Genomic DNA, 49,790 nt, shown 5'->3' with positions numbered 1-49,790 from the left:
GCACAACCCGCCTCTCTCACCTCGCCCGCCTCGACCTTGTTGCATGACCATGCCAGGAAGCCCGAATCACGGATTCCCCAACGGAGTCCTTCAGGGCGGGGAGGAGTCATAGGCAAGCATGTACCTGCCTATGAAGGGGTGTGTCCGCTGTCGTCGCCGGATAGGTGATCCGCAATGCGCCCGGCCTGCTCGGAAGTTACCGTTTCGCGGGCGTTCACGTGGTCCTCATGTCCGGTCTACGTCGCGGTCGGCGTCCCCGGATTGGCTTCCCGACGTCCGGTCATTCGAACGTAACGAGGCACATATGTCCCTGAGGCACACAGTCACCGTCCTGGCCCTTCTCCCCGCACTTGCCACGCCGGCGGTTGCCGAAGCGGCCACGGCCCACCACGACCCCAATTCGCCTCGGAGAGCCTCGTTCGACCTCCAGGCCCACCGTGGCGGCCTCGGGCTGACCACCGAGGAGTCCCTTGAGGGCTTCGGCAAGGCGATTCGCCTCGGGGTCAGCACCCTGGAGCTGGACACGCAGATCACCAAGGACCAGAAGGTCGTCGTGAACCACGACCGCCAGATCAGTGCCCAGAAGTGCCAGGACACCGGACCGGTCACCCCGGGCGATCCCATGTACCCGTACGTCCGCAAGTACATCAAGGACCTGACACTCGCGCAGATCAAGAGCATGGACTGCGGCTATCAGCAGCTGCCCGGATTCCCTGAGCAGGAGCAGATCAAGGGCTTCCGCATGGTGGAGCTCAAGGACGTCCTCAACCTGGTCAAGCACTACCGCGCGAAGCACATCAAGCTGAACATCGAGACCAAGGTGGAGGCCGGAGCGCCCGAGCAGACCGCCCCCCGCGACCTGTTCGTGCGACGCGTCTTCGAGGAGATCCATCACTCGGGCATCGAGAAGCAGGTCACCATCCAGTCCTTCGACTGGGGGGCACTGAAGGCGATGCACAAGCTCGCGCCCCGCTACCCCCTGGTCGCCCTGACGAACTACGACTTCCTGCAGGTGGGCATGCCCGGGGCGTCGCCCTGGCTCGGCGGTATCGACGCCGACGACTACGACGGTGACTTCGTGAAGGCGGCTGCTTCGATCAGCGGCGTCACCGCGCTGTCCCCGAATTACGGCTTCCCCCAGAACGGCACCGTCGCGGACCCGGACTTCCGGTTCTACCCGGACAAGAAGATGGTCTCCGAGGCCCACCGTCGAGGACTCAAGGTGATCCCGTGGACGTGTGACGACCCCGCCACGATCGAGGCGCTCATGGACCTCGGCATCGACGGGATCATCACCGACTACCCGAACCGCGTGCGGGACATCATGGCCGACCGCGGCATGCGTCTGCCCAAGGCATACCCGGCCCCGCGCCACTGACGAGCGACGGGCCGGCCGACCGCGCCGCTGCCTGACGCCGCTCCAACCAGTCCCTCGAACGCGAGTCGGACAGTCTCCGGTGCGGCCGCCGTGGCCCCAGCAGGGCCGCCCGCGGTCGCGTCGGAGACTGTCCGACTCGGCGTCACTCAGGTGGACGTCACCGTCTGCCGACGCGGCGACCATGGCCGATGCCGGCGCCGTGGAGAGCCAGTAGAGCCAGCCCGATCAGCATCACGTTGACCGAGGAGAAGACATCGTTGGTCGTGATGTCGGCTGCGTTGATCAGGAAGGAGATGAAGAACAGCACAGCCGCGGCGATTGCCAGCATGACGTAGCTCCTTTGTCGGTTGGAACCCGTGTGCCCCGGCGCGCGAGAAGCAGACCTGGGTATCTGCGGCCGGTTCGAGGCGGCCGAACGCAGTTCGGAGGCCGATGTGTTGGACCTTGGAGGAGGGAACTCAGCCGTGCAGTTAGATCCGCAGCGGGCCGACCGGCTCGAAGCCGTGACGTACGGCGGCCGCCAGAGCGTCACCGTGTTCGTAACCGACCAACGGCAGCTCCGGGAAAAGGCTGTGCACCGCGTTCAGTACGAAGGGCCAGGCCGCGTCCGGGTCGTCCTCCGGTGCGAAGACGTTGGAGACGCCGACCGCCTGCTCGCTTAGGCTTGCCACGGCTCCGGCTGTCAGCCGGCCGTCGGACGATTGCCCGGCAAGTACGAACGTGGCGGGGTCGTCCAGCAGTTCAGGACGGAAGAGATGCGCATTCCCGCCCCCGTCGTCCCAGGCGTCGGCCCAGGCACGCAGCGCCGCCGGGCTGCTCACCACTTCCTGGGCGAGGTCGGTGACGCCGACGGGCCCACCTGCCGGACGGTGTATCCACTGCGCCTCGAACAGGATCTGGTAGCCGACGCATGACAGGTCGAGGTCGGCGAAGCTGTCCTTGACGGATGCGCCTGGCGTGGTGGTGTCGACGCGTTCCGTCACCTCGGCCGGGTCGGTGTTGGGTGCGAGGGTCACCGCGTCGGGATAGTAGAGCGGTGTCCGTGTCGGAGCCGACCAGCGCTGTGCCTCGAACTCGCTGCTCACCCCGTGGGACCGGCTCATCGCCGCACACCACTCGGCGTTGTTACGGGCGGCAGTCTGGACCAGGAGCTGCTTCTGCGTCGTCACGAGAGCGGATCATGGCCGCTCCGGCAGGCCCTGTCGAATGGTTATCGGCCTGGAACGCCGTGCGCTTCATCTCCGATTCTCTCTCCGACGGCGTATTCGAACAAAGCTTCTCCGTCCGGGATGTTCCCGGTGTGCTGTGGACACCTGGCGGTGCCGTCGGCACCCGCCCCCTGATCCTCATGGGACACGGTGGCGGTCAGCACAAAAAGGCTCCCGACGTCGCTGCGAGGGCCCGTCACTTCGGTGCGAGGGCGACTTCGCGGTGGTGGTGGGCGACGTGCCGGGCCATGGTGACCGGCCGAAGGACGAAGAACTCGACCGGGTCGCGACCGAGAACCGGGTGCGCGTGGAAGCTGGCGAAGAGCTGGCTCCGCTTGTCGCCCGGTTCCAGACGCTCGTGGTCCGTCGTACCGTGCCTGCATGGCAGGCGGTTCTCGACGCCGTCCAGCGGCTGGAGTACGTGGGCGCCGCACCCGTTGGTCATCGGGGCGTGTCGCTGGGCTGTGGACTCGGCGTGCCCTTCGTCGCTGCCGCGTCCCGGGTCCGCGCTGCGGTGCTGGGCCTCGGCGGACTCGCGGCACCTGAGGTCCGGTGGGGGAGGACCGGACCACCGGCGTCGGCGTGTCGCGCGCGGTGGGCCGTCTGACCGCCGGTGGCCGGTAAGTTCGGCCTGACCAGCCAAGACGTGAGCAACCAGAGGGAGTCAGGATGACCGACAGCGCCCGCACCGTGCTGGCAGGCCTCGACCGCATCCGCGGGGACATCGAGGACCTGTACAAGGACCTCCACCGAAACCCTGAACTCGGGCTGGAGGAGCACCGCACGGCGCGAAAGGCGGCCGATGCCCTGCGTGGCCTCGGTTGCCGGGTTGTGGAGGGCATCGGCGGCACGGGTGTGGTGGGGGTCCTGACCAACGGTGAAGGTCCGACCGTCATGGTCCGGGCCGACCTGGACGCCCTGCCCGTCAGGGAGGAGACGGGGCTGCCTTACGCATCCACCGTGACGATGACAGGGCGCGACGGCACGGAGCAGCCGGTGATGCACGCCTGCGGGCACGACGTGCACATTGCGTCACTCATCGGCTGTGTGCGCCTGCTCGCCGAGTCCACGGACGCTTGGAGGGGCACGTTCGTGGCGCTCTGCCAGCCCTCCGAGGAACCGGGCGACGGGGCCGACGCGATGCTCGCCGACGGCCTCACGACCAAGGCTCCCCGCCCCGACGTGGTACTCGCCCAGCACGTCCTGCCCTATCCGGCGGGTTATGTCGGTACCCGGGCAGGATCTTTCATGTCCGCCGCGGACAGTCTGCGGATCACGGTCCATGGCCGGGGAGGTCACGGTGCCATGCCGCAGACCGCGGTCGATCCCGTGGTGATGGCCGCGATGATCGTCGTGCGACTGCAGACGATCGTCTCCCGGGAGATCGCGGCGCTCACCCCGGTGGTGGTCACGGTGGGCAGCATCCACGCCGGAACCGGCCCCAACATCATCCCGGACCGCGCGGTCATCCAGGTCAACGTCCGGACCTACGACGACCACACGCGCACCCACGTGCTGCAGTCCATCGAACGCATCGTCGCGGCCGAGTGCCAGGCTTCCGGGGCGCCGAAGCCCGCCGAGATCGAGAAGATCGTCTCTTTTCCGCCCACGGTCAACGATGCCGATACGACCCGGCGCGTCGCTGAGGTGTTCGCCGGGTACTTCGGTTCCGACGCACACACCATCGACCTCCAGACCGCCAGCGAGGACATGAGCAAGATTCCCGACGCGTTCGGTGTCCCATTCACCTACTGGGGCATCGGCGGTGCCGACCCGGAACTGCACGGCGATGGCAAGGCGGACGTCCCTGCCGCCTCGCCGGGACCGGTCAACCACAGCCCACACTTCGCCCCGGTCATCCAGCCCACCCTGGACACCGGCGTGAGCGCACTCGTGGTCGCTTCACTAGCCTGGCTGGCCGTCTGAGGGTGCCCCCGTCCGTCTCATGTCTGGCCTGGACGAGGTCCTTGCGTGCCTGCGGTGCGGAACTGCGTACGCCGGTCCGTCAGAGTCGCCCGGCTGTCATAATCTGCGGCATGCGCATGCCCTTCCCGGCCACTCGATGGCCGGTCTCCCTGGTCACGAACCGGCTTCTCCTGCGTCCGATCGAGCGTTCCGACGTAGTCACGCTGTCGGGCGTGTGGACCGATCCCGATGTGCGCCGGTACTTGGGCGGGCCTGTGAGCGGGCGGGCGCTCAGGGCTCGCGAACAGGGGTGCGTCGGGCATTTCGGTGCTTTCAGTGTCGTCCGCAGCAGGGACCGCGCCGTGCTCGGCCAGGTGTCTGTCGAACCCCGCTCGCGCTGGGAGGGACGGACCGAGGTCTCGTACCAACTGCTGTCCGCACACTGGGGCCGGGGTTACGGCAGGGAGGCGGTCGGCGCGGCAGTGTCCTGGACACTCCACGACGCCGACTTCGCGCAGCCGGGTGTGGTGGCGGTCACCCAGGAGGCCAACCACCGTTCACGTCGCCTGCTCGAAGCCGTGGGCATGAGCGTGATCCACAACTTCGTCGAGTGGGAGGCCCGACAGGTCGTGTATGCCGTCGATCGCGCAAGTGCTTGCGTTGAAAGGCCCGTTGTCAGGCACGAGGACCTCCGGGGCACCTCACATCACGGTTCGATCCAGATGTCCGGATCGGACACGGCCGACGCCTAGCCCTGGAAGATCCTCCTGCAGTCGAGTTGCATCCCGGAGGTGCGATTCCGCTGCCGGTTACCAGCAGCGCCTGTCCTGGCGCCTGGAAGAGGGTGTGATCGGCCCGTAGGGTGTATGCGTGGCAGACGACGGTGAACAGGCGGTTCGGGCGGCGATAGAAGGGGAGCTTCGGCTGCTCGACCCCGTGGTACGGGCCTCTCCGGGCCTCGTCACGCGGCTTCTGGATCCTGAGTTCGCCGAGATCGGCGCGTCCGGCAGGCGTTGGGACGCCGTGTCGGTTCTCGCCGTCACCAGCGGTGGGTCGGTGAACCCACAGAGTCCGGTAGAGGTCAGCTCGATGTCAGGGGTCTTGCTGGCCCCAGGCGTCGTCCACCTGACGTACTTCACCGATCACGACGGGCGCCGGGCGTGGCGCAGTTCGTTGTGGCGGATGACCGAGACGGGCTGGCGCCTGTACTTCCACCAGGGGACCTTTGCGAGCTGATCCGGGAACGCGTACGGTCAAGCTGCGTTGTCGGTGGGTGCACCCCGTTCGGGTCCGTACTCACGTCGATGCGCGCCCGGGTCGCAGGGCGGAATACGGCCGGGGACAGTGGTGTTCGGGTCGACCTCGGTACGGAGCGAGTTCCGGACAGCGCGCGGGTGCTTCATGGCTGTGAAGCTGGACTCCAGGCTCTGTTCGCCGGGAGTGTGCGCGTGGCGATGCGCCCTGGCCCCGAGTCAGTTGCGCCCTGTACCCACTCGCGAGGAGCGAAGCGATGCCGTCATTCGAAGTGACCACAGCAAGTGTTGCGGGCATGTCCAAGTTCACCGAGTGGGCGGAGGACGAGGGATGGAACCCAGGGCTCTCCGACGCCCTCCTCCTCCACTCGGCGGACCCCCGAGGCTTCTTCCTCGGGCAGCTCGGCGGTGAACCCGTCGCATCCGTCTCCGCCGTTCGCTACGGATCGGACTTCGGATTCCTGGGCTTCTACATCGCCCGCCCCGCGGTGCGCGGGCAGGGATACGGCATCCGGATGTGGCGTGCCGCGATGGATCATCTCGCAGGCAGGAACGTCGGCCTCGACGGAGTGGTGGAACAGCAGGAGAACTACCGAAGGTCCGGCTTCCGGCGGGCGTGGACCCACGTGCGCCATGCGGGCGTGCCCACCGGTGGCGGGGTGGCGGCGGACGTCCGGCTGATGGACGCACGCGACGTGCCGTTCGACCTGCTCGCGGACTACGACCGGCGTTTCTTCCCCGCGGACAGGCAGGCGTTCCTGTCCCAGTGGGTCGGTCACCGCTCACACACCTCGCTGGCCGCGGTGCGAGACGGGAACCTCGAGGGATTCGCCGTGATGCGTCCGGCCGCGGTCGGATCCCGCATCGGCCCGCTCTACGCCTCCGGGCAGGACATCGCCTCCTCTCTCGTCCAGGAACTCGCCGGCCGTACGCCCGGCGCCCCCGTGGCGCTGGACGTGCCGGACATCAACCCGGCCTCCATGAAGCTGATGGAGCGTCTCGGTCTTGAGGCCACCTTCGAGTGTGCCCGCATGTACACCGGGCCCACCCCGGACGTCGACACCGCCGGGATGTTCGCCGCGACGACGATCGAGCTCGGCTGACCCGGCACGCAAGGTGCCGGGTGGCACGCCAGGCCACCAGCTCGGCTCACCGCACGACGGGCGGCGTACTGATCGGTCGTCAGACCCCGGCGCCGATGGACGTATCTCGTCGCGATCACATCGTACGGACCGACGGTGCGGCGTCCCAGGCACCCGCAGTCAGGTGTTAGCCGACCGGCGCGACGTGCGGTCGCCCCGGGGCGTCCGTCGCCGCAGCCGACACCAAGCTGCTGGGGCTGCGCCCCTGCCTGTCCGCTCCCGGAACTCAGGCCGTACGGTCCCTAGAACTCGTCGGTGAACACGGAGGCCAGTTGCCGCCATTCGCGCATCGGCAGATCGGAGCCGCCCTCGTCGGCGGTCAGCACCTGGAACGCGATGTGGTCCGCACCGGCGTCGTAGTACTCCCTCGCACGGGCCTTCACCTGCTCGGCGTCGCCCAGGGCGAAGAGGGCGTCGAGCAGACGGACGCTCCCGCCGCTCTCGAAGTCGCTCTTCGCGAATCCCAGGCGCAGCAGGTTGTCGGTGTAGTTCGGAAGCTGGAGGTACATCGCCAGCATGTTCCGCGCGGTGGTGCGGGCCCGGTCGATGTCCGTGTCGAGTACGACCGACAGTTCCGGAGCGAGCAACGCGTCGGGGCCCAGGGACCGGCGTGCCTCCGCGGTGTGGTCGGCGGTGACGAGGTACGGGTGTGCGCCGAGTGCGCGGTCGGCCGCCAGCTTCAGCATCTTGGGGCCGAGCGCCGCGAGAACCCGCCGTCCGGGCTGGACCGCCGGGCCGGCCGCGTCCAGTGCGTCGAGGTACGACACCATGGCGCTGTACGGCTTCGCGTACTGGGGCACCATCGGGCCGTGGCTCACGCCGAGGCCGAGGACGAACCGTCGCCGCTCGGCCGGGTCGAGGGCCTCGATACTCGCCGCCGCCTCTTCGGCCGTGTGGTCCCAGATGCTCACGATGCCCGTGGCCACCGTGACCTCGCTGGTGGCGGAGACGATGGCGGCGGCGTCGTCGGGCGAGGGACTGCCTCCGATCCACAGAGTGCCATACCCCAGGTCTTCGAGCTCGGCGACCGCTTCCGCGATCGCCCTCCTGCCCGAGTCGTCGGCCCGTGACCCGTGCAGGGCGCTGCTCCAGATGCCGACCCGGCCGAATTCCGTGCGCGTCTCAGAAGTCATGGTGTGATCAACAGCCCTCTGTCCCTGCTATTCCCGGACCGGACGGAGTCCATCCGAACGGGTGACAGGACTTCTGTGAGTGTGAAGGACGGCTCCGACACAGTGTCCAGTGACATCGCCGTCCACTGGGGTGGGGGAGTGGCTGTGTACGCCTCCGGACACACCCGATCCCGGCCACCGATGCTTCAGGGCCGGGATCGGTCGTCACGGTGTGCGAGGGGTGTCATGCGCGAGTGGTGGTGACGTCACGCTCTTCGTCGCGGCGCCGGCGGACGCCCTGAGCGCCATGCGCTCGAGGAGCAGCGCGGTGACAGGGCGTCCGGAACGTCGGCTGCGTCGCTCTACCGCCCGTCGACAGGGCGAGCCGACAGTTTCGAGGCCACGTCGACTAGCGTGCGAGTGCCTCGGCTGATTCGGGAGCGACACCGGCGGAGGCGCCTGCTGCGACGACGCTGTAGAAGACGGAGCGCCCCTGTTTGTGGCGCTCCAGCAGGCCCTGGGCGACGCCTTGTTCCAGGGTGTTGCGTACTACCGCGACCTGTACTCCGCGCTTCGGCTGGTCTTCCGTCAGAGCGGCGGCGACCTCGGCCGAGGACTTCGGTTCCCGCTGGCTCGACAGGTACTTACCGACCAGCTCACGCCATGTGGGCTCGCCGGCGCTTTTGGGCGCGCTGTCCTTCTTCACGGCGGCAGACTTCGGTTTCGCCGTCTCCGATGTGGACTCCCCTGCCCGCTTCCGGGGCGCCGACTTGCTCCTGGCCCGGCGGGCGGGAGGAACCGAGACGGTCGCGCGGCTGTCGGCGGCCGGGGCGGACGGTTCCGCCGTGCTTTCCAGCACTGCCTGCATCTTGATCAGGACCTGCTCACCGGATTCGAGGTGAACGAGTTGTTCCTGAAGACTCATCAGTTCAGTGCGCACTCGCTCCTGTTCGCTTCGGTTCGCTGACAGATCGTCGGCGATTCGCTGTGCGTAGTCCGCGCTGATGCCGGCTGGTGGAGAAATTTTGGCCATGTGATCCTCGTCGTTGGCTGAGCTTCAAAGTGTGTGGCCGCTGATGCTACTCACCCTGACGAGGTCACGTAGTCATTCTTTTGCGCAAAGTGTGACCGACTCGAACACGAGGCTGGTCTTGCACCGCGCCCTCCACACGGTTCGCCCACCGATTTGCCTGCCTCGATTGGACGTTTCGCCATTGAGGTACGGGCCTCATCGCTTTCGGGTCATCGGGGATGACAGGGGTATTGGATTCAGCCAAAGGCGCAGGTGTGGTTGTGGTGGGAGTTCGGTGTCCGAATGGCGTGAGATCCACGCGGCGGATCACCGGTGCCCGGACGGCCGCCCCGGAGCCCGGACGGTGCAGCGGAGCCGGGCGAGGCCGGCTCCCTCCGCATCCAGGCCCGTCGCGGTTGTCCGACACCTGGGAGTTGACGCCGCACAACCATCCGTGCCCTTCGCGGGTCACATCAGGCAGGAGCAAACAGCTCTCAGGGACACAAGGGGGAAATAATGGGAATCAGGCGCAATATCGCGACTGCTGGAGCGGTGACCGCACTGGTGCTGGGGGCCACGACCGCGTTCAGTGCGACCGCCTCCGCCGCACCCAACGTCACGCCGCAGGGTGTCTGCGGCAGTGCCTACAAGACCGTCAACTCTGTGCCCGTCGGTTCGCTGGGGACCGTCTACCTGACGTACAACTCCACGAACGGCAGGAACTGCGTCACGACCATCCGGACCAGCCCGGGCACGGTCAAGGCCATGTCGACGTACATCTACGTTCCCGCCACCGACGAGTACGACGGGGACGACGGGAACTACACGTCGTACGCCGGCCCCGCCCGCGTCTACGGCAAAGGCTACTGCGTGAGCTGGGGCGGCAGCATCGCCAACGTGTACGTGTCGGTGGAGAACTCCAACTGCGCCTCCCTGAAGGAGCGCCGGACCGTCGAGGTCCGCTGATCCGGACGGCGACCGGCTGATCCGGACAGGCACCGGCCGCGTGTTCCCGTGCCGCCTTCCGGGATCCGATCAGCGGATCCACCCGCCGGAAGGCGGTCCGTGGGCCGAAGGCCGGTGTGCCCGCGCCCGTCAACGCCAAAGACGTTCCGGTCGGCATCAGTTGATGCCGACCGGACCGTCACTGTCCCGGGCCGCCCGCGCCAGGCGCCGGCGGAACCGAAGGGGTCAAAGCACGGTCAGGGAACCTTCACCCAGTCGAGGGTGCGCTCCACGGCCTTCTTCCAGCCCGCGTACCCGTCCGCGCGTTGCTCCTCGGACCACTCGGGGGACCATCGCTTGGACTCGGCCCAGTGTGTGCGCAGTTCATCGGTGTTCTGCCAGAACCCGGTCGCCAGCCCGGCCGCGTAGGCGGCGCCCAGCGCGGTCGTCTCCGCCACGACGGGACGGCTGACCGGGACGCCGAGCACGTCGGACTGGATCTGCATGCAGAGGTCGTTGGCCGTGACGCCGCCGTCGACCTTGAGTACGTCGAGATGGACACCGGAGTCCTGCTCCATGGCCTCGACGACGTCGCGGCTCTGGTAGCAGATGGCTTCCAGCGTCGCACGTGCCAGGTGCGCGTTGTCGTTGTACCTGGCCAGGCCGACGATCGCCCCTCGGGCGTCGGAGCGCCAGTACGGTGCGAACAGGCCCGAGAACGCGGGCACGAAGTACATGCCGCCGTTGTCCTCGACGGTCCGGGCCAGTACCTCGCTCTCGGGGGCAGTCTTGATGATCTTCATCTGGTCGCGCAGCCATTGCACCGCGGACCCGGTCACGGCGATGGAGCCCTCCAGGGCGTACACCACCGGGCTGTCGCCGAACTGGTACGCCACCGTGGTGAGGAGGCCGTGCTGGGAGCGGACCAGCTCGGTGCCCGTGTTCAGGACCAGGAAGTTGCCGGTCCCGTAGGTGTTCTTGGCCTCGCCCGGCGAGAAGCAGACCTGGCCGACGGTAGCGGCCTGCTGGTCTCCGAGGACTCCGCCGATGGGAATGGCGGCCCTCAGCGGCCGGGAGGTGCGGGTCGAACCGTACGCTTCGGCGTGTGACGACGGGTTGATCTTGGGGAGCATCGCCCGGGGAATGTCGAAGAATCCGAGGAGCTCATCGTCCCAGTCGAGGGTCTCCAGGTTCATCAGCATGGTGCGGCTCGCGTTGGTCACGTCGGTGGCGTGGATGCCGCCGTCGGGACCTCCGGTCAGGTTCCACAGCACCCAGGCGTCGGTGTTGCCGAAGATGGCATGGCCCGCTTCGGCCGCCTCGCGCACACCGTCGACGTTCTCCAGAATCCACTGGATCTTCCCGCCGGAGAAGTAGGTCGCCGGCGGGAGGCCGGCCTTGCGGCGGATGATGTCGCCCTTGCCGGAGCGTTCGAGGTTCGCCGCGATGACGTCCGTACGTGTGTCCTGCCACACGATGGCGTTGTAGTAGGGACGCCCGTTCCGAGGGTCCCAGACCACCGTCGTCTCGCGCTGGTTGGTGATCCCGATGGCCGCCAGGTCGCTCGGTGACAGACCGCTGTGCCGCATCGCGTTCTGCATCACCGAGTTGGTGCGTTCCCAGATTTCCACAGGATCGTGTTCCACCCAGCCTGAACGCGGGAGGATCTGGGCGTGCTCCAGTTGGTGCTTGCCGACCTCGTTGCCGCCGTGGTCGAAGATCATGAATCGGGTGCTGGTGGTCCCTTGGTCCACCGCGCCGATGAAGTCCGCCATGATGTGCCGCCTCTCGGGCCGGAGCCGTCAGTCCTGTGGTGCCGGGACGCGTCCCGGCGGCTCGGGTTCTGCGGTCGGCAGGAACCGGCCGATGAAGGCCTTGTACAGACCTCCGCCGAGCAGCGCGCCGACCACCGGCCCCGCGATGGGAACCCAGAAGTAGAGATTTCCGTACTGGTCCCGCCAGGCTCCGCTGTAGCCGGTGATGAAGCTCGCGAGCCGGGGACCGAAGTCACGGGCGGGGTTGATCGCGTATCCCGCGTTGGTTCCCCAGGCCATGCCGATCGCCACCACGACCAGGCCGATGACGAACGGGGCCAGGTTCGCGCCGGGCGGTGTGTTCAGCATGTCCGTGAGGGCCATGACCAGAAGCAGCAGGATGGCCGTGCCGATGACCTGGTCGCGGAACGCGCCCCACTCGTGCACCGGCAGAGCGGTGTTGCCGTTGGCGGGCAGCGTGGAGAAGACGATCTGCGTCTTCTCGGTGTGTCCGGGGTCGGCCGTCGCCAGTGCCTCGGTGTAGTTCCAGCGGACGATGAGGGCGGCTACGAAGGCGCCGGCCGTCTGGGCCAGTGCGTAAGGAGCCACCTTCTTCCAGGGGAACCCCCTGAACGTCGCGAGGGCGATCGTCACAGCGGGATTGATATGAGCTCCGCTCAGCCGCGCCGCGACGTAGACACCCAGGGTGACACCCAGTCCCCATGCCCAGGAGATGCTGTCGTGGTTCCCGAGCCCGCCGGGCGGATCCGTCAGGGCGCCGCCCGCCACCACCTGGGCCACCACACCGCACCCGAAGAGGATGAGGATCATGGTGCCCGCGAACTCGGCCGACAGTTCGCCGACCAGTCCGTGTTTCTTCACTCGCTCAGCCATGGAAGCTCGCCCTCCGCCGGCTGAACCGGCCGTTGATTTGTGAGCAGTGTCAGTAGGCTAAGTCGACTCACAGAAGACCGCATATCAGGACGAACTGTTCGTCAGGTTCAGGTGCGTCGAACGCGTCACGACGCCGAACCGCCTTGGACGTCGTGGACGTCGGCGGATCCGGTGACCGGCGGCGGCGACGCGTGAGGAATCGGCCGTGGCGTACCGGTCGGCGCGCTGCCCCGCTCGGGTGAGAGAGCCTGCGGCTGCGGGCACCCCCTATGCGTCGCCGCCCGGCATCCTCTTCCGGCCCCATGCCGTGACGTCCGGCATCTGGGTGACGGCGTCGCGGATCGCCAGGCCGCTCGCCGCGCCGACGACACCGGTGAACGACTCGCGACGGTCGGGCAGGAGCGTCGAGCCCCGCGGTCAGTCGAGCCGGTCGAGTGAGGTGCGGACCAGGCGGACGCCGGTGCGGTCCCGGCAGGCGAGACCGGGGCCACTCCGCGGAGGGTCAGGGCGTCGGCAGGAGGAGCGTTCGAAGGGCCCCGGCCGTATGTCAAAGCGCCTGGGGCAGGACGGTGTTCACCGGTTCGTGCGTACGGGGGACCGGGCCCGGACCCCGGCGCTACCGTGACGGGGACGCCGTACACACGCCAGGAGCCCTCGATGAGCGAACAGCCCGTCCCCGACGCGGTCCGCGCGCAGTTGGAGCCCTCGGCGGCCGACGCGGTCCGGGCCTACGCGGCTAAGACCCGCGCCGATGCCGATCGCCTCGCCGCCGTCCTGGAGGACATCGCGAACAACGGGCTGCCGGCCGTCGACGAGTGCACACCGTGGGAGGACCTCCGCGACGCGCGCCTCGCCCACCTCGCCGCCCGGCGTCCCGCGGTGGCCTGATGGCCTCCAGGCGGGCCCGCATCGCGTTCAGCGACTCGGCGGCCAAGCAACTCGAGGAGCTCTCAGAGGGTGCGGTCCACGCTCTGGACCGCACCCTCGTTGTCATCAGCGTCGACCCGGACATCGGCGAACCCATCCCCGGTAGCGGTGCCGAGCCGCCCCTGCGCCAGTACGCCGACGAGATCGAAGAGGTCCGGGTCCTGTACTTCGTCACAGCGCTCCGCACAGTGGTTATCTGCGGTCCTGATCTTGCCCTTGTTGTGTGAGGCACATGGGCTCATCAGTCCGTGTGACTGTGAGATATCTGCTGGTTGTGAGGCACAGCGTGCTGATCCTGTGAGCATCCAGGCAGTGTCGGCAGTGCAGGTTGCGGGAGGGCATAGGCGCCGCCGCAGCCGCCGAAGTTCATGGCGGTGCTGTGGTCCGGACCTTCCTCAAGCTGGACGACTAGTGGCATAGGAGTGGCGCACGACGCGCAGGACGGGGTCTCGTCGCCCTGAACCCAGGCGGGGCTACCCCCGAGCTGGCCGAGTACGGAGGACGCGGGGCGGTCGTTTCCTGCTGCCCACTCCTCGCTGGCCTGGTCGTAGTCGGGCTCGTCCACATGCACCAAGCTGACCGCCCGAACGGAACCGAGCAGAAGCAGTGCCTCATCGACACCGCCTTCGGGGTGGGGCAGTGGCTCAAGGCCATCCGTCGGAAAGAGCAAGGCCTGGTTCCCGCCGGAGTCCGGCTCCCAATCGCCGCACATACCTGGGGCGTTCTGGCATGCAAACAAGACGAGGACTCCCCGGTCCTCAATCCCATCCCCGAGGTCGGCCAAGAACACTTGGGCGAGGAACTGCATCGGGCCATTACACGAAGGCCATCAGCGTGACCAACGTGCCTCACGACTGCGCAAGCGCTTGACCTGCCAGAACAGTGCTCTCACCCGAGATAAGGCCTGTCGTCGTCGCGTACATCGAGGCATGACCGGGGCCCCCGTCCGGCATTCCTTGCGGAGGGCCGGGCCGGAGGGTGAACCCTCGCGCGCATCGGCACGCGGACACTTCGGAGGTGTGGGGCGTACCGTCGTCGACACCGTCGAGAAAGTGGCCGGACCCCCGGCGCGTAGGCTCGACCGCTGGGCCGCGGAGCACGTGGCCGCGTTCAGGGCCGTCCGGTGGTCGAGGCGTAGCGGGGGTTCCGCACGCGAGGACGGGCGCCGGGCGGCTGCCGCCCTATCAGCGCAGCACCGTCGCCCGTGCCCTCGCGACACGCACGGCGGTGGACAGGCTGTCGATGTCGTAGGCGCCCTGGTGCCGGAGCCCGTTGACGAAGAAGGTCGGGGTCCCGGTCACGCCGCTGAGGTCGGCCGATTCCACGTCCTCGGCCACGTGCGCCGCGCCGACGTGGCCACGCATGTCCCGCTGGAAACGTTCGGTGTCCAGCCCGATGTCCCGGGCGTAGCCCATGAGGTGCTCGAAACGGAGGGCACCCTGGTGGTCCATCAGCATGCTGTGCATCTCCCAGTAGCTCCCCTGTGAGGCCGCTGCCTCGGCCGCCTCGGCGGCGAGCTGGGCGTGCACGTGGACGTCCGTCAGAGGGAGGTGCCGCCAGACGTAGCGCACGTCCCCGAAGTCACTGAGCAGCTCCCGCAGGACCGGCTCGGCCTCGCCGCAGTACGGGCACTCGTAGTCGCCGTACTCCACCACGGTCACCGGCGCGTGCTGCGGTCCCCGCACGTGGTCGCGCTCGGGATCCACGGGTACGGCGAGGTCGACGATCGTCTCGGCCCTGCCGAGCAGGGCCCGCACCCGCAGCTGAGGGGGGAGCAAGGCGATGACACCCGTGGCGAGCCGGCTGACCAGGAAGGCGCAGATCACCGCACTCAGGATGCCGATCTTCGCTTCGGTGAGCCGCGTGCCGTCGAAGGCGAGGGCAGCGATGAGGAGGGACACCGTGAAGCCGACCCCGGAGAGAGTTCCTCCGACGAGGATGGCCCCCCAGCCGATGGGAGGCCTGACCCGTCCGCGACTGAGCACCGTGGACAGCGCCGATGCCCCGAGAACACCCAGCGGCTTGCCGACGACGTACCCGACGAGGATGCCGAGGGTCACGGACGAGGAGAAGGACCGTGCCAACTCGTCGCCGCTGAGGTGGATACCGGCGTTGGCCAGGGCGAAGAGGGGAACGATCACATAGCTGGTCCAGGGGTGGAACAGGGTCTGCAGGCGCTCGTTCGGGGAGACGGCTGATGCGAGGCCCGCGCGCACGGACCGTTCGAGTTCGGGCGTCGGCTGCTCGCGAAAGAGCCTGAAGAGCCCCGTCGCGCGCTCCAGGTCCTTGCGCGACGCCGGATACGCGCAGGTCACGAGGCCCATGGCGAGGCCGATCACCACGGGCTCCACACCGGACTCGAGGAAGACGATCCAGATGACCAGGGCCAGGACCGCGTACACCACGCCGCGCTGGACCCACAGTCGCCAGGACAGGAGGATCACGCCCAGCGCGACGAGGGCGCAGAGGAGCACGGGCACGTCGACGCTGTCGCTGTAGACGACGGTGATGACCGCCAGAGCCAGGAAATCGTCCACCACCGACATGGTGAGGATGAAGACCCGCAGCCCTGGGGGTGTGCGGCGCCCGATGATGGCGAGCATGCCCAGGGCGAAGGCGGTGTCTGTCGACATCGCCGCGCCCCAGCCCTGCGCCGCACCGCTGTCGGCGTTGAAGGCGAGATAGAGGGCGACGGGGACGAGCATGCCGCCTGTGCCGGCCGCCAGCGGCAGGACGGTCCTGCGGCGGTCACGGAGTTCCCCCATGTCGAACTCGCGGCGCGCCTCCAGCCCGATGACGAGGAAGAAGAACGTCATCAGTCCGCTGTTCACCCACGACCGAAGGGACAACCGCATCCCGTACTCGCCGATCCGGACGGACAGATCCGTCAGCCAGAACGCCTCGTAGCCGGCGGCCGCGACGTTGGCCCAGACGAGGGCCGCGAGCGTCGCCGCCACGAGGGCCACCGCGCTGCCGGACTCCGTCCGCAAGAACCTCCGCAACGGTGAGGGCGAGGTGTTGCCGACCTTCGTCTGCCGCGTGAAGCCGGAGCTCCCGTCAGTCATACCCAACCGCTCACTAGGCGCCACGACGTGATGCAGACGAATGTAGCATTTCGCCCCTATTGGGTGGCCTGGTGGACATTAAGGCGGCCGTGGGAGTCCCGGCGTACGTGGAAAATCGACCGGGGTACACCCGTCGTACGAGAAGCTCAGCCGGACGTCACATCGCACCCGGACGCCGGCACGCGGCCCGCCTGGTCGGCGCCCCCCGTTCGCACCGGTCCGCTGTCAGCGGTCCAGGCCGTCGAGCACGCTCACGGTCACCCACGCGTAGGCGAGGTGCGGGACGACGTCCGAGACCCAGTCCGAAGCCGCCCACGTGCGTGGATCGGTCACTCCGAGCACCGTCATCGGTCCGTTCGTCCCGATCAGGGCGCCGATCGAGGCAGCGGCGTACCGGGATGCCCTGGACGGGTGCCATCCGGCGGAGCGGGCCAAGGCCAGGGCGACCCCCATACCGAGCCCGGCGGCGAACCCCGTCATGGGCGCGAGTCCGGCGATCCGGTTCTCCAGCGTCGCCCCCTCGCCGGGAATGCGGAGATGGAGCCTGTCGGCGAGCCTGCGCAGGGTCACTTCCGGAGTGTTGCTGGCAGCGCGGCCCCGGATCGCCATGTCGGCGTAACTGACGATGTTGAGCGCGGTCGTCCCGGCCGCTCCGGCTGCCGCCCCGCAAAGGAGAGGTCGCATCAAACGGATCATGGCGATCCTTCCATCGCGCGATCGGTCTCCGGCCTGCGCCGCACCGCCCCGGGCGCACTGCAAGCGTCGCATTCCCGCAGGGGCCCCGCATCACCGGCGACGCGGGAGCGGCCGGTACGTCCCGTGCGCACAGGCGTGAGCACGGGGATTCGTGAGCGCGGATCGCGAAGGTGGCACCGGACGGAGGGGCGGACCGGTTGCCGACCGTGCGCCCAGCCATCAGCCTGGAGGGGACGTCGCACAGCCGGAAGGCGGATACCCATCAGCGGCCGAGGGCTGTGCGAGGAGGCCCCGGTGATGGCACACGACACTTCATTCACTCTGGACGACGACGGGAACGTCTCCGAATGGCGCGACGGTGCGAGAAGGTATCCGTCGCTCTCGGCGGCGGACACCGTGGGCAGGACCGCGGGGCAGGTGCTTCGCGCCCTCCTGGACCAGCCCGCCGACGGCAGTGAACCTCCGGCACCGGTGGCCCTGTTGCTCGACGCCAGCCGTGACGGCGCGCAGACACTCGTCACCGTGAGGCGTGTCGCGCCCAGTCGCGACGCGGCGCAACTGGAAGCAGCCTTCGAGTTCTCGGCGTTCGGGCAGTCCACCGCCGGACTGGAACTGTACGACGCCGAGTCACGTGTCGTACGCAGCAACTCCGCGGCCCTCGCCATGCGCGGACGGACCGCGGACCAGGTGCTCGGGCACCGGGTGGCGGACCTCGGTTCACGGCTTCCGATGGCGGACTTCCTGCAGCAGGTCCTCGACGGCGGCGACCCGGCCGTACGGGGGAAGGTGTACGGCCACGACGGGCGAGGACGGTCGAGAGTCTTCGCGGTCACCGCGTTCCGGCTGAGGGACGACCGGCGGACCATCGGCGCCGGCTCCGTGATCCACGATGTCACCGATCAGGACCGTGCCCAGGCCGCAGCACATCTCCTCGCGCGCGCGCACGAGACGATCGGCACCACACTGGACGCGATGCGGACCTCGCGTGAGATCGCCGCGGTAGCCACCGAGGACTTCGCCGACGCGGTGTCGGTCGACCTCATCGACACCGTGCTGCAGGGGGCGGACGCGCCGGCGCCGCCGGTCGGCTCCGACATCGCCCTGAGACGAGCCGCCTTCGAGGCCCCGGGCAACCTGCGAGCCGTCTACGCCGTGGGGGAGATGAGCTACTTCACATCTCCCACGCCGTACACACAGGCGATGGCCGACCTCACACCGCGGCTGCTGGCACCCGACACCTCGCCCTCCGACTGGCTGATGCACGACGCCGTGCGCACCGGTGCCCTGAACGAAGCGCGGATCCACTCGATGATCGTTCTGCCCCTGTCGTTCCACGGGCGGGTTCTGGGACTGGCCAGCTTCTACCGGGGGCCACGCCACCCCGTGCCGTTCGACCCGCACGACGTGGAACTCGCCGAGCAGGTGAGTGCGACCGCGTGCATCCACATCGAGAACGCGCGCCGCTACACGAGGGAACACACCACAGCCGTCACCCTGCAACGTAAGCTGCTTCCCGCGACGTTCCCCGACCTGTCCGCCGTGAACACGGCCCACTTCTACACGCCGGGTGCGCGACACACCGTCTGGTTCGACGTCATCGCCCTGTCCGCGGCACGCGTCGGTCTCGCCATCGGCCAGGTCCCGCAACAGGGCCTGGACGCGTCGGTGACCATGGGGCGCTTCCGGACGGCCCTCGGCACACTCGCCGCACTCGAACTCCCTCCCGACGAGCTCCTGGCCCATCTGGACGACGTCACCGGCCGGATACTCCCCGGCAGCCAGGCCCCGTGGCCCTCACCGGTGGACGCCCCTCGGTGTCTGTACGCGGTCTACGACCCCGTGGGCGGTGAACTCACCGTCGCCTCGGCCGGCTGGCCCTCCCCACTCGTCACCTCCGTGACGGGTGAGGTGACCACGGTGGACGTGCCTGTGGGTGCGCCGCTCGGGCAGGGCACGGGCTACGAAGCGGGCAGCCTCGCCGTCGCCCCCGAGAGCATGCTCACCTTGTACTCCGAGTCGATCCTGGAGCCGGGCGGGCGCGGGGAGGATCGCATGGCCGAACTCCGAAGGGCCGCAGCGTGCGCCGGTCACGATCCCAAGGCCACCTGTGACAGCATCGTCCAGTCCCTCCTCGGCCGACAGGCGGCAGACGGCGGCGCCATCCTCGCCGTACACACCCACCGGCTGCCCGACGACCGGGTGGCCACCTGGACGGGCAGCCGGGACCCCGCTGCCGTCGGGGACCTCAGAGAAAGGGTCGGCCAGCAGTTGGAGGCGTGGGGCCTCGAAGCGCATGTGTTCACCGCCGAGATGGTCGTGAGTGAACTGGTGACCAACGTGATCCGTCACGCCAGCGGCAACCCGACGGTACGCCTGATACGCGACCGGTCCCTGACGATCGAGATCTCGGACGAAGCGTCCACCGCACCGCACCTGCGTCACGCCCGTGTTCAGGACGAGGACGGGCGAGGCCTGATGATCGTCGCCGCTCTGCCCCGGCGATGGGGGACCCGCTACACACCTCACGGAAAGGTCATCTGGGTCGAGGAGTCTCTCGACGAGGAGGCCGCCGCGTAGCCGCGCGCTGTCGGCGGGCTGCGCGGACATGACATTGCCGCGCGGCAGCTTCACCGGTCGGTCGAGCTGCCGCGCGGCACATTCACCCGGCGGTGACCCGACCCCCGGGCCGGCCGGGAATCCGAGGGCGCGGGGTGGTCAGGCCAGCATTCCGGAGCGGAGCTTGGCGAGCGTGCGGGTGAGGAGGCGGGAGACGTGCATCTGGGAGACGTCCAGTTCGGCTCCGATCTGCGACTGCGTCATCTCCTGGCCGAAGCGCATCTCGATGATGCGGCGCTCGCGGTCGTCGAGCTGCTCGAGGAGAGGGGCCAGAGCGTGCAGGTTCTCCACCGTCTCCATGGCTGAGTCCGGCTCGCCCAGGATGTCGGCGAAGGTCCGGGATCCCGTGCCCGTGGTCTCGCCGGTGTCGGTCGGCAGGTCCAGGGAGCCGGCGGTGTAGCCGTTCGACGCGATGATGCCCTCGATGACCTCGTCCTCGGTGAGGTCCAGGAAGGCCGCCAGCTCCTTGGCCGTGGGGTCACGGTCCATCCGGGTGGCGAGTTCGTCCTTGGCCTTCGCCAGCTCCACGCGCAGTTCCTGAAGACGCCGGGGGACATGGACGGCCCAGGTCGTGTCACGGAAGAAGCGCTTGATCTCGCCCACGATGTAAGGGACGGCAAACGTGGTGAACTCCACCTCCCGGGACAGCTCGAACCGGTCAATGGCCTTGATGAGGCCGATGGTTCCGACCTGCGTGATGTCCTCCATGTCACCGCTGCCCCGGTTGCGGAAGCGACGCGCGGCGAACCGCACCAGCGAGATGTTCATCTCGATGAGGGTGTTGCGCGCGTACTGGTACTCCCTCGTCCCCTCTTCCAGGACTCGCAGCTGCTCGAAGAACAGGGTCGAAAGAGCGCGTGCGTCCTTCGGGGCGACCTTGCCCGCGTCCTCGATCCAGGGCAGCCCACCGACGCGCTGGGGCGACGGCTCCGAGGTCGACATACCGTCAGTCGGTATGGTTCCAGCGGTCTGTTCAGCGATCATTTTTGTTCCCACCCTTGCTCGTGCCGAGAGCGCTTCGTTTCGAGCCCCTGCCCTGCCACGGGACGCCCATGCGTGAGATGACGCAATTTTTCTTGCTGCGTGGAAACTGTTGTCTCAGGACATCGTAGGATGAGCAGCGCCGTCCATCGGTGCGACCCTGCGGGCGTGCCGCGCTGGATCGGGACAGGCCCCGTACGCTGGAGGCCGAGGCCGGGGCCCAAAGGCGAACCGGGGTTCGGCGCAGCACGACGAGAAACAGGATCACGTGGACAGATTCGCTGCCGTCGAGCGGGAGCTGCGCAAGGCCGCCCCCCATCTCCTCGCCGACGTCGTCACGGCGGCTCTGCGGGAGCACTACGACGTGCAGAGTACCGAGTTGCGGCTCGCCGACTACGGGATGACCACACTCCAGGTGGTCTCCGAGGCGCCGATCGCCGAACCCGTGCACGTGCACGACAGCCCGCAGGGGCGTGCCTTCGGCGCCCAGGAACCGTATGTGGAGCCCCGGGCCGCGCATGACCCCGTCACCGCGCACCTTCCGGTGACCGTGCGCGGTGACCGTCTGGGCGTCCTCACCGTCACGATGTCGGAGGGCGGCTGCACCCAGGACGACCTCGCGGAGATGCAGCAGATCGGTGAGGCGCTGGGTCACGAGATCCTCGTCGCCGAACGGGACACCGACCTCTACCTCCTCGCGCGCCGCGCCACCCGGCTGACCCTTGCCGCGGAGATGCAGTGGCAACTGCTCCCCGGCCGCTCCGTGACACGGCCCGAATTCTCGCTCGGCGCCCATCTGGAACCGGCCTACGCGATCTTCGGCGACAACTTCGACTGGTCCGTGTCGGCCCACCACCTCACTCTCACCGTCAGCAACGGCATGGGTAAGGGGATGGAGGCAGCCCTGCTGACCAATCTCGTCGTCAACGCACTGCGCAACGCCCGGCGCGCCGGCCTGGACCTCGCCGGCCAGGCGAGCCTCGCCGACCAGGCCGTCTACGCCGAGTACCGGGGCGCGCTGCACGCAGCCGTCCTGCTGCTGCGCTTCGACCTGGCGACGGGCGAGGTCGAAGCCGTGGACGCCGGATCACCCCGTATGTGGCGGCTGAGGGAGCGGACCGTCGAGTCGCTCGGATTCGACGCGCAGCTTCCGCTCGGCATGTTCGAGGAGACGGAGTACGTGACGGAGCGCCTGCGGGTCGAACCGGGCGACCGGCTGCTGATCGGCAGCGACGGGGTGTACGACAGCGCCTCGCTGGCTGGTGAGCGCTACGGGGAACGCGCCCTCGCGCGCTCGCTGTCCGCGCACCGCCTGCTGCCCTCGGAGCAGGTACCGCTCGCGGTGCTCCGTGATCTGCGCTCCTACCGAGGCGACGCACCACTGGACGACGATGCCCTGGTCGTCTGCATGGACTGGTTCGGCAGGCAGTCCTCATCCGGCAATGGTTCTGCCTGACCTGCGGCTACTGGGGCCGGGTTGGGCGGCCGGTGTTCATCCGGTCGACCGCAAGGGTCTCGCGCCGCTGCTGTCCTGCGCCGCGGCCGCGTTACGGAAGGCCCTGAGGCCTTCCAGTAGTGCGCGCCGTGACTTGGCCGGCATGGCATCGATCTTGGACATCAGCACCTCTTCCCTGCGCATCCGCAGGTCGACGAGGTACGCCTTGCCGTGGCCGGTGAGGCGCAGCTCCAGCTCCCGACGGCTCACCGGGCTGGGGGCGCGCTCCACGAAACCCGTGGCCTGCAGCCGGTCGCACAGCCTGCTGACCGAGGGCGATGCCGAACCGAGGGCCTCGGCGAGCATCCGCAGATTGATGCCCTCCTCCCGGTCCAGGATGTAGAGCACCCGCAGCTGGGAAGGGGAGACCGGGCCCGTGGGCACGGCCTCGCGACCGTGTTCCCACAGGACTTCCAGGAGTTCGACGAATTCGGAACCCGCGCGGGCCGCTTCCCAGGACCGCTGGTCGGGTTCGGGGTTCAGGCCCATGGTGATGACACTCCGATCCGGCTACGCCTCACTCGTCCGTCTGGCCACCGGACCGGGCAAGCGAGCCGGGAATTCTACGCGCTCGTATGGAAAGCCAGGAAAAGGTTCCGGGACACGCGCGTGGCCCCAGACATCGTACCCCCGTCCGCAGCGGGTTCCGTGGTCCCGGGGAACCCCGGTATGTTTCCCTATGACAACAGTTGCCATGGAGTAGGGTTCAGCAGTCGATATCCGATGCGTGATCTTCGGCGGTCACCGCCGCTCCTGCCGCGACGGTTACCCTTCCCCCGCCTGGAGTACTGACACCCATGACGCACAGCCCGAACCTCGTCCTCACCGTCCGGCATCCGGCGGACTCCGTCGCAGTGCTCACCGTGACCGGGGAGATCGACGTGGACAGCGCGCCCGCTCTGCGGACCAAGGCCATGGAGCTGATCAGGCAGGGGAGACCACACATCGTGCTGGATATGGCGCCCGTGGAGTTCTGCGACTCCTCCGGCCTCAACACGATGATCGGCATTCTGCGCTATGCGAAGGACCGGCACGGCTCCCTGTCGCTGGTGGCGACCCCGCCCCACGTCACGAGGCTGCTGGACGTCACGGGGGTGGGCGTCCTGATGCCGGTCCTTCCCACCGCGGCCGAGGCCCTGGAAGGCATCGTGACGCCCGGCGGGCACGGAACTGCCTGACGGAATCCCTCCTGGCTCCCACCCTGCGCCCTCCGGGAGGTAACCCGGGCCGGCAGGTGCGCCGTGAGGTCAGGGGTGCTCGAAGGCCTGGAGCACCCCTGCGACGGAGAAGCAGAGCGCCCCGGCGAGCGTGCCCCAATCAGCGATGTCGACGTTCACGAGGCTTCCCGTGGCGGGACGGGTGAACGCGGCCAGTGCCGAGACGAAGAAGAGGACGGACCCGAGCTGGTTGACCGCGACGATCCACCAGCCGAGTTCGCCGGGGAGGGCGCGCGGGCGTCCGTGGCAGACCTCGACCAGCGCGAGGTGGCCCGATACGAGGAACAGGACGCACCCGACCACGTCCGGCGCCCAGACCAGCCTGTCCACCTGCTGCACGGAAAGACCCTGCAGCAGGGAACTCACCAGGTCGACACCGAAGACCAGCGTTCCCACCAACAGCACGAAGGTGCTCAGCCAGTCGATGCGCGAGGGCTCGTAGCTCCACCATCTCCAGCTCTGCGAGGTGAGCCCCGCGGTTCCGCTGACCTTGCGCGGGGCGTTGACCGACTGGAGCAGAGAGGCGTAGCCGCCCGTGTTGAAGCACAAGCCCCCTACGAAGTAGATCCAGGCACCCGTCGCGTCACCCGGGCCGAACTGGGCCACCCCGGCGCCGAAGGCGAAGAAGCCCCCACCGACCGTGAAAGCGCTCGCGGCGACGGCGTTCAGCCTGCGGAGGCGGCGGACCGACATGCTGTCGGCCGTCCGGGAACGCGCTTCGTGCTCACCGGCGGCCCGCACGCCGAGCAGCCCGCGCTTGCGCGCCCGCCGCGACTCCCAGACGGCGGTGCCGCCGTCCGTGAGCCGCCAGGTCAGCCGGGTCGTGAACGGGCCCGCGCCCTCGGCGATCTCCTCGGTTCGGCTCACGCTGCGACCCTAACCGGCCCTCGGCGCACCGGCGTGGACATCCATCGCGCGCCTGACGTCACGGCCCTTCGCCGCTCCTCGCGTGCTGGTCCCCGGCTCGTTCAGCGGTCGTCGCCCAAGTGGCGGGGGAGCGTCGTGGCGGTGTCGAGGAAGAAGGAATCGATGCTCTGGACGGTCTCGATGAAGTCGTCGAGATTGACCGGCTTGGTGACGTAGGCGTTGGCGTGCTGGCGATAGGCGTCGTCGATGTCGTCGGGCGCGGCGGACGTGGTCAGCACGACGATGGGGATGCTCGACAGATCCGGGTCGTTCTTGAGGACGTTGAGCAGCTCGCGGCCGTTCATGCGGGGCATGTTCAGATCGAGCACGATCAGGTCGGGCCGGTCGGTCTGCGGGTCGCGGAGGTACTCCAGCGCCGCGACGCCGTCGTCGGCACGCTGGATCCCGCGTGCCATGCCCTGCTCGGTCATGGCCTCCTCGATGAGCATGGCGTCGGCCATGTCGTCCTCGACGAGCAGAACGGTGTAGGTGCGGGGGACGAGGCCGTTCATGAGGGGGCTCCGGGTCTGATGGTGGGGTGGCGGACGTGATGTGGGACGGGCGGTGAAGACGAGGCCGGGCCAGCGCTTGCGGGCGCCTTGGCGGCTGACGCCCCTTCTCCCGCGTCGGGCGCATGCACGCACAGGACTCCGACGTCAGCCTCGAGAACCTGCTGCGGCGCACAACGAACTCGCTGGGCCTGGCGGTGGAGGAGACCGGGGCGGTCATCACGCACGACCCACTGCCTGCCGTACACGGCGACCCGGCCCAGCTCGGGGTCCTCCTGCAGAACCTGATCTCCAACGCACCCTCGATACCACCCACACCCCGGGGACCCGCTTCGTCTTCACCCTCCCGCCGACCCGTTCGGACATGCGGGAGACGGGTTCCGAGGACTGAGAACTGCCCAGTGATCCCCTGGCGTGCGCACGATGGCAGGGATAGTGGTACGGCCCTCGGCGGACCTGGTGACCAGCCCGGGCACAGCTGGTCACCACCCCGCGAGGGTCCGGGTCGGCCCGGTCGCCGCCCGCCCGTGAGGCCCCGCACGGCGGGGCCTCACCGCTACCGTGCCTTCCCGAGTTCGGCATCAGTTCCCGGACGGAACTGGCCTCGCTCCTTCCGTCATGACACGGGCGCCGAGTAGATCATCCGGATCTCCGTCGTGCGGTAGCCGGCCCGGGAGAAAGCCGCTGCCATCGGGGCGTTGCCCGTATCGGTGGTGGCGGTGATCAGTTCCGCACCGGACTCGACCTGGACCCGGGTGATCTCTGCGAGGACGTCGTCGACGTATCCACGCCCACGGAACTCCGGAACGACACCCAGATAGCCGACGTTGCGGTTGTACGGCGTGGCCGACGGGACCGCGAGGCCCGCGATCTGGCCATCGGAGGTCCGGGCCAGCCGTCATCACTCCCGCTCGCCGGGGCAGCCGAGGTAGAAGTCCATCTCCTCCCGGGCGGTGGCCTCCGGGCCCAGGATCGCCAGATTGCGCCGGGTCTCACCGTCCAGGCTGCCCTCGGCGATCCGCCGGAACACGTCCAGGAACTCGTCGTCCGTCGCCTGGGTGAAGGTGAGCCTGCCGCTGGGCCGAGGTGTTCCTGCCTCGGGGCGCCACTCCAGGCGCAGGCGCTCCACCTCGTCCGTCAGTCCGGCGGCCAGCGCCGCTGTGCGGCGCCAGGCAAGGGCATCTGCCACGGCCGGATCCGAGCGCCAGTCGGGGCGCAACGTCAGGTTGTACAGCGGGAGTCTGGACGCGCCCTGCGCGGCGAACGCCCCGAGGCCCGCAGTCAGGAGCTCGGTGGCGAGTGCCGAAGGATCGGTGACGGAACCGTCCACGTGCAGACAGTCGAGGGCGATGGGGTGCGTACTGGAGGACTGCCCCCACCACAGCGCCCGGGCCACGACCCGGTCCTCCTCCTCGGCTATCCAGGTCCATTCCGGCCGGTACATAGGGACGCCGGAACCGAGAACGACCGGGCAACGCTTGATGACGAGCTCGTCGATCTCCGGCGTCTGCCGTCGCGCGCTGATCCACAGGGACTACAGGACCGGCCTTAGTCGCCGAGGATCCGTTCCCACAGCAGTCCGTCCCGCCAACTCCCGTCGAGGAGGATCGAGGAGTGCGCGACGCCGTACGGGCTGAACCCGTTGCGGCGCAACACTCTCTGCGACGGCAGATTCTCCAGATGGGTGGACGCCTCGGCGCGGTGCAGCCCGAGTTCGTCCGTCATCACGCTGAGGACAAGCCCGACAGCCTGACCGGCGTGCCCTTGATTCTGGGCGACGCTGCCGATCCAGTATCCGACCGAGCCACGGCGCAGGTGCGGCTGCTGCCGTATGCCTCCGACGGTGACCTGCCCGATCACCTGATCGTCGGCCAGCACGACGCCCGGCCAGACCGTGCCGGCCCGGTACGAGGCAAGTAGGCTGTCGATCCGCTCCGCCTGGCCCTCCGGGGTGAAGAACTCGGGAGGCTGGACCGGTTCCCACGGACGGAAAGCTTCGAGGTCCCGCATCCGGTGCCCAGCTATCGGGACTGCGTCCGTGGGCTCGATCAGGCGGATTCCGGTGCTGCTGCCCATGGGCTGATCCTCGTCGCGACGCATCGAATGAGACGACCAGCCTATGCGAGGCCGCTCATGCCTCCGATGCCGTCACACCCTACGTCCGCCGGGTCCGTGAGCGGACGTTCGCTGCGGCATGACCGGCTACGGCATTTCAGGCGCCCGGGGCTGTTGGGTGGTCCCCCGGAGGGGGCTGTGCTGGGCGGGAGGGGCGCGCACGACCTTCCTGGAGGCCGAGCTGGAGCCGCCCAAGATCGGGGTAGTGCGTGGTGCTCCCGCCGGCAGCGATGGTGCAGTTCCAGGTTTTTCCGGGGGAGTAGCGGCCGACCGTGTGTGCCGGCCCGTCCCGCCGGCGGCGCACACGAGGTGGTTCACGCGGCAGCGGCCCGCCGGCCTTCCCACGCGCATCGCCTGGCCCTGCCGCACGTGGTCGACGTATGCCGATGACCCGGCGTGCCGTTCCCGCGGTGGCCACCGTCCGGCGGCCGGTTCAGGATCCGCTGCCGTTGTCACTGCCGAGGGGCCAGGCCTCGATGTCGCGGTAGTGGATCGGCCCCCGACTGCGGCTGGTGTTGCTGCCGACCAGGTGAAGGCGCTCGGCGAGCCACGGGGTACCTCTGAAAGCGACGAACTCCGCGGCGATCTCCGCCGTCGAGGACAGATCGCCGCGGCGGGCCCGGGCCAGCGTCAGATGCGGCCGCAGCGGCCGGTCCTCGAAGGCGACGCCGCACTGCTTGACCACGGCGCGTACGTCGGCCGCGAGCACGTGAAGGCCGTCGAGGTCGCCGTCGATGCCGCTCCACAGGACCCGGTCGTCGAAGTGTCCGCTGCTCCGAAGCGCCAGCTTCGGTGCTCGATGTGCCGCAGCCAGGTCGGCCAGCGGCCGCCGCAGGAGGGGCACGGTCTCGACCGGCAGCTCGCCCAGGAATGCCAGAGTGATGTGCCAGTCCTCGATGCGGTTCCACCGCATCCGAGGGTGTGTGCCGTAGGCGGGGCGCAGTTCCCTGGCGAGCTCCTCCTTCGCGTGGTCGGGCGGGGCGAGGGCGATGAACACGCGCACGGTTGTAGGTCCGGTCTCTTCGTTCACACCGGACTTCGTACCCCATGAGGCTGGCCGGCGCGAAGCCCGGTGCGGGGCGTGCGCTCGCGTTGCGGGCGGGGAGAGGAGCCGCCGTCTCATGCGAGTGGGTTCGCCGGACGGGGTGTCGTGGACGAACGGCCCCTGTGACGTGGCACGTACCAGGCCCGGCCCGTTTGGGCGGCTTCCTCGGTGACTTCTGAAAATGTGGGCAGTCGGAACGAGACGCAAGACGTTTGCGCACCGGACGTGAGGAGCTGCCATGACCACCTTTGTCATCACCGTGCCCGGAACTTTCGTCACGGGCATCACGGACACCTCCCGTGCCGCTCTGGAGGGGAAGCTCGCTGCGCAGCACACGGATGTGAGTGAGAGCGAGGGGCTGGACCTGCTCACGCTCAACGTTGACGGCACCTTCTCCATTCGGCTCGAAGTCGATGCCTCCGACCGGTACGAGGCGGAACTGGAGGCCGTTGGGCTTGTCTCCACGGCCCTGCAGGAGACCGGGTACTCGGAGACGGATGCGCCGCTCGGATCGCCAGCCGTCACCGGGATCGAAAGCGACTTCTGACCGGCTGCGGGCCTCGCCCGAGGCCATGGCGGACGGCGGGCAGCCTGTGTGGTGGGCGCATGCCGGGTACTCCCGGCATGCGCCCGAAGCTGCCGCCTGACTCGTCTCCCCGCTACGGCGTGCATGGACGTCAGTGGTAGGCGTGGACGACTGCGTGCCCCTTGCCGCGGCCGATCATCCACTTGTTGACCGGGGTCGTGATCACGAAGGCGATCGTCAGGCCTCCCAGCAGTGCCCACCAGAACAGCCCGTCCGACACCAGCGCGTCCATCGCGCCCGGCACCAGGGCGATGATGCCGTTGTCCACGAGCTCCATCACGGCGATGGAGACGGTGTCGGCGGCAAGTGCGACCTTCAGGGCGGCCCTGAGGTCCAGGCCGGCTCCACGGATCGCGAACAGGGTGAAGGAATACCCGAAGATGAACGCGAGAGTGATCGCGAGGATCATGGTGGGCACGTTTCCCCACGTCAGAGCGGTGCCGATGACCATGCCGAGGATCTCGCCGATGGCGCAGCCGGTCAGGCAGTGCAGGGTTGCCTTCGCGGCGGATCCCCAGGTGACACGGCCTCTCAGGTGGTGTGCGTGCGCTGCGTGGCCGTCTGCGGTGCCGGTGTGGTGCGCACTGTCGTCCATGACCGTCTCCTATCGTGAGCTGCTTCTGCTCCGCATCCGGCGGATACACCAGGGTGAACAATATACCCCGGGGGGGTATTCCGGATCTTGGTGTGGTCCGTCGGTGGGACACCGGCGGCGGACGCCGCTGCTCGGTACGGCTCGAGATCGTGTTCCCGCGGAAGGAGGAGGCGGCCCATCCAGGCCCGCCTCCGGGGCAATGGGGCCGGGCACCATGATGCGTGGCCGATTGGACCCATCCGTAAGGCTGTTGAGTCCGAATGCATTGGGGGGTGGATCGGGCCGGCGGCGTTGCCGGACCTTTTCGGTGCACGCGTGGTGCGGAGTTCCAATGCACGCGTCGATGCGGAACCCGGCAATGTACGAGTCCTGTCGACGACCGGTCCGGCAGGCCCGACACAGGTGGAGAACCAGGTGCGCATGAGCGGCGCGGCGGCGGGCGACGTACAGGGAGACGGCATAGGCGACGCAGGTGACAGCCGGCGGGAGGCGGGCCCCCGGGGCGCTGACGTCCCGCAAGGTGTCCGGCCTTCTGCCGAGAGCGAAGGGAGCCCATCCGTGTCCGTGCCCGGTGACAGCTCGCGCCGGCCTGGCGCCGCGCGCACCGGTAGGCCCGTCTTCGTCGACGTCACGGGCAGGCGCAGTCGGACCTGGCGCCGCGCCGGGACCGTCACCGCGCTCTGCTGCGCCTGTTACGCCACGACCCTCGGCGTCGCCCTGGTCGGAGGTGACTCCAGCGCTCCGTTCCTGCAACTGCCGCGGGCGATGGGTCTGGAACGCGAGGGAGATGAGAAGCCGGCCGCCGGGGAGGACCAGGGCCGCCCGGTCCCGGCGACGAAACCCGTTCCGCGTGCGTCAGGGCATGCGCTGCCCGGCCGGACGCACCCCTCCGCCGTCGGCCGGTCCACCGAGCCCCTGCCGGTCGAGGCTTCCTCCGGACCCGCGGACGTCGCCTTAGCAGGCGCACGACCGACAGCTCCCTCCGGCGGTCGGCAGGACCCCGCCCCGTCGTCCGGGACGGGCGCGCAGGGAGGCGCGGGTGGTACGGGCGGCACGAGTGGTGGGCAACCCGCGAGCGATCCTTCCTCGGCCGCGCCGGGCGCCGGCGGCGACTCGGGATCCGGAAGCCCGTCCACCGGCGGGGCTGGCACGCAGGAGCCCGGGGGCGACGACGGCCCGGCTTCGTCCGACGGGCCGCTCGGGGGCCTGCTGGGTGGGCTTCTCGGCGGATTACTGGGGCGCGGCTGACCCGCTGCGAGGCCAGGTCGTCCGCGGCGACGGGCGTTCGGTCGGCCGACTCGGAGGGATGCGCCCGCACCCTGACAGGACTGCGGGCGCATCCCTCCACTCCCTCCGGCGGGGGCCCGGGGTCAGGCCGGGTTGTCGCCGTGGGTCAGGGTCTCCCAGGCCACGAAGAGGTTGTTGCTACCGGCGGGGCGGCTCTGCTCGGTCAGCCGCTGGGTGTTGGTCATCGCGATGCCGAGGCGGTTGTGCAGAGCGTTGTAGCCCACCTCGGTGACGGGTCCGAGGCCCAGGTGCAGCGAACCCCCGCAGAGTGAGCCGGGCACCGGTTCGCCGAGCTGGTACTTGGACTGGAAACCGAGCGCGTGCCGGAGCCGTTCGCCGACGTCCGTGCCGTAGAGGTCCTGCCCCTGGATCCGACTGGTCTCGGCGACGTGGGCGATCGCCGAGATTCCGTAGCCGGTGTGCGTGAAATCGCGGCAGGTCTCCTGGGTGAGTCCGGTGACGAACGTGGACTGGCCCTGCCAGTAACTGACGATCTTCGCGGTGGTGTCGAGGTTCTGGCTCGGAACGGTCTTGGGCAGGGCGCCGTCGGAGGCGAGGTAGACGTAGGCCGCGGTGCGGGTCCGGAACTTCTCCATGGCCTTGTCGTACGACGTCTTGTCCTCGAGGAAGACGGAGATGCCGACAGCGGCCTCCATCATCGACAGTTCCCAGTTGCCGTTGGAGTTGGATCCCTTGATGACGGTGGGCAGGTAGACGTCACGCAGCATGGTCGAGAAGCGTCCGGAGTTGGCCCATGTCCCGGTGTAGGTGTGCTTGATGATCTCGGCAGCCTTGGGCCACGAGGAGCCGGCCCAGCCGGTCTGCAGCGGGGCGTTGCTGTTGGTGTGGCTCTTGATGACCGCCGACCAGGCGTCCATCAGCTGGATGGACTTCTTCGCGTACCGCTCGTCACGCGTGATGTACCAGGCGAGGGCGTCGGTGTAGGCCGCTATCGCGTCCTCCCGCTCGTCCGTGCAGCCGTGGTTGGGATTGGAGTACGACCCGCACTCGACGGTCGCGCGAGGCTTGGGTGTGCGGTTCAGGTCGGCGTACTTGCTCGCCATCATCTGGTCGTACGCGCCTTTCCACGGCTGGGCGCCGGAGTTCACCTTGCCTCTGGTGAAGTCCAGTTGGGTCTGGGAGACCGTGACTCCCGGGTGCGTGAAGGCGGCCGGTGCGGCCTCGGCGCGGACGGCGCCGGGCCAGGAGAGGAAGCCTGCGATCAGAGAGGCCAGGGCGCCGGCCGCGACGGCGAGGAGGGCGGGACGGCGTCCGTGGCGGTGTACCGCGGGGGTGTCGGGCATGTGGGGGGCCATCCGTTCTTGTATGTGAACGTTGCACTGGCTGGTGAACACGCGCGCTGATCGGTGACCATAGGTACAGACCAGAACGCCGTCAAGGCCTCGAACTGAATGTGTCCGCCAACTGGCTTTGAGAGATCGGGACATGGGGTGCCCGAGCAGTCGTGCGGCTGAAGTGGGCCCTGCGCTCCGGGGCGACGTTCTGACGACCGACGGCACCATCTCCGGCGTCGGGAGAACGGGAAGCCGGCTCGAGGACGAAGGCACTCCCACAGGCCGGGAAATCGGTGGATCCGCGTGAGGCGAGCCGTTAGCCTCCGCCGGAGCGCGGTGCCGCGCGGGACGTGTCGGCGAGGGGAACCGAGCGTGGAGACAGAGGGTGTGCGGACCGATCGCCTGGGCTTGCTGCTCGACCAGTTCGACAAGGCCAGGGAGATGGCCCAGGTCCGGCTGACGGGGCTGGGCGACGAGGAGTACCTCTGGGAGCCGGTCGCCGGGTGCTGGTCGATCCGGCGCCGTGGTGAGGCGGTGACGCCCAGGGCGTACGGTCCTGGTGAGTGGGTGCTCGACCAGGGTGCGCCCGACATCCCGTCGAACGAGTACGCCGAGGTCGCCAGGCAGGCCGCCGGCGGCATGACGGTGGCCAAGATCGCCGAGGACTGGAGCGTGAGCAGCGAGCGGGTCCGGGAAGTGCTCGCCCACCCCGGTGAGCCGGAGCCCGACGAAGTGCCGCTCACCACCATCGCGTGGCGGCTGGGTCACCTGCACTCATGCTTCGCCGGCCAGTGGGAGTGGACGTTCGGCAGCCGCCGGCAGGAGCCGAAGCTTCTCGTGGACTTCACCCCCTTCGCGGCACTGGCACTCGACCGCTTCTGGATGCTGATCGACCGCTGGCGCGACGGCGTCGCCGCTGTCACGGAGGAGCAGCTCGACACGGTCGGTTTCTCCCAGTACCCCTACGGCTCCGATCCCGATGACCCGTTCGCCACGGTGCTTGCGGGCGCCAACCTCGAATTCATCCACCACATGTCCGAGATCGCCTTGCTGCGTGACCTGTCGCGGGCTCGCTTCGGCCCGCACAGGTGAGCCCGGGCGAACCGCGCGGCACATGCCCGGGCGTCTCGAACCTCACGGCCGTCGGCGTCGGGGGCCGTCGGGGCCACCCGTGCCGACGGCCGCGCCGCTGCCCGGCTGTACGGCTCGCGCATACGGTTCGCCGCCTGCCACCGGGTTCAGACCGCGCGCTGGCGGGCCCCGGGCTTCTTGGCTGCGCGCTTGCTGTTCGCGGTCTTCTTCGCGGGGATGGGGCGCGACGGCCCGGCCGCCGCTGCGGCCTTCTTTTCGCTGCCGGAGTCGGCCGTGGTGAGGGCCCCGGCGCTGTTCTCCAGGTGTGCACGCACGAACCACTGGAACTGTTCCAGGGAACGCAGGTGCTCGATCAGCAGGTCCTCCGTCACGGGGTCGACGGAGGCGGCCATCGCGGCTGCCTTCCTGTGGTCCTCGATGATGCCGGTGTAGACGAGGTCCAGTGCGCCGAGGTGGGCGATGGCGTCGGCCCTGCCCACGCTGTAGTCGTCCCAGGTCCGCTCGGCTACCAGCACGCCCGCGGTTCCCTGCGGCACGCCGCCCAGCGCCGAGATGCGCTCCGCGGTCGCGTCGGCCATGCCCCGCACAGCCAGGGTCTGCGGGTCGAGCATCTCGTGGACGGCGATGAAGTGTGGGCCCGTCACGTTCCAGTGGATGTGCTTCAAGGTGAGCGCCAGGTCGTTGAGTGAGTGCAGACGCATGCTCAGCAGGTCGATGACCTGCCCGCCCTCCCTCGTGGTCAGGCCGGGAACGGTGTAGCTGGGGGTGGGACTCTTCGGCGACATGATGCTCCTGGGTGGATGGAACGCTCTACCACCGTCATCTCCCACCGGGACCGTGGACGTCACGCTCATCCGCGTCGATTCCACTTGACCGGCCCTGTCGGAGGCCGCCGGGTCCGATGCGGTCGGCGGGGCGATTCACCGAGGGCACCGCAATGCCCGCACGGCGGGCTGCGATCGGGCAGGAGCGACAGCGCGTGTCGCACGCGCCGATAGGCCGAGCGTTCCCTGTCCGGGCCTTACGATCCGGGGCAGACGGCACATCGCGCGAGCAGGTTGTCCGGGCCGAGTTCCCCGAAGGGCAGTTCGAACGTCCGCGACCGGCACCGTGGCCGTGGACATACCACCGGCGATCGAGGGCAGAGGCACGCCGCCGGGACTTCCGCGGAAGCCGTCGCGGGGACCCTTTGCCCGGCGCCCGACCCGCAAGGAGGACCCGATGGCTCGCGCGGCTCTGTTCGATGTGGACGGAACTCTCGTGGACACCAACTACCTGCACGTCGGTGCCTGGTGGGAGGCGTTTCGGCAGGCAGGACACGACGTGCCCATGACCGAGGTGCACCAGGCCATCGGCCTGAGCTCCGCCGATCTGATCGAGCACATCCTGGGAGCTGGACGGGACCAGGCGCAGGACGCGCGGATCAGCAGCACGCACTCCGCGCTGTATGCGACGTACTTCGAGCGGCTGCCGGCCGTGAACGGTGCCGCGGCCCTGCTGCGGGCCCTCGCGGCGAGGGGCTGGAGGGTGGTTCTCGCCACCTCCGCGTCGGGTCCGGAACTCAAGGCGCTGCGGCGGGCGCTCGACGCCGACGATGCCATCACCGACACGGCGAGCGCGGACGATGTGGACCGGGGCAAGCCCGCCCCCACACCGATCCGGCATGCGATGGACCTCGCCGGCAGCACGGCTGAAGAGTCGGTGTACGTGGGTGACTCGGTGTGGGACATGCAAGCCGCGACCCGCGCTTCGGTTCCCGCCATCGCACTCCTGTCGGGGGGAATCGCCCGGGACGCGCTCGTGGAGGCAGGAGCGGCTGAGGTGTACGGCGACCCGGCAAACCTTCTCACGAACCTGGACCGCAGCGCTTTCACCCGTGTGGGTGCGGCAGGGTGAGTGCCACGCGTGAGGCGACGATCCGCTCGTGACTCGAACCTGTCACGGGCAGGAAGCGCACACACCCCCGCCACATGCGGGAGCCGCACCGGTTCAGAGGATCCGGTGCGGCGGGCCCCGCACCGAATTCAGGGCGGATTCAGGGCGGAGCCGTCGTGCCAGGCCTGTGGTCCACGTGCCCCGTCAGGTCGAGAGGCGGGAAAATCGGCCTCCGTGCGTGCGCCACGAAGCCGGTGACGCGCGGCGGCGGGAGCCGACTCCACGTCGCGGATGCCGGTGAACAGGCAGAGCGTGCAGGCGACGTCGCTCACTGTGCAATGTTCCGGTCACCGGCCTGCCTCACCTCTCGTCAGGGGCCTCGCCAGACATTCGCGAACGCCGAGCTCTCGATCGACCGACGCTGACGGACTGCCTCCAGCTCCATCACCGCGTCGTTCACCGCTGCCAGCACAGTCGTCACGGCCTCGTCGTCCAGGCCCGGCTCCTCGTCGGTCTGCTCGCCCGGGATACCCACGGCTGCGGCGAGGGCGGCGAGGACCGGCTCCTCGGCCTCCCACCGGTTCAGGGCCCGGCGACGGGAAGGGGTATCGGCGAGCTCCAGACGGTCCGCGCCGAACGACAAGCGGCCGCGGTGCTCCCTCGTCAGTCCACCGGCCTCCTCGAGGGCGGCCTGGTACGACGCTGCGAGATCGCGGCCGCGTCGCCACAGCCAGTCCTCGACATGCTCGTAGGGAGCCTGTCCGGTCAGTGCGGCCGACGCCTCACCCAGGAGGTGATCGTCCAGCTCTCCGTGCTCCGCGGGTACGATCCGATCACCGTCCAGGGCGACTGCCCGTGCCCCGATGAGATCGACCAGCTCGGCTCCCGCGAGCGCGAGCGACAGGTCACCCTGCCCGACGGAGTGCTTCGACCCCAGGTCCAAGGCGATGATGAATAGGTCCTTCGCCGTAGTCATGCACGGCTCCCCTCGGATTCGTCGGTGGTGTCAGGTCACCACCTGTTCGGCTTCCGCGTACGGAACACGCGGCGGCCCGGACGCCGGATCCGGCCACCGTCGCGGGTTCCGGACACGTCTCGATCGACAACCAGCCTGGAAGGCGAGGGATTCCCACGGCGTCACCTTCGTACCTGGCTCCAGTATTCCCCTGACAGCCGACGGCGGGGTCTCCGGCGACAGGTCCACCGGCAGTGCTACGGCCGTGGCCCCCCGCGACCGCCCGAAGGCGCGTCACAGGGGGCCACCGGTGGCGTCGGGGCGCGCGGTTCCCGTCCGGCCCGAGCCTGCGTGTCAGGCCTTGTCCTGCATGGAACGGCGGGCCGGATTGCTCTGCTCGGAGGCCTTGGGGTCCTTCTCGCCCGCCTTGGCGCGCACTCCCTTTTCGATGCGTCGGCCGATCGACTGGTCGACGTTCGACCAGTACTCGAAGGCCCTTCGCAGGATGGGCTCGGTGACGCCGTTGAGCAGGTGACCGACGACGTTGTCCACCAGCCGGTCCCGCGCCGCGTCGTCGAGGACATCACGCACCAGGGTGCCGGCCTGGCCCCAGTCGTCGTCCTCCGCGTGGTCGACGTAGGCCGCCCGGGTGATGTCCCCGTCGGCGTGCCAGCTCGGCGGGGACCCGTAGCGGGCGGTGTCGGCCGCCGGGCCGCCCTTGGAGTTCGGGGCGTAGACGGGATCGGTGGTCTTCCGGTACGCCATCGCCCCGTCCTTGGAGTAGGTGCGGACAGGCGCGACGGGCGCGTTGACGGGAAGTTGCTGGTAATTGGACCCGATGCGGTACCGGTGCGCGTCCGCGTACGAGAACAGCCGTGCCAGCAGCATGCGGTCCGGGCTGGGGCCGATGCCCGGGACCAGGTTGTTCGGCTGGAAGGCGGCCTGCTCGATCTCCGCGTGGTTGTCGGTGGGGTTACGGTCCAGCGTCATCCGTCCCACCTGGATCAGCGGGTAGTCGCCGTGCGGCCAGACCTTGGTCAGGTCGAACGGGTTGAAGCGGTAGTTCACCGCGTCCTCGTACGGCATGACCTGGACGTGCAGCGTCCAGCTGGGGAACTTGCCGTCCCGAATATGCTCGAACAGATCACGCATGTGGTAGTCGGTGTCCGCCGAGGCCATCTGGTCACCCTCGTGCTGGGTGAACGTCTCGACGCCCTGATCGGTCTTGAAGTGGTACTTCACCCAGAAGCGCTCGCCCTGCGCGTTGATCCACATGTACGTGTGGGAGGTGTAGCCGTTCATGTGGCGCCAGCTGCGCGGGATGCCGCGGTCACCCATCAGCCAGGTGACCTGGTGGGCCGACTCGGGTGAGAGCGTCCAGAAGTCCCACTGCATGTCGTGGTCGCGGAGGTTGCTGTCCGCACGGCGCTTCTGCGACCGGATGAAGTGCTGGAACTTCATCGGGTCCTTCACGAAGAACACGGGGGTGTTGTTACCCACCATGTCGTAGTTGCCCTCGGTGGTGTAGAACTTCACGGCGAAGCCGCGCGGGTCGCGCCAGGTGTCCGGGCTGCCCCGCTCACCCGCGACGGTGGAGAAACGGACCACGAGATCGGTCTTGGTGCCGGGCTGGAAGAGCGCCGCCTTGGTGTAGCGGCTGATGTCCTCGGTCACCTCGAAGTGCCCGAAGGCGCCGCTGCCCTTGGCATGCGGCTGACGTTCGGGGATTCGCTCCCGGTTGAACTGGGCCATCTGCTCGATCAGGTAGGAGTCCTGCAGCAGGATCGGTCCGCCCGGGCCGACGGTGAGCGAGTGTTCGTCGCTCTCCACCGGGATACCGGAGTCAGTGGTGGTCGGCTCGTGCGAGGTGTCGGTCACTTTCGTTCCCCTTCGCGGCGGGAATGGTGAGAGCGAAACGTCGATAGGGACCGCGCGCGCCGTGCCTGTCGACAATTCGTCCGCATCGACGTCGGGGCCGGGCGTGGACTCCCGAACGAGACGCTACGCCGACAGGTGGCCCTTCGCTCTCCGAACATGGCCGCACTTGTAACCCGGTATCAACACAGCCAAACGCGGAGAAGCGGGTCATCGGAAACCGAGGTTCCACATCCTCTTCGTGAGGCGGGCTCGACCGTTCGCCCTCCGGGAGAACACCCCGGCACCGGATCAGCCGGGAGCGGATCTCGGATGCCACCTGGAGGACTGCGGACCGGGCAGGCCGGCCGCGTGCGTGGTCAGGCCGGAGGGCGGCTGCCGCTGCTGGGTGCGTGGCTCAGGTACACGACGCAGAACAGATTGCGTCCGTGCAGAGGGCGGGGCGTAGCCGGGGATACGACTCCGCCGGCGACGTGGCGAGCACCAGGCCGAGGGCGCGGCCCGCCCCGGCGGCGTGGTCGAGCGTCCGCCACGGGAGTCCCGCCCGGCGTGCCCGGCGGTCAGGGGGAGACGTCGCTGCTCAGTGCCGCGATCCGGTGGTTTCAGCCGAGCAGCCGTACGCCCTCCGCCAATCGGCGCAGGTTCTGCGCGTATCCCTGGTCAGCCCGTGCCGTGAGCCTCGCGGATGTGAGCACGGGGAAGCGCCTGGTCCGCAGGACGCTGTGGCCACTCGACAGCAGCGCCGCGACCAGGGCATGGTCCTCGCCCGTCGCCAGCGCCGGGTAGCCGCCGCAGCGCAGATAGGCGTCAGCCCGCACACCGAGGTTGGCGCCGTGCACATGGGGGTGCGCGTCGGATCTCTCCGGATGCCGCCCCGCGGCCTCGTACGCCCTTATGTGATCGTGGATGGCCTCCTCGAGGACGGGCGGCCATCCGTGGGGGCGGACGGTGCCGACCACCGCGTCCCAGCCCTGTTCGGCGCAGGCCCGCTGATGGGCGAGCCAGCGGTGCGGGACCTCGCTGTCAGCATCGGTCGAGGCGATCCACACACTGCTTGGATCCAGTCCGAGCGTGCGCAGCGCCAGCGACACGCCCGCGGCTCTGGCCCGTCCGGGGCTGCGGCAGTCGAGCGGTGCGATCAACGCGCCGGCGCGACGCGCGACCGTGCGTGTGCCGTCCGTGCAGGCGTCCGCCGCGACCACGGTGAGCAGCCTGGTGGATGCGACGGCGGGGTGTCGGGCGGCCCGGGACACGGCGTCGAGGGCGGCGGGGAGCAGCGCCTCCTCGTCGTGCGCGGGGATCACCACGGCGATGGCCGCCGCCCCGGTCACACGAGCCCCTCGAAGTGGGCGGGTGAAGGCGGCGCGGCACCGCCCGGGATGATCCGGCTGAACGTCTGGAGGACGAAGTCCTCCTCGCTGTGATCGGCCCGCAGCAGAAGCCCGGGCTCACGGGCCAGCCGTTCCGCCAACTGTGCCCCCGTGTAGAGGTGCTCGGGCACCGGGTGGTTCCAGTGCACCGTGACCAGGGTTCCTCCGGGCTCGAGCGAGGCGGCGGTACGTGACAGCAGATCGTCCAGCCGGGTCTCGTCGAAGTAGTAAAGCAGTTCGGAGAGCACGACGAGGTCGAAGCGCTCCGCGGGCCACTCCTCGGGGACGACGAGCCGTGCGACCTTCACCCGGTCGAGGTCCGCGGTACGACGCCGGGCGGTGTCCACGGCGGACGCGACCCGGTCGACAGCGAGCAGACGCTCGCACCGCGGAGCCAGGAGGCGGGTCAACTCACCCACGGAACAGCCTGGCTCGAAGGCGCTACGGAACATGGCCCTGGGCAGCGAGGCGAGCGTCAGCGCGTACTTGCGCTGTTCGTACCAGCGCTCCTTCAGGTGCCAGGGGTCGTCCTCGCCCCGGTACATGCCGTCGAAGTAGCCCGCCGGGGTGCTCACAGGAACACCACTTCGCAAGGTCGCAGGTGGTGGGCGACCTCATCGGGCGGGAGGATGGCGGCTTCCGCCGGTCCTGGGCCCAGGGGCCGGATCTGTGAGGCGAACGCATCCACGGCATGCCGCTTGCGGGCCTGGATCCCCGCTGCCAGGGTGACCCGGGCTGCCCGGTCCCAGGGGACGCGGGGGTCGTCGGGGCGTGCCCAGTGCCACAGCCATACGGGGTACTCGGCGAAGGGCGCACCCACTGCGCGGGCCGCCTCCCGTGCGGAACGGCCCGTCGCCTCGTGGTCGCTGTGCAGGTCTGCCGTCCATGGCGCCGCCACGAGGACAGCGCCGGAGCAGAGCGGGACGAGAGCCTCTCTCAGTTGCTTTTCGTGGTCGCACACGTGGGAGTCGGGCAGGCGTAGGCGGACGATCTCCGGGTCCCCGGTGCCGAGCCGTTCGAGGGCGGTCCGGATCTCGCCGGCGCGGACCTCGGCGAGTTCGTGCGGGCTGAGCACCTCGCTGTCCGGGTGAGATCCCTCGCCGTCCGTGACCGACACCACGGTGAGGCGGTGGCCGGCGTCGGCGAGCCGTGCGAGTGCGCCACCGAGTCCGAGCACCTCGTCGTCCGGGTGGGCCGCCACGACGACGACCCTGCCGCGGGGCGGCAGCGGGAACTCGGCCATGCCCTCCCAGCCGCCCCACGCCCGCCAGATGCTCTCGGCGGTACCAGGGGCCTGGATTGCGTCCGCGTACGGCGTCCCGTCGCCCGTGCCCACGGTCACCGGTCCTCCCTGCCGCCGACGAGCGCGCCGAGTTCGGCGAGGTTGCGCTCGGCGTGGTGCTGGCGGATGTACACGGTGAGGTCGGCGACGTTGCGCGCGTGACGTCCGTCGTGACAGAGCGGCCCGGCGCCGGTGGCCCGGCCCACATGACCGAGTACGCGGTCGCACACGGCCTCGACCAGACCTCGTACCCGCAGGCTGCGCAGTCTCGCCCCGCCCTTGAGGTCCAGGGGGTCGGCGTCGATCTCGGCGGCAGCGGACTTCAGGAGCAGGCCGGCCGCGTGCAGGTCGATGTCCACGGCGCCGAGGTGTGCCTCGGTGTGAGGACCTCCGCCCCGGCGGACCGCTGTGCGCAGGGGGCGCGCCACGGCGTTCGCTCCTCCGAGCCAGCAGGCGGCGACGCCGATGCCACCATGCTGGAAGCCCGGCCGGTTCACATACTTCTCGACATCTCCGACCGGCTCCGCCGCAGCCGAGCGGAAACGCACGTCCGGCGTGTCCGAGCCGGCCATCCCGAGCGCCTGCCAGGTGCCCTCGACGGCCTCGTACGTCCCGTCGGCCAGCGGTACGGCGAAGAGTCGCCGGCCGTCCTCGGCATGAGCCGTGACCAGCGCGTGCGTGCAGCTGCGTGCACCTGAGCAGTACTGCTTGAGGCCGTTCACGCTCCATCGCCCCTCGGCGTCCCGTGCGGCCGAGAGGCGCTCACCGGGAGGCTCCGCCGCCCACACCCCCCAACGGCTCCCAGGCGTGGGGCCGGGGCCTCCCAGTTCGGCGAGGATCGCGAGCGCGTCGACGTGCCCCTCCACGAGCCGGGCGAGGCACAGATCGTCCTCGGCCACGGCCTGAAGAGCGGCGAGGCGTTCGGCGGTCGCCCCGCCCCCTGGCAGCGGGAAGCGCAACTCACGCGCCTCGATCGCGGCCACGGCGGCGGTGAACCGGGCCGAGGTCTCCGCGCGCAGGGAACGGGCATCGAAGTCGTCGGCCGTGCTGAGTGGCGGCGCGGCCTCGGGCACCACGGGGCGTCGCACTGCGTGCTCAGTCATCCACTCGTCCTCACTCCTTCCGAACGGCGCCCTCCGGGTGGGCCGCCCTCGCATCCTGTGCCCGGTGACGAGCGATCGATGCCGGACCGACCCGGGACGGCGCGCACGCCACGTGGCTTCCCTGTGCCGCGCGGGCCCGGCCCGTGAACATGAGATGAACATGTCCAACTCGCGGCGCCTACGCTCTCCTGCGCGCGCTGCGGGTATCGCGCGCGTTCCGGCAGGGAAGACGGAGGCCTGCGACGGCCGCCGCTGCGGCGTGATCGCCGCCAGGGCCCGGGAGAAGCGGCTCCCGGGCCGTGGGCGCACATCGATCAGGACGAGGCCGATGACTGACGGTGCCGCGCATGGGTCCACGATCTCCCTTGCGCGCTCCGGCAGCACGCTGGAAGGTCCGGACGTGGACGTGCGGCGGCGGCACCTCCCTCGCGGGCCGGTGGTGGCGACTGCGGGCGCGGGCAGCGACCAAACGCCGTCGAGGCGCTTCCGGGCGGGCGTGGATCCGGGGCCCCGCCGCGAAGGCGGGACATCGTGGCGCGACGGGTCCCTGACAATCGAGCCGTGGCCCCACCCGTCACATCGGGGCGGACGGAGCGACCGGCAGGGTGCACACCGAGTGGTTCCGCTCATCCCGTGACAAGTCACCGGGGCGACGCGCAGGACGGAGCACCTGGCCGCAGCTCACTGCGGCCCACCATGGCCTCGGCCCCGGCCGGTCGCTCTGAGCGCGGATCACTGCCGCTGGGCCGGGCCCGTACGGGCGGTTGCGGGTGCCTCCGGGCCGACTCCCGGGCACTCCGACCGCACGACCTCACGACAGGCGAACAACACGCCGACGATTCCCGAAGGCTTGACGATGCGCCCTGTCGATGTAGAGCTGGCAGGGGTGCGGTTGCCGGTGCCTCAGATCGATGTGAGAGATTGTCAATCCTCTTGTGCAGAACCGGTCGCCGGATCGGTGGCGAGAGGGGCGGGCGGATTGCAATTGCGCGGCCGAAGGGGCATGTCAACCTGCGGATGCGGCAGTTGTGTTGGGCTTACGGGACGCCTTGGTGGGCGTCCGGTGAGGCAAAGCGCCGGTGATAGCATCCCGGCATCTGTGATCTTGATCCACTTGACGCAGATGCTGATTTGCGATCGGCGGTGCGCTCTCCGGGTAACAGCGGGTGAACCGTGCCGACCGGCTGTGCTGCGGATCCTTGCGAGGTGTATCCGCAGCCGTCCGCATGCCATGCGCCGGGAAAGGTTTCCATGAATCGAGACGCACTTGTGTGGTGCTTGGTTGCGGTGGCGGCGATAGCCGTTGTCGCGATCGGGGCACTCGTCGCCCGTAACAGAGCACTGGGGGCGAAGAAGAAGCATACCGAGGCCGAACTCAGGCACCAGCTGCTCGCGGCGGAGAGCCACCTGCACTCGTCACGCGCCGAGCTGCAGAGGTTCCGGAACGAGCAGGAGGCCACCCTCCGCGAGGCCAAGGAGGCGGCGGAGGAGAACACCAAGGCCGTCCTCAAGGGTGCGGCCAGCTTCCTGCAGAGCCTCGCTGCCGAGCAGACCACACTGCTCGACGGCATCCAGCGCACATACGGCGGACACGCGGTCCTCAGCGACCTGCTGGACGTCAACCACGCCAACGCACAGATGGCGCGCAAGGCCCAGGGCATCGCGGTCATGTGCGGTGCGCCGCTCGGCCGTCGCAACAGGCCCGCCAGTGTCTACGACGTGGTGCGCAGTGCCCAGGGCCAGATCCGAAACTTCCACCGGGTCGCGATCATGCAGCAGACCGGTCTCGCCCTGAAGGCAAGCGCGGTCGCGCCCGTCGCCCTAGCCGTGGCGGAGTTGCTGGACAACGCTGCCAGCTTCTCGCAGCAGGACGCGCCGATCGAGGTCACGTTCCAGCGCGTCCAGAACAACCTGTGCATCGTCATCGACGACGCCGGCGTCAGCATGAACGACGAAGAGCGGCAGCGAGCGACCACGCTGCTCTCCGGAGAAGTCGCCCCCCGTCTGTCCCAGCTCGGGACGCAGCCCAAGTTCGGCTTCCCGGTCGTCGGCCTGATCGCGCGTCAGCACGGTTTCAAGGTCGACGTCACCGGAGTCTCCCGATACGGCGGCGTCAGGGCCGTCGTCCTCTTGCCTGAGGAGCTGTGGACCATGGAGGAGATACCGCCCGCCCAGGAGGCCCCGGTAAGCAACATCCGGCGCTCCACCGAGAGCCGGCCGGCTGCGACGTCGCGCACTATGCACGGCCTGCCCAAGCGCGGAGCACGCCAGGCGCCCATCGCGAGCGTCCCCGACCCCGACGCCACCTCGCCTGCGCCGCGGAGCCCGGGGGAGACGGGCCGTACCTCCGGGCGAAGCCTGGGGGCCTTCCAGCGCGGCACGCTCTCCGGCCGCAACCTCGACGCCACCTCCCTCGAAGGGTCCGAAGACGCATGACTGCAGACCTGTCGTGGATGCTCGAGGACATCGTGCACAACGTGCCCCGTGCACGGCACGCGGTCCTGCTGTCCGCGGACGGCCTTCCTCGCGGCGCGACGAAAGGCCTGGCCGAGAAGGACGTGCGTACCATCTCCGCCGCCATGGCCGGGATGCAGTCGCTCAGCCGGGCAACGGCCCACTTCGCCGGACCGGAGGAGGACCGGCGGTGGAACCAGACCATCATCGAGTTCTCGCACGGCTGGAGCTTCCTCATCGGGGCGGGGCAGGGCGCCTACCTCGCGGCCGCGGCCGCGCCCGATGTGGACATGCAGCAGATCTCCTTCCGTATGCACCGGCTCGTCGCCCGGCTCGGCAACAACCTCACCTCGCCGCCGAGGCTGAACAACGAGGACGCCGGAGGTGCGCGGGGGAGCGCCCCCCGGGGGGAGAACCCGGGTGACAAGGGATTCGTCCTCGGGGAGCTCGACCAGGTGATGTCCGAGGTCAAGGGAGCCCGTCACGCGGTGCTGCTGGGGTCGGACGGCCTTCCCCGCGGCGCGACCAACGGGATGAGCCGCGACCTCGCGGACACGATCTCCGCGGCCATGACGGGCATCCACGCCTACAGCCGGGTCACCTCCCAGTTCGCAGGGGTCCTGGAGGACGCGGAGTGGCGTCAGACGGTCATCGAGTTCCAGCACGGCTGGATCTTCCTGATGGCGGCCGGTCCCGGTGCCTTCCTGGCCGCTGCCGCCGAACACGACTGTGACATAGAGGAGTTCACCACGCGCCTGCACGAGGTGGTTCCCAGACTCACCGCGGCCGCCACACCGGCGAAGGGGGCAGGCCATGCCTGACGGGCCCGAGCAGGACGAAGAGCTGGAACTGACGTCTCCGTTAGTCCCCCTCTTCGTGATCACGAACGGACGAGCGCTCCCGCCGGACCACGAGTACGAGCACACGACGCTCGTGACGGCCGCGGCACAGGACGGACCGCTCGCAGCGCACACGCTGTCCCCGGAAGCGGGGCAGGTCATGGACCTGGTCGCCGACGGCTTCCTGTCCGTGGCCGAGGTGGCAGGGCACACGCACCTGCCCCTGGGCGTCGTCCGCATCCTGCTGGCGCAGTTGGAGGAGGACAGTCTCATCCTCGTGAGGAGACCGATACCACGCGCCGAACGTGTCGACAGAGAACTGGTCAGTGCCGTGCTCGAGGGCCTGAAGAATCGATTCGGAGCGTAACGCGTGTACCTGGATCCAGACGTCTCCCACGCGGTGAAGATCCTCATAGTGGGGCACTTCGGGGTCGGCAAGACCACCTGCATAGGCAGTCTCTCCGAGATCGAGCCCCTGCGGACCGAGGAGGAGATCACCGAGGCCAGCGTGGGCTTCGACGACCTGTCGGGCGTGCCGGACAAGAAGACCACCACCGTCGCCATGGACTTCGGGCGGCTGACCCTCAGTGACACCCTGGTGCTCTACCTCTTCGGAACGCCCGGCCAGGAGCGCTTCAAGGAGATGTGGGAAGAGCTCTCCCGGGGTGCTCTGGGCGCGCTGGTCCTCGTCGACCCGGAGCGACTGCACGAGTCGTTCCCCGTCCTCGACCTCGTCGAGCGTTTCGGTCTGACGTACGCCATCGCCGTGAACCACTTCGAGGGCACCACGGACTACCCGCTCGAAGAGGTGAGCGAGGCCCTCAACCTCACCGCCGATACCCCGGTCGTGAAGTGTGACGTCCGGGACGAGACCTCGTCGGCGCAGGCCCTCATCACCCTCGTGAAACACCTCATGTCCCAACTCGCCTAGGAGCGCTGGAATGCAACAGCCACCCGACCCTCAGATACCCCCCGGCTGCCCCGCGCACGGGAACATCCAGATGTACGGCCCCGCGTTCGGAGCCGACCCCGAGGGCCACTACGCACAACTGCGGTCGTCCGGTCCCAGTGCGCCCGTGGACATCGCCCCCGACGTCCAGGCCGAGCTCGTCACCAGCTACGACGCCGCACTGTACGTCCTCCAGAACCCCGCCTCGTTCGTGCGCGACTCCCGTCGCTGGAACGCCCTCAACGAGGGGCGCGTCCCGGCCGACAGCCCGGCGCTGCCCATGATGGGATACCGCCCCAACGCGCTCTTCAGCGACGGCGCGGCACATGCCCGACTGCGCCAAGCCGTCACGGACAGTCTCGCCACGGTCAACGAGCACCAGCTCATCAGGCAGACACAGCAGTCCGCCAACTACCTGATCAGCCAGTTCAGTACGGACATCCGTGGCCAGGCAGAGCTGATGGCCGAGTACGCGCAGCCGCTGCCCCTCCTGGTCTTCAGCGACCTGTTCGGCTGCCCGCCCGAGATCGGCGACCGCGTCATCTCCGGGATCAGCGGCATCTTCGAGGGCACCCCCGGGGCGGACGAGGTCCTTGGCGGAGCGCTCACCGAGCTGATCACCCTCAAGCGACGCCGGCCCGCCGCTGACCTGACGACGCGTCTGATGGAGCACCCTGCCCAGCTGAGCGACGAGGAGGTGCTGCACCAGCTGGTGACCCTGCTCTCCGGCGGCACCGCGCCGCTGGCCGCGGCCATCGGGACCAGCAGCGCCCTGTACCTCGGCGAGGACTGGCAGGTCGGCCTCCCGGTCGAGGACGCAGTGTCCCAGACCCTCTGGAACTATGCGCCGATCGCCAACTACGCTGCGCACTACCCGACTCACGATGTCGAAATTGGTGGCAGGGTGGTCCGGGCCAATGACCCGATCCTGATCTCGTTCGCCGCCGCGAATACGGACCCCAAGCTGTCCGAGCACCGCGAACAGCTCAGCGCCAAGGCGCACTTGGCGTTCGGAGCGGGCCCGCACGCCTGCCCCGCCAAGGACCCGGCTTTCATGATCGCCGTGACTGCCGTCGAAGCGCTGCTCAACCGGCTTCCCGACGTCGAGATGCGTGTCCCCTTCAAGGCGCTCACCTGGGCGCCGAGCCCGTGGAGCCGCTCGCTGGTCACCCTCCCGATCCGCTTCTCCCCACGGGTGGTTCCTCACGCCGCCCAGCCGGCCGGATCGAGCGCCGGCCAGGTGCAGCAGCAGGCAGTCCCTGTCTCGCCCTCGACCTCGGGACCTTCGCAATCGGGCACCGGTGTCGCACCGCAGCCCAAGGGAGGCCTCTTCACCCGCTTCCTGGCCTGGACCAGGGGCGAGTGAGGCGAGAGTGATTTAAGTAACCTCCTGAGTACTCAGTGGTAGTGGATGCAATAACGATCATGTGGGTATGCATGGCGGCTGGTTCTCAGAAAGGAGCCGCCATCATGGTGGTTACCACAACTCCGTCATACGACCGCCGGGCGTCCGCCTCCCTCTTCTCCCGTCTGCGGACGGCCGGAGGGCAGGCTGACCCCTTCCCGATATACGCCGAACTCCTCGCGCGAGGCGAAGTGGTGCCCGCACCCTGGGGTGGCTCCGTCGTCACGGGCTTCGCGGCTTGCGATCAGGTCCTGCGCAGCCGTCAATGGCTGGAGCCCGACCGGAGTTGGCGGGAACGTCAGGGTCCGGGGACGCGCTGGAACGCTCCCTCCTCACGCGAGATGAGCCATACGCTCGCTGCGCTCAACCCCCCGGACCACGGCAGGGTGCGACGGGCCGCGGGTACCTTCGACCGCGCCACCGTGGAGCGCATCGGCCGGAATGTGAGCCGGACCGCGGACCAGCTCCTCGACGCCTTCACGGAGCGAATACGCTCCGGCGAGGCGGACTTCTCGGAGCTGGTCTGCGAGGAGCTGCCGGTCGCCACCATAGGTGACTGGCTCGGACTGCCGCAGGCTGACTGGCCCCGCCTCCGACAGCTGACTCACGATCAGGTCTTCACCCAGGAACTGCTGCCCTCGGCCAGCCAACTGGCTCTGTCCGACACGGCCACGGCCGAACTCCGCACCTACTTCATGGACGTGGTGCGTGATCGGCGCTCCCGCCCGGGTGACGATCCCGTCACGCGGTGGATCCAGGCATGGGACGCGATCGAGCCCGACCAGGACAAGGCCGACGAGGCGGTGTACTTCCTGGTGCTGTTCGTCCTGCTGGCAGCCCTGGAGACCACTGCGACCCTCCTATCGACGATGACACTCCGGCTCGTCGAGAGCCCGGAACGCTGGGACATGATCGCCGACGACCCCGGCCTCGTACCGGGGTTCGTGGAGGAGACGCTCCGCTACGACCCGCCCACCCACGTGATCAGCAGGGTCGCCTCGCAGGATTCCGTGCTGGGAGGTGTCGAGATCCGCCGCGACGAGATGGTCCACCTCATGGTCGGAGCGGCGCACCGGGACCCGGCCAGACACAGCGACCCGGACCGGTTCGACCCCGAACGGGCCCCCGGCCACCTCGCGTTCAGCGGCGGCATCCACTACTGCCTGGGCGCTCCGCTGGCCCGTCTCGAAGCGCAGACCCTTCTCCGTCAGCTGATCCGGCGCCTTCCCCGCCTCACCCTCGTACGCCCCCCGTCGATGGCGCCCCGTGTGGCGTTCCGGCGCCTGCTGAACCTGGACGTAGCACTCGCATGACCGAAATCGACCCCACCCCCACCCCCGTACGCTCCCGGACCGCTCCCAAGGCGATACTCGCCGAGCAGGTCGGTCCTGTGCTGCACGTCCGCCTCAACCCCTGGGGGCAGGACGACACGCTGGACGCCGCGGTCCTCGACGACCTCGCCGGCCTGCTCGACGACCTCCACGAGAGACCCGACGTCCGGATCCTGACACTGTCGTCACTGGGGACGGACTTCTGTCTGGGCGCCGACCGCACGGAGTACCAGGAAACGCTGGCCGCCGATCCGTCCGGAGTGGCTCTGCGGCGCGTGGCCGACAAAGCTCACCGCCTCTGCCAGGCTCTGGAGAACACGCACGCGGTCACCATCGCCCGGTTGCACGGGCGGGTCATCGGCGCCGGCCTCGCGCTCGCCTCCTTCTGCGATCTGCGCGCCGGTGCCGACACCAGCCGCTTCCGTATGCCGGAGGTCGGCATAGGGCTGCCGCCGGCGTGGGGCGGAGCGATGGGCCGTCTGGTCTCCGAGGCGGGCGCCTCCAGGATTCGCGAGCTCATGCTCACGTGCGACGTCTTCGACGCCGACACGGCCCACCGCATCGGCCTGCTCCACCGGACGGCCCCGCTCGACCAGCTGGACAAGGTGATCGACTCCTGGACCAGACCCCTCGTCCGACGCTCGCCGGAAGCCCTCGTCCTGACCAAACGGATGCTGGCCGGCTTCGCACGGGCGGACAGGACGGCGGACGTCTCCCTGCTCGACTCCCATCTTCTGGCAGCTTCTCTCCATCAGCACGCGAGGGGCTGACCCCTCCCGGACCGAGGTGAGCGTCCGGCCGGCCACGGACGGCCGAGGCATCGGCCTCGCCGGATGCCTCGGCGCGTCCGACGGGCACCGTGCGCAGCGGCGAGGTGCCCGACCACGCATGATCGCGTCGGGCGCCTCGGCGCTGGCCGGTGGTGCAGGCGGCTAGCCCCGCTAGCCCCCGCTAGCCCGCATCCACGAGGGTGCGGCCGTCGGCCGGCACGCGTGAGGCGATGCCGCCCGCGTAGGCGGACTCCACGCGGTTCTGTTCGGACGCGTTGGGAACCGCGTTCCGGCAAGCGGTGCCGGCGCTCGATCCGGACATCAGCTGGGAGCAAGGACCGGGTTCGGTGTCCGGCAGCCCGGGGCTGTGGCCGATCTCGTGAGCCGTGACGCGGGTCTTGTCGTAGCCCTGTGACACCGCATAAGGAGTGCGGCATTGCTGTTCCTTCACTCATGGCCCGGGTTCCGCAGCTCAGTGGGTGTCCGATGAGTCGAATTGGGCATCAGCGCAGGTCAGCGAGTTTCGGCTAGTGGCGGGAGCCGGTATCGCCT

Annotated in this window: 48 protein-coding genes and 2 pseudogenes; 21 read left to right on the top strand and 29 right to left on the bottom strand. The window is 69.1% G+C overall.

What is annotated here, in order from left to right; translation table 11 throughout:
* The first annotated feature begins 304 nt into the window (after positions 1–304).
* A complete protein-coding gene (locus ACFU5K_RS19775) occupies positions 305–1,378 on the top strand; it encodes a glycerophosphodiester phosphodiesterase family protein (RefSeq protein ID WP_384063229.1) in 1,074 nt (357 codons plus the stop codon).
* A 157-nt stretch (positions 1,379–1,535) separates the two neighbouring features.
* On the opposite strand, the gene ACFU5K_RS19770 is transcribed toward ACFU5K_RS19775, so the two are convergent.
* The 3 genes from ACFU5K_RS19770 to ACFU5K_RS19760 form a co-directional block, all read right to left on the bottom strand.
* Complete coding sequence (locus ACFU5K_RS19770) at positions 1,536–1,706, bottom strand: hypothetical protein (protein ID WP_384063227.1); 171 nt, start codon at positions 1,704–1,706, stop codon at positions 1,536–1,538.
* 142 nt (positions 1,707–1,848) lie between these two features.
* Positions 1,849–2,547, bottom strand: coding sequence for a hypothetical protein (locus ACFU5K_RS19765; RefSeq protein WP_384063224.1), 699 nt, complete (start codon positions 2,545–2,547; stop codon positions 1,849–1,851).
* Positions 2,548–2,782: 235 nt separating this feature from the next.
* Entirely contained in the window at positions 2,783–3,031 is a 249-nt protein-coding gene (locus ACFU5K_RS19760) for a hypothetical protein (protein ID WP_384063222.1), read from the bottom strand.
* A gap of 224 nt (positions 3,032–3,255) precedes the next feature.
* Between ACFU5K_RS19760 and ACFU5K_RS19755 the strand changes: the two genes are divergently transcribed.
* From ACFU5K_RS19755 to ACFU5K_RS19740, 4 genes are all read left to right on the top strand, one after another.
* A complete protein-coding gene (locus ACFU5K_RS19755) occupies positions 3,256–4,512 on the top strand; it encodes an amidohydrolase (protein WP_384063219.1) in 1,257 nt (418 codons plus the stop codon).
* Between the two features lie 110 nt (positions 4,513–4,622).
* Positions 4,623–5,243, top strand: coding sequence for a GNAT family N-acetyltransferase (locus ACFU5K_RS19750; RefSeq protein WP_384063216.1), 621 nt, complete (start codon positions 4,623–4,625; stop codon positions 5,241–5,243).
* Between the two features lie 118 nt (positions 5,244–5,361).
* The gene (locus tag ACFU5K_RS19745) at positions 5,362–5,727 is read left to right on the top strand and encodes a DUF4440 domain-containing protein (protein ID WP_384063213.1); all 366 of its coding nucleotides are present in this window, start codon (positions 5,362–5,364) and stop codon (positions 5,725–5,727) included.
* 274 nt (positions 5,728–6,001) lie between these two features.
* Positions 6,002–6,847 carry a GNAT family N-acetyltransferase gene (locus ACFU5K_RS19740; protein WP_384063211.1) on the top strand — a complete coding sequence of 282 codons (846 nt, stop codon included), beginning with the start codon at positions 6,002–6,004 and terminating at the stop codon, positions 6,845–6,847.
* Positions 6,848–7,128: 281 nt separating this feature from the next.
* Here the strand turns inward: ACFU5K_RS19740 and ACFU5K_RS19735 are convergent, their stop codons facing one another.
* A complete protein-coding gene (locus ACFU5K_RS19735; protein ID WP_384063209.1) occupies positions 7,129–8,019 on the bottom strand; it encodes an LLM class F420-dependent oxidoreductase in 891 nt (296 codons plus the stop codon).
* 388 nt (positions 8,020–8,407) lie between these two features.
* Entirely contained in the window at positions 8,408–8,923 is a 516-nt protein-coding gene (locus ACFU5K_RS19730) for a hypothetical protein (protein WP_384063206.1), read from the bottom strand.
* Between the two features lie 603 nt (positions 8,924–9,526).
* Here ACFU5K_RS19730 and ACFU5K_RS19725 point away from each other — a divergent pair.
* Positions 9,527–9,976, top strand: a complete 450-nt coding sequence (locus tag ACFU5K_RS19725; RefSeq protein ID WP_384063204.1) for a spore-associated protein — start codon at positions 9,527–9,529, stop codon at positions 9,974–9,976.
* Positions 9,977–10,212: 236 nt separating this feature from the next.
* On the opposite strand, the gene glpK is transcribed toward ACFU5K_RS19725, so the two are convergent.
* Positions 10,213–11,730, bottom strand: a complete 1,518-nt coding sequence (gene glpK / locus ACFU5K_RS19720) for a glycerol kinase GlpK (protein WP_384063201.1) — start codon at positions 11,728–11,730, stop codon at positions 10,213–10,215.
* 27 nt (positions 11,731–11,757) lie between these two features.
* Positions 11,758–12,603, bottom strand: a complete 846-nt coding sequence (locus ACFU5K_RS19715; protein WP_384063198.1) for an MIP/aquaporin family protein — start codon at positions 12,601–12,603, stop codon at positions 11,758–11,760.
* Positions 12,604–13,260: 657 nt separating this feature from the next.
* Between ACFU5K_RS19715 and ACFU5K_RS19710 the strand changes: the two genes are divergently transcribed.
* Complete coding sequence (locus tag ACFU5K_RS19710; RefSeq protein WP_384063196.1) at positions 13,261–13,491, top strand: hypothetical protein; 231 nt, start codon at positions 13,261–13,263, stop codon at positions 13,489–13,491.
* A complete protein-coding gene (locus ACFU5K_RS19705) occupies positions 13,491–13,757 on the top strand; it encodes a hypothetical protein (protein ID WP_384063193.1) in 267 nt (88 codons plus the stop codon). Before ACFU5K_RS19710 ends, ACFU5K_RS19705 begins: the two co-directional genes overlap by 1 nt.
* Before the next feature lie 14 nt (positions 13,758–13,771).
* On the opposite strand, the gene ACFU5K_RS19700 is transcribed toward ACFU5K_RS19705, so the two are convergent.
* From ACFU5K_RS19700 to ACFU5K_RS19690, 3 genes are all read right to left on the bottom strand, one after another.
* The gene (locus tag ACFU5K_RS19700) at positions 13,772–14,338 is read right to left on the bottom strand and encodes a hypothetical protein (protein WP_384063190.1); all 567 of its coding nucleotides are present in this window, start codon (positions 14,336–14,338) and stop codon (positions 13,772–13,774) included.
* Between the two features lie 376 nt (positions 14,339–14,714).
* Positions 14,715–16,595, bottom strand: coding sequence for a Na+/H+ antiporter NhaA (nhaA, locus tag ACFU5K_RS19695; RefSeq protein ID WP_384063188.1), 1,881 nt, complete (start codon positions 16,593–16,595; stop codon positions 14,715–14,717).
* 225 nt (positions 16,596–16,820) lie between these two features.
* On the bottom strand, positions 16,821–17,279 hold the full coding sequence (locus tag ACFU5K_RS19690; protein ID WP_384063185.1) for a hypothetical protein: 459 nt from the start codon (positions 17,277–17,279) through the stop codon (positions 16,821–16,823).
* Positions 17,280–17,588: 309 nt separating this feature from the next.
* Here ACFU5K_RS19690 and ACFU5K_RS19685 point away from each other — a divergent pair, with 309 nt between their 5' ends.
* Positions 17,589–19,868 (top strand): SpoIIE family protein phosphatase, encoded by a 2,280-nt coding sequence (locus tag ACFU5K_RS19685; protein ID WP_384063183.1) that lies wholly within the window; start codon positions 17,589–17,591, stop codon positions 19,866–19,868.
* A 138-nt stretch (positions 19,869–20,006) separates the two neighbouring features.
* Here ACFU5K_RS19685 and ACFU5K_RS19680 read toward each other — a convergent pair whose 3' ends face one another.
* Positions 20,007–20,891: a SigB/SigF/SigG family RNA polymerase sigma factor gene (locus ACFU5K_RS19680; RefSeq protein WP_384063180.1), complete on the bottom strand. Its 885-nt coding sequence runs from the start codon at positions 20,889–20,891 to the stop codon at positions 20,007–20,009.
* Positions 20,892–21,156: 265 nt separating this feature from the next.
* Here ACFU5K_RS19680 and ACFU5K_RS19675 point away from each other — a divergent pair, with 265 nt between their 5' ends.
* On the top strand, positions 21,157–22,344 hold the full coding sequence (locus ACFU5K_RS19675) for a PP2C family protein-serine/threonine phosphatase (protein ID WP_384063177.1): 1,188 nt from the start codon (positions 21,157–21,159) through the stop codon (positions 22,342–22,344).
* Between the two features lie 36 nt (positions 22,345–22,380).
* Here ACFU5K_RS19675 and ACFU5K_RS19670 read toward each other — a convergent pair whose 3' ends face one another.
* Positions 22,381–22,872: a MarR family winged helix-turn-helix transcriptional regulator gene (locus ACFU5K_RS19670; RefSeq protein WP_384063174.1), complete on the bottom strand. Its 492-nt coding sequence runs from the start codon at positions 22,870–22,872 to the stop codon at positions 22,381–22,383.
* Positions 22,873–23,180: 308 nt separating this feature from the next.
* Here ACFU5K_RS19670 and ACFU5K_RS19665 point away from each other — a divergent pair, with 308 nt between their 5' ends.
* Complete coding sequence (locus ACFU5K_RS19665) at positions 23,181–23,561, top strand: STAS domain-containing protein (protein ID WP_384063171.1); 381 nt, start codon at positions 23,181–23,183, stop codon at positions 23,559–23,561.
* Between the two features lie 69 nt (positions 23,562–23,630).
* Here ACFU5K_RS19665 and ACFU5K_RS19660 read toward each other — a convergent pair whose 3' ends face one another.
* From ACFU5K_RS19660 to thpR, 6 genes and pseudogenes are all read right to left on the bottom strand, one after another.
* The gene (locus ACFU5K_RS19660; RefSeq protein ID WP_384063168.1) at positions 23,631–24,467 is read right to left on the bottom strand and encodes a hypothetical protein; all 837 of its coding nucleotides are present in this window, start codon (positions 24,465–24,467) and stop codon (positions 23,631–23,633) included.
* Positions 24,468–24,568: 101 nt separating this feature from the next.
* Positions 24,569–25,120, bottom strand: a pseudogene (locus ACFU5K_RS19655) (response regulator); the annotation flags it as partial.
* Between the two features lie 511 nt (positions 25,121–25,631).
* Complete coding sequence (locus ACFU5K_RS19650; protein WP_384063232.1) at positions 25,632–25,886, bottom strand: hypothetical protein; 255 nt, start codon at positions 25,884–25,886, stop codon at positions 25,632–25,634.
* 30 nt (positions 25,887–25,916) lie between these two features.
* A complete protein-coding gene (locus ACFU5K_RS19645; RefSeq protein WP_384063165.1) occupies positions 25,917–26,459 on the bottom strand; it encodes a hypothetical protein in 543 nt (180 codons plus the stop codon).
* A gap of 104 nt (positions 26,460–26,563) precedes the next feature.
* Entirely contained in the window at positions 26,564–27,091 is a 528-nt protein-coding gene (locus ACFU5K_RS19640) for a GNAT family N-acetyltransferase (protein ID WP_384063161.1), read from the bottom strand.
* Between the two features lie 472 nt (positions 27,092–27,563).
* Positions 27,564–28,160 carry an RNA 2',3'-cyclic phosphodiesterase gene (gene thpR / locus ACFU5K_RS19635; RefSeq protein WP_384063158.1) on the bottom strand — a complete coding sequence of 199 codons (597 nt, stop codon included), beginning with the start codon at positions 28,158–28,160 and terminating at the stop codon, positions 27,564–27,566.
* Between the two features lie 253 nt (positions 28,161–28,413).
* Between thpR and ACFU5K_RS19630 the strand changes: the two genes are divergently transcribed.
* Positions 28,414–28,722, top strand: a complete 309-nt coding sequence (locus ACFU5K_RS19630; protein ID WP_384063155.1) for a hypothetical protein — start codon at positions 28,414–28,416, stop codon at positions 28,720–28,722.
* Between the two features lie 130 nt (positions 28,723–28,852).
* On the opposite strand, the gene ACFU5K_RS19625 is transcribed toward ACFU5K_RS19630, so the two are convergent.
* Positions 28,853–29,356 (bottom strand): DUF4396 domain-containing protein, encoded by a 504-nt coding sequence (locus ACFU5K_RS19625; RefSeq protein ID WP_384063153.1) that lies wholly within the window; start codon positions 29,354–29,356, stop codon positions 28,853–28,855.
* 1,370 nt (positions 29,357–30,726) lie between these two features.
* Positions 30,727–31,947, bottom strand: coding sequence for an alginate lyase family protein (locus tag ACFU5K_RS19620; protein WP_384063150.1), 1,221 nt, complete (start codon positions 31,945–31,947; stop codon positions 30,727–30,729).
* A gap of 363 nt (positions 31,948–32,310) precedes the next feature.
* On the opposite strand from ACFU5K_RS19620, the gene ACFU5K_RS19615 reads away from it, so the two are divergent.
* On the top strand, positions 32,311–33,030 hold the full coding sequence (locus tag ACFU5K_RS19615; protein ID WP_384063147.1) for a DinB family protein: 720 nt from the start codon (positions 32,311–32,313) through the stop codon (positions 33,028–33,030).
* Positions 33,031–33,176: 146 nt separating this feature from the next.
* On the opposite strand, the gene ACFU5K_RS19610 is transcribed toward ACFU5K_RS19615, so the two are convergent.
* A complete protein-coding gene (locus ACFU5K_RS19610; protein ID WP_384063145.1) occupies positions 33,177–33,815 on the bottom strand; it encodes a ferritin-like domain-containing protein in 639 nt (212 codons plus the stop codon).
* 436 nt (positions 33,816–34,251) lie between these two features.
* Here ACFU5K_RS19610 and ACFU5K_RS19605 point away from each other — a divergent pair, with 436 nt between their 5' ends.
* Complete coding sequence (locus tag ACFU5K_RS19605) at positions 34,252–34,926, top strand: HAD family hydrolase (RefSeq protein WP_384063143.1); 675 nt, start codon at positions 34,252–34,254, stop codon at positions 34,924–34,926.
* A gap of 128 nt (positions 34,927–35,054) precedes the next feature.
* Here ACFU5K_RS19605 and ACFU5K_RS19600 read toward each other — a convergent pair whose 3' ends face one another.
* From ACFU5K_RS19600 to ACFU5K_RS19570, 7 genes are all read right to left on the bottom strand, one after another.
* Positions 35,055–35,237: a DUF5133 domain-containing protein gene (locus tag ACFU5K_RS19600; RefSeq protein WP_384063140.1), complete on the bottom strand. Its 183-nt coding sequence runs from the start codon at positions 35,235–35,237 to the stop codon at positions 35,055–35,057.
* Between the two features lie 38 nt (positions 35,238–35,275).
* Positions 35,276–35,881 carry a GPP34 family phosphoprotein gene (locus tag ACFU5K_RS19595; RefSeq protein ID WP_384063137.1) on the bottom strand — a complete coding sequence of 202 codons (606 nt, stop codon included), beginning with the start codon at positions 35,879–35,881 and terminating at the stop codon, positions 35,276–35,278.
* Positions 35,882–36,214: 333 nt separating this feature from the next.
* Positions 36,215–37,738, bottom strand: a complete 1,524-nt coding sequence (locus tag ACFU5K_RS19590; RefSeq protein ID WP_384063134.1) for a catalase — start codon at positions 37,736–37,738, stop codon at positions 36,215–36,217.
* A 599-nt stretch (positions 37,739–38,337) separates the two neighbouring features.
* Positions 38,338–39,066, bottom strand: coding sequence for a glycosyltransferase (locus ACFU5K_RS19585; protein WP_384063131.1), 729 nt, complete (start codon positions 39,064–39,066; stop codon positions 38,338–38,340).
* Positions 39,063–39,680, bottom strand: coding sequence for an SAM-dependent methyltransferase (locus ACFU5K_RS19580; RefSeq protein WP_384063129.1), 618 nt, complete (start codon positions 39,678–39,680; stop codon positions 39,063–39,065). Before ACFU5K_RS19580 ends, ACFU5K_RS19585 begins: the two co-directional genes overlap by 4 nt.
* The gene (locus ACFU5K_RS19575) at positions 39,677–40,447 is read right to left on the bottom strand and encodes a PIG-L deacetylase family protein (RefSeq protein WP_384063127.1); all 771 of its coding nucleotides are present in this window, start codon (positions 40,445–40,447) and stop codon (positions 39,677–39,679) included. Before ACFU5K_RS19575 ends, ACFU5K_RS19580 begins: the two co-directional genes overlap by 4 nt.
* Positions 40,444–41,490, bottom strand: coding sequence for an acyl-CoA dehydrogenase (locus tag ACFU5K_RS19570; RefSeq protein ID WP_384063124.1), 1,047 nt, complete (start codon positions 41,488–41,490; stop codon positions 40,444–40,446). The genes ACFU5K_RS19575 and ACFU5K_RS19570 overlap by 4 nt, the downstream gene beginning before the upstream one ends.
* Positions 41,491–42,741: 1,251 nt before the next feature.
* On the opposite strand from ACFU5K_RS19570, the gene ACFU5K_RS19565 reads away from it, so the two are divergent.
* From ACFU5K_RS19565 to ACFU5K_RS19535, 7 genes are all read left to right on the top strand, one after another.
* Positions 42,742–43,926 carry an ATP-binding protein gene (locus ACFU5K_RS19565; protein WP_384063122.1) on the top strand — a complete coding sequence of 395 codons (1,185 nt, stop codon included), beginning with the start codon at positions 42,742–42,744 and terminating at the stop codon, positions 43,924–43,926.
* Positions 43,923–44,765: a roadblock/LC7 domain-containing protein gene (locus tag ACFU5K_RS19560; RefSeq protein WP_384063119.1), complete on the top strand. Its 843-nt coding sequence runs from the start codon at positions 43,923–43,925 to the stop codon at positions 44,763–44,765. The genes ACFU5K_RS19565 and ACFU5K_RS19560 overlap by 4 nt, the downstream gene beginning before the upstream one ends.
* The gene (locus ACFU5K_RS19555; RefSeq protein ID WP_384063116.1) at positions 44,758–45,150 is read left to right on the top strand and encodes a DUF742 domain-containing protein; all 393 of its coding nucleotides are present in this window, start codon (positions 44,758–44,760) and stop codon (positions 45,148–45,150) included. The genes ACFU5K_RS19560 and ACFU5K_RS19555 overlap by 8 nt, the downstream gene beginning before the upstream one ends.
* 3 nt (positions 45,151–45,153) lie before the next feature.
* A complete protein-coding gene (locus ACFU5K_RS19550) occupies positions 45,154–45,714 on the top strand; it encodes an ATP/GTP-binding protein (protein ID WP_384063113.1) in 561 nt (186 codons plus the stop codon).
* Positions 45,715–45,724: 10 nt separating this feature from the next.
* Positions 45,725–47,098, top strand: a complete 1,374-nt coding sequence (locus ACFU5K_RS19545) for a cytochrome P450 (protein ID WP_384063112.1) — start codon at positions 45,725–45,727, stop codon at positions 47,096–47,098.
* A 104-nt stretch (positions 47,099–47,202) separates the two neighbouring features.
* Complete coding sequence (locus tag ACFU5K_RS19540; RefSeq protein ID WP_384063109.1) at positions 47,203–48,450, top strand: cytochrome P450; 1,248 nt, start codon at positions 47,203–47,205, stop codon at positions 48,448–48,450.
* Complete coding sequence (locus ACFU5K_RS19535) at positions 48,447–49,238, top strand: enoyl-CoA hydratase/isomerase family protein (RefSeq protein ID WP_384063107.1); 792 nt, start codon at positions 48,447–48,449, stop codon at positions 49,236–49,238. The genes ACFU5K_RS19540 and ACFU5K_RS19535 overlap by 4 nt, the downstream gene beginning before the upstream one ends.
* A gap of 181 nt (positions 49,239–49,419) precedes the next feature.
* On the opposite strand, the pseudogene ACFU5K_RS19530 reads toward ACFU5K_RS19535, so the two are convergent.
* Positions 49,420–49,659, bottom strand: a pseudogene (locus ACFU5K_RS19530) (snapalysin family zinc-dependent metalloprotease); the annotation flags it as partial.
* Positions 49,660–49,790 lie beyond the last annotated feature (131 nt).

This window comes from Streptomyces sp. NPDC057428 (assembly GCF_042803195.1).
GTDB lineage: Bacteria > Actinomycetota > Actinomycetes > Streptomycetales > Streptomycetaceae > Streptomyces.
The sequence above is the reverse complement of the archived record's forward strand: the minus strand, read 5'-3'. Positions and strand labels throughout refer to the sequence as shown.

Bases quoted from the DNA above. Each gene is read 5' to 3' on its own strand.
- ACFU5K_RS19775 (WP_384063229.1), top strand. From the start codon at position 305: ATGTCCCTGAGGCACACAGTCACCGTCCTGGCCCTTCTCCCCGCACTT.
- ACFU5K_RS19770 (WP_384063227.1), bottom strand. From the start codon at position 1,706: ATGCTGGCAATCGCCGCGGCTGTGCTGTTCTTCATCTCCTTCCTGATC.
- ACFU5K_RS19760 (WP_384063222.1), bottom strand. From the start codon at position 3,031: ATGACCAACGGGTGCGGCGCCCACGTACTCCAGCCGCTGGACGGCGTC.
- ACFU5K_RS19755 (WP_384063219.1), top strand. From the start codon at position 3,256: ATGACCGACAGCGCCCGCACCGTGCTGGCAGGCCTCGACCGCATCCGC.
- ACFU5K_RS19750 (WP_384063216.1), top strand. From the start codon at position 4,623: ATGCGCATGCCCTTCCCGGCCACTCGATGGCCGGTCTCCCTGGTCACG.
- ACFU5K_RS19740 (WP_384063211.1), top strand. From the start codon at position 6,002: ATGCCGTCATTCGAAGTGACCACAGCAAGTGTTGCGGGCATGTCCAAG.
- ACFU5K_RS19735 (WP_384063209.1), bottom strand. From the start codon at position 8,019: ATGACTTCTGAGACGCGCACGGAATTCGGCCGGGTCGGCATCTGGAGC.
- ACFU5K_RS19730 (WP_384063206.1), bottom strand. From the start codon at position 8,923: ATGAGTCTTCAGGAACAACTCGTTCACCTCGAATCCGGTGAGCAGGTC.
- ACFU5K_RS19725 (WP_384063204.1), top strand. From the start codon at position 9,527: ATGGGAATCAGGCGCAATATCGCGACTGCTGGAGCGGTGACCGCACTG.
- glpK (WP_384063201.1), bottom strand. From the start codon at position 11,730: ATGGCGGACTTCATCGGCGCGGTGGACCAAGGGACCACCAGCACCCGA.
- ACFU5K_RS19715 (WP_384063198.1), bottom strand. From the start codon at position 12,603: ATGGCTGAGCGAGTGAAGAAACACGGACTGGTCGGCGAACTGTCGGCC.
- ACFU5K_RS19710 (WP_384063196.1), top strand. From the start codon at position 13,261: ATGAGCGAACAGCCCGTCCCCGACGCGGTCCGCGCGCAGTTGGAGCCC.
- ACFU5K_RS19705 (WP_384063193.1), top strand. From the start codon at position 13,491: ATGGCCTCCAGGCGGGCCCGCATCGCGTTCAGCGACTCGGCGGCCAAG.
- ACFU5K_RS19700 (WP_384063190.1), bottom strand. From the start codon at position 14,338: ATGCAGTTCCTCGCCCAAGTGTTCTTGGCCGACCTCGGGGATGGGATT.
- nhaA (WP_384063188.1), bottom strand. From the start codon at position 16,595: ATGACTGACGGGAGCTCCGGCTTCACGCGGCAGACGAAGGTCGGCAAC.
- ACFU5K_RS19690 (WP_384063185.1), bottom strand. From the start codon at position 17,279: ATGCGACCTCTCCTTTGCGGGGCGGCAGCCGGAGCGGCCGGGACGACC.
- ACFU5K_RS19685 (WP_384063183.1), top strand. From the start codon at position 17,589: ATGGCACACGACACTTCATTCACTCTGGACGACGACGGGAACGTCTCC.
- ACFU5K_RS19680 (WP_384063180.1), bottom strand. From the start codon at position 20,891: ATGATCGCTGAACAGACCGCTGGAACCATACCGACTGACGGTATGTCG.
- ACFU5K_RS19670 (WP_384063174.1), bottom strand. From the start codon at position 22,872: ATGGGCCTGAACCCCGAACCCGACCAGCGGTCCTGGGAAGCGGCCCGC.
- ACFU5K_RS19665 (WP_384063171.1), top strand. From the start codon at position 23,181: ATGACGCACAGCCCGAACCTCGTCCTCACCGTCCGGCATCCGGCGGAC.
- ACFU5K_RS19645 (WP_384063165.1), bottom strand. From the start codon at position 26,459: ATGTACCGGCCGGAATGGACCTGGATAGCCGAGGAGGAGGACCGGGTC.
- ACFU5K_RS19640 (WP_384063161.1), bottom strand. From the start codon at position 27,091: ATGGGCAGCAGCACCGGAATCCGCCTGATCGAGCCCACGGACGCAGTC.
- ACFU5K_RS19630 (WP_384063155.1), top strand. From the start codon at position 28,414: ATGACCACCTTTGTCATCACCGTGCCCGGAACTTTCGTCACGGGCATC.
- ACFU5K_RS19625 (WP_384063153.1), bottom strand. From the start codon at position 29,356: ATGGACGACAGTGCGCACCACACCGGCACCGCAGACGGCCACGCAGCG.
- ACFU5K_RS19620 (WP_384063150.1), bottom strand. From the start codon at position 31,947: ATGCCCGACACCCCCGCGGTACACCGCCACGGACGCCGTCCCGCCCTC.
- ACFU5K_RS19610 (WP_384063145.1), bottom strand. From the start codon at position 33,815: ATGTCGCCGAAGAGTCCCACCCCCAGCTACACCGTTCCCGGCCTGACC.
- ACFU5K_RS19605 (WP_384063143.1), top strand. From the start codon at position 34,252: ATGGCTCGCGCGGCTCTGTTCGATGTGGACGGAACTCTCGTGGACACC.
- ACFU5K_RS19595 (WP_384063137.1), bottom strand. From the start codon at position 35,881: ATGACTACGGCGAAGGACCTATTCATCATCGCCTTGGACCTGGGGTCG.
- ACFU5K_RS19570 (WP_384063124.1), bottom strand. From the start codon at position 41,490: ATGACTGAGCACGCAGTGCGACGCCCCGTGGTGCCCGAGGCCGCGCCG.
- ACFU5K_RS19565 (WP_384063122.1), top strand. From the start codon at position 42,742: ATGAATCGAGACGCACTTGTGTGGTGCTTGGTTGCGGTGGCGGCGATA.
- ACFU5K_RS19560 (WP_384063119.1), top strand. From the start codon at position 43,923: ATGACTGCAGACCTGTCGTGGATGCTCGAGGACATCGTGCACAACGTG.
- ACFU5K_RS19555 (WP_384063116.1), top strand. From the start codon at position 44,758: ATGCCTGACGGGCCCGAGCAGGACGAAGAGCTGGAACTGACGTCTCCG.
- ACFU5K_RS19545 (WP_384063112.1), top strand. From the start codon at position 45,725: ATGCAACAGCCACCCGACCCTCAGATACCCCCCGGCTGCCCCGCGCAC.
- ACFU5K_RS19540 (WP_384063109.1), top strand. From the start codon at position 47,203: ATGGTGGTTACCACAACTCCGTCATACGACCGCCGGGCGTCCGCCTCC.
- ACFU5K_RS19535 (WP_384063107.1), top strand. From the start codon at position 48,447: ATGACCGAAATCGACCCCACCCCCACCCCCGTACGCTCCCGGACCGCT.